A 45,250-nucleotide genomic window follows, 5' to 3' on the forward strand; every position below is an offset into this window, starting at 1 on the left:
CGCTGGGCGGGGCGCGGACGGTCGGCGCGGGTCGGGTCGGCGCGGGCCGGCGAAGCAGCGGTGCGGGCGGCGCCCGACTCCCGACGTTGGCGGCGGGCCGGCTGAGCGTCCACGGAGACCAGGCCGGTGATGCGGGTCTGATCGTCGGCGTCCCCGGCGGCCTGGGCTTCCCACTCGGCCGTCGCGAGCTCGAGCGGAGTCTGGGCGAGCCCGAGCTCGGCCTCGACAGCCTGCAGCTCCCGGATCAGCTCGAGCGCACTGGCCTGGCGCCGCTCGGGGCGTTTGGAGAGGGCCCGGGCCAGCACCAGCTCCAGGCGCTCCGGCACGTCGGGCCGACCGATGGGCGGCAGGGCCATCTTCTGGATGCGGGCCATCAGCTGGGCGGGCCCGTTGCGATCGCCGGGTAGTTCGAACGGCGACCGGCCGGCCAGCAGCGTGTAGAGCGTCGCCCCGAGTGACCAGACCTCGGCGGCCACCGAGCCCGGGCTCTCGTCGAACAGCACCTCGGGCGCCGACCATGGGATCGAGAGCCCGACCTGGTCGCTCTCCTCCACCTCACCGAGGGTGGCCGCAATGCCGAAGTCGGACAGCACCGGATGCCCGTACGCGGTGATCAGGATGTTCGACGGCTTGATGTCCCGGTGCAGCACGCCGGCCCGATGGGCGGTCTCCACGGCGCTGGCGATGGTCACCCCGATCCGGAGCAGTTCGGACACCGGCAGGCGGCCCGACCGGTAGCGCTGCTCGAGGGCGTTGGAGCAGTACTCCATCACCAGGAACGGGCGGCCGTCGGCGGACACCCCGGCCTGGAACACCGTGAGCACCGACGGGTGGGCCGACAGCTGAGCCATCAGGTTCGCCTCGGCCTGGAACAGACGCCTGACCGGGTCGCTGACAACCTCGGCGATGAGGACCTTGACTGCCACCTGGCGCCGCGGCAGGTTCTGTTCGTACAGGAACACATCGGCGAAGCCACCGGCACCCAACGGCCTCAGGTAGGAGAACCCCGGCAGGGCCGGGGGCGTCGACGGCAGTCTTACCGCCATGGCGCCTCCCGTGAATCGTCTCGAACGGTCGAAGGAACCGACCGGATTGCCTGCTTGCCCTGCCTGATCGCAGGATGTGGTCGTCGTCACGGGTATCGACGACCCTGCACAATTCTACGGCTGCGGGTCGTCAGGCCCCGGCAGCGGCGTCGGCCGCGTCGTCATGAACACCGGCGTCATGAACACTCTCGTCTTGACTACCGTCGAGATCGTCGACGCTGAGCACGTCCAGGACTATCGCGGTCACGTTGTCGCGGCCGCCGTTCTCCAGCGCCGCGGTCACCAGAGCCGCGACGGCGTCCTCGGCCTTCGGGTTCGACAGCAGAAAATGCCGGATGCCGTATGCGGTCAGCTCCTTGGTGAGACCGTCCGAACAGACCAGGATGCGCTGGCCCGCCGTCAGCGGCAGGATGCGATAATCGGGCACCGGTGGTTCGTGGAATCCGACGGCCCGGGTGATCACATTTCCGTGCGGATGCACATCCGCTTCCTCACGGGTGATCCGGCCCGCGTCGACGAGCTCCTGCACCACCGAATGGTCGACCGTCACCTGCTCCAGGACCCCGGAGCTGAGCTGGTAGACCCGCGAGTCGCCGATGTTGTACGCGATGAACTGCGGGGCATCCGAGACGATGGCCACGGCAACGCCGGTGACGGTGGTGCCGGTGCCCAAGTCGGTGACGCCTTCGCCGGCCTTCATGTCGTCAACGGCGAGGGCGAGGGCCCGGTTGATGGCCTCTGCCGTCGTATCAGCGTCGCTGCCCAGTTCGGCGAGCCGGGTCACCACGGCCTTGCTGGCGACATCGCCGGCGGAGTGGCCGCCCATGCCGTCGGCCACCGCAAAAATGGGTGATCGGGTTACCAGGCTGTCTTCATTGACTTCGCGGCGATGACCAACGTCGGTGAGCGCGGACCAGGCCAGGGTGACGGATTTCTTCACCGCGGGGAGCGCGATCGTGTGGCTGGGTGAGCCTTGACCTATCTGGGTCACGGGTGGTGCCTTCCGAATACAAACGTGCGGCAACGCAGCGAACGACGGTCAGTCCGCTGGCAGTATCTCGATCAGGTTACCGTCCCCGATGTCCACCGTTGTACCGGGCAACACCGTGAGCGAGGCTCCGAAGCGCAACCGCTGGGTGCGACCGAGGGGAAAATGAACCAGTGTGCCGTTCGTCGAACCGAGGTCGGTGACGACGACGGCGTCGCCGTCCTGCCGGATTTCGAGGTGATTCGCCGAGACGAGCGCTGTCGCTGAGGCCACCACGATCAGCTCCAGCCGCTCACCGGGCTGGATGCGCCGGGGCCGGGGGCTCCGCCCGATCCGGTACACCGCGCCCAGTCGCACCACCTCGCCGGTGGCCAACCTGAACCCGTAGGGCCCCGGCCGGTCGGCGGGTTCGTCGGCGGCAGATCCGGCGGCGGATTCGCCGACGGAGGGGTCGGCCGGTTCGCCCGACGGCTCGACGGCCGGTGCGCCGGCGGCCACGACGACAACACGGTCACGCATTCGCCGGTCAAGCACGACGGTGTCGTCCACGATCCGCCTGGGGCGAAGTACAGTGTCAGCGGTGCCGTCCGGTTCCCCGGCGACCGACCAGAACAGGGTGTCACCGGCGTCGATGCCCGTGCCCAGCATCCGCCCGGCACCCAGCCGGTCGGCCCGAGCGACGGCGGCCAGCGGTGAGCCGATCACCAGCCCGGTCACGGACTGGAACTCCGCCAGCAGCCAGGGCCTGATGTTGCGGTCGGTGAACCGGCGGGATCCCCCGATCGAGAAGACGTCCACGGCGATGGCTCCACGCACGACGGCGTGCACGGGGATGCCGTCTTGCGTCGGGTCGTCTCCGTTTGTCCCGTCGCCGGCGCGGCGGACGCCCGGCACGATCACCGCGAACGCGTCCGGTTCTCCAGCACCGCCAAGCGGGATCAGCGACACGAGCGCCTCGAGTGTGACGGCGGTCTCAGCGGCGAGGGCGTGCAGGGCGGCCACGACGGGGCTGGCGGTGCTGGCGGGCACAACGGCCAGGAACCCGCGGCCCACCACGAACGTCCATTCGGCGCTCTCCAACGGCGCGGTCTCGCAGCCGACCCGTCCCAGTTGCATCAGGCTCCCTCGTTCCTTTGATGCTAAACCCGACGGCCGAGTCGACTCAGCCGATGTAGCTCATCACGTGCTTGATCCGGGTGTAGTCCTCGAAGCCGTACATTGACAGGTCCTTGCCGTAGCCGGAGTGTTTGAACCCGCCGTGCGGCATCTCGGCGACGATCGGAATGTGGGTGTTGATCCAGACGCAGCCGAAGTCCAGGCGCTTGGCCATCCGCATGGCCCGCCCATGATTGGAGGTCCACACCGACGAGGCCAGCCCGTACTGCACGTCGTTGGCCCAGGCCAGGGCCTCGGCTTCATCGGTGAAGCTCTGCACGGTGATCACCGGGCCGAAGATCTCCCGCTGCACCGCCTCGTCGGTCTGCCGCAGCCCGCTCACCACGGTGGCCTCGTGGAAATAGCCGGTGCTGCCCTGCCGGTGGCCGCCGAGCTCGACCACGGCGTGGTCGGGCAGCCGGTCGATGAAGCCGGTCACCTGGTCCAGCTGGTTGCGGTTGTTCACCGGTCCGAACAGGAAGCCCGCCTCGCTCGGCGGCCCGGTGCGGGCGTTCTGGGCGGCGTGGGCGGCGAGCGCCGCCACGAACTCGTCGTGGATGCCGGCCTGCACGAGCACCCGGGTGGCTGCCGTGCAGTCCTGGCCGGCGTTGAAGAAGCCTGCCGCGCTGATGCCCTCAACGGCCTGCGCGATGTCGGCGTCGTCGAAGACGACGACCGGCGCCTTGCCGCCGAGCTCCAGGTGCACCCGTTTGAGGTCGGTGGCGGCGGCCCTGGCCACCTCCATGCCGGCGCGCACCGAACCGGTGATCGAGACCAGTTGCGGGATCTTGTGGTCGATCATCGCCGCTCCGGTGCTGCGATCCCCCATCACCACGTTGAACACGCCCGGCGGCAGGAACTCCGCAGCCACTTCCGCCAGCAGCAGGGTGGCGCTCGGGGTGGTGTCGGAGGGCTTGAGCACCGTGGTGTTGCCGGCGGCGAGCGCCGGGGCGAACTTCCACACCGCCATGTTCAGCGGGTAATTCCACGGTGTCACCTGACCGACGACGCCGATCGGCTCCCGGCGGATGAAAGAGGTGTGGTCCTTCATATACTCGCCGCCGCTTCTGCCCTCGAGCACCCTGGCGGCACCGGCGAAGAACCGGATCTGGTCCACCGACACCAGGATCTCGTCGTCGACGAGGGTGCTGCGCGGTTTGCCGGTGTCCCGGGATTCCGCGTCGGCGAATTCCTCTGCGCGCGCCTCCACGCCATCGGCGATGCGAAACAGGGCCAGCTGGCGTTCGGCGGGGGTGGATTCGCCCCAACCCTCGAACGCGGCCGCGGCGGCCCGGTAGGCCGAATCCACGTCGGCGGCGGTCGACACCGGGCTGGAGCCGTAGCTCTGCTCGGTGGCAGGGTCGATGAGGTCGATGGTGGTCGCTGAGGTGGACTCGACGTGGTCGCCGTTGATGAAGTTGCGTAGCGCGCTCATGCGCGTCAGCCTAGCCGCCCGGAATCCGTTGTGAAACTCGTGTTTCACGACTGATTCACTTGCCGCATAGCCCCTTCACTGTCACAATCGGGTGATGAGCAGCAATGGACGCGGCAGTGCGGGTCGGCCCGCGCAACTGGACGATGTGTCCAAGAAGATCATCGAGCAGCTGCAGGTGGACGGCCGGCGGTCCTACGCCGAGATCGGCAAGGCTGTCGGTCTGAGCGAGGCCGCGGTGCGCCAACGTGTGCAGAAACTCACCGAGGCCGGGGTCATGCAGGTCGTCGCGGTGACCGACCCCATGCAGCTGGGCTTCTACCGGCAGGCCATGATCGGCATCCGCGCCACCGGAGACACCCGGGTCCTGGCCGATCAGCTCGCCGCGATCGCCGCCGTCGACTACGTCGTGCTCACCGCAGGTTCCTTCGACATCCTGGCCGAGGTCGTCTGCGAGAACGACGACGAACTGATCGCCCTGCTCAATTCACAGATCCGCGCGCTTGAGGGGGTCGCCTCGACCGAGACCTTCGTCTACCTCAAGCTTCACAAACAGTTGTACAACTGGGGAACACGGTAACCGCGATGACCATCACAGAGCCCACCATCGGCCCGCGCGTCTACACCGACGCCGAGAACGCCGACCTGCAGCAGAAGGCGAAGGACCACCTCTGGATGCACTTCGCCCGCCAGTCGGTGCTGGAATCCGGTGCCGGTGTTCCCGTCATCACCAAGGGGCTCGGCCACCACATTTGGGACTCCACCGGCAAGCGCTACATCGACGGCCTGAGCGGGTTGTTCGTGGTGAACGCCGGTCACGGCCGCAAACGCCTCGCCCAGGCGGCCGCAACGCAGGCCGAGGAACTCGCGTTTTTCCCGCTCTGGTCCTACGCGCACCCGAGCGCCATCGAGCTCGCCGACAGGCTGGCCGAGCATGCCCCGGGCGACCTCAACCGGGTGTTCTTCTCCACCGGCGGTGGCGAGGCCGTCGAAACCGCGTTCAAGCTGGCCAAGTACTACTGGAAGTTGCAGGGCCGGCCCACCAAGCACAAGGTGATCTCCCGCTCGGTCGCCTATCACGGCACCACCCAGGGTGCCCTGGCGATCACAGGTATCCCCGCGCTCAAGGAGATGTTCGAGCCGGTCACCCCCGGCGGGTTCAGGGTGCCGAACACCAACTTCTACCGGGCCGATGAGATGGGTTCGGGGCACGGCGACGACGTGGAAGCGTTCGGTCTGTGGGCCGCGAACCGTATCGAAGAGATGATCCAGTTCGAGGGGCCGGAAACCGTGGCCGCGGTGTTCCTGGAGCCCGTGCAGAACTCCGGCGGCTGTTTCCCACCGCCGCCGGGCTACTTCAAGCGGGTGCGCGAGATCTGCGACACCTACGACGTGCTGCTGGTGGCCGATGAGGTCATCACGGCGTTCGGCCGGATCGGCAACATGTTCGCCTCGACGACCTTCGGCATCGAACCGGACATGATCACCTGCGCCAAGGGCATGACCAGCGGGTACTCTCCGATCGGCGCGACGATCATCAGCGACCGCATCTACGAACCGTTCAAGCACGGCGACACGGCGTTCTATCACGGCTACACCTTCGGCGGCCATCCGGTCTCCGCAGCGGTGGCGCTGGCCAACCTCGACATTTTCGAGGAGGAGAAGCTCAACGAGAACGTGCGGGAGAATTCGCCGGTGTTCAGGGCGGAGCTGGAGAAGCTGCTCGAACTGCCGATCGTGGGTGATGTGCGCGGCGAGGGGTACTTCTTCGGCATCGAGCTGGTCAAGGACAAGGCCACCAAGGAGACCTTCAACGACGCGGAGTCCGAGCGGTTGCTGCGCGGATACCTGTCCGGTGCGTTGTTCGAGGCGGGGCTGTACTGCCGGGCGGATGACCGGGGCGACCCCGTCGTGCAGCTCGCACCGCCGCTGACCATCGGCCCGGCCGAGATCCACGAGATCGGCGACATCCTGCACGGCGTGCTGTCGGAGGCGCCGAAGCACCTCTAGCCGGTCGCTCGGCCCGGTGCTAGCGTGAAATGGTGACTCCGCAGGAACTCGAGATTCTCGCCTGCCTGCGCCGGGCCCGGGACCTGATCGATCGGGAGTACGCGAACCCGCTCGACGTCCCCACCATGGCGCGCCGGGCGCTGATGTCGCCCGCGCACTTTTCCCGACGGTTCCGGGCGGCGTACGGCGAGACGCCGTACAGCTACCTGATGACCCGCCGGATCGAGCGGGCGATGGCGTTGCTCCGCGGTGGCGCGAGCGTCACGGATGCCTGCATGAGGGTCGGCTGCACCTCGCTGGGCTCGTTCAGCACCCGGTTCGCCGAGATCGTCGGCGAGGCTCCGAGCGCCTATCGGGCGCGCACGCACGCGTCCGTGACGGCCATGCCGGCCTGTGTCGCCCAGACTCACACCCGCCCGGTTCGGCGCCCGCCGGGCACTGCCCGCGAATCGAGCAGGATCCAAGAAGCGCGCCGGACGCTAGCGGCCTAGATTCGTCGCATGACAACGACAATCTCACTCCAGTACTGCAACATCACCGTCAACGATGTCGACGAGGCGATCGCGTTCTACCGGGACGCGCTCGGGCTCGAGGTGCGCAGCGACGTGCCGTCCGGAAAATTCCGCTGGGTCACTCTCGGCAGCGATGCCCAGCCCGGTCTCGAGATCGTGCTGTCGGAGCCGCACGCCGGCCGGTCGCCGGCCGACGGCGATGCGCTCCAGGAGCTGCTCACCAAGGGGGTCCTGCCGATGCTCGTGTTCCGCTCGGACGACGTCGACGCGACGTTCGAGACCGTGCGTGCGTCCGGCGCCGAGGTGCTCCAGGAGCCCACCGACCAGCCCTGGGGCCCACGCGACTGCGCCTTCCGGGATCCGTCCGGAAACACCGTGCGCATCGCGCAGGCCCCGGCTGCCTGAACGGGCTCAGAGGTCCGTCTCGTCGGGCACCTCGAAGGCCCACTCCGGCAGGTGGCCGCTGCCGATCAGCTGCAACAGCAGCCGCGCCATGCCGTACTCGCCGTCGATGTCCAGGGCCGTGTCGATGTAGATTCCCGCGACCGACCCTCGGCCCAGCGTCCAGCTCAGCCAGGCCAGCATGCACAGCGGCGCCGGCCTGGCCGACCGGGGTGCCATCGCCACGAGCAGCTTGAGCAGCCGGATGCCCCGGCTGACCCGTTCCGGGTCCGGCCGGTCCCGGCTGAGGCCGAGCATCAGGTCCCCGGTCGTCGGCGAGTCTTCCTGCAGCGCCCGGCCGGCCGCCATATCGGCCTCGACGACGTCGTCCATGCTCAGGCCCGTCTCCCGCTGCCGTCTGGCGTAGTGCCGGTTCAGCGCCAGGCTGCGGTGGCCCTCGGCCTCGCCGAAGGCGAACTGCAGCATCATCTGGTCGCGGGTGGCCGGACCCTGAATCAGGAAGAGCAGCGCGGCGGCCTCGTCGATGCTGAGCTCGGCGGGGTTCACGCCCAGCGCGGATTCCGCGGTGCCGACAGGGTCGAGCATGTCGCCGACCATCTCGATCAGCTCAGGGACCGGCCCCAGGTCGGGGCCGAGCCGTTGGTAGCGGGCCAGGCGCCTGGCGCAGCGTTCCCGGGTGGCGAGGTCCACCCTGGGCAACTCGGCGCCGGTGTGCAACCGGCCCAGTTCACGGCGGGCGTCGCCTGGGAATCCCTCGCTGACGCTGGAGTCCTTGATTTCGCGGAGCGGATGCCGCAGCGGTTGCTTGCGTGGCCGGCCACGGTCAGGTGCGGCGTCCAGGTAGGAGGCCCAGCCATCCGCGGCCACGCACAGGGCGTCGCGCACCAGGAAGCCGGCCTGGCCGGCGCGGGTGAGGATCGCCCGCAGGAACGCGCCCTGCGGCAGGTCGGCCACGTCGGTCGCCGGGGCGTCGCCGATCGACTCGTCGGTGTAGCTCACCGGTACGAGGGCGTCAACGCCGGGAATCTTGCACAGGGTGCCGAGCAGGGCGCCGGCGATGCGTCGGAGTTCCTGCGGACCGGCGTCGGGGCTGGGGAGGTTGAACCGCAGCGCACCGCAGGTGCGGTTGCCGCGGAACGCGACGAGCACCAGGCTTTGGGCGGGGTGGAAGCCCACAAGTTGGGGCACGAGGGCGAGGAAATCCTGGGGAGTCGGGGTCTTCACGATTGTCTTCTGCATGCCTCGACGGTGCGCCGGATCCGGCCAGGGCGACCGGACGCCGGCCGACCTGTGCAGAACCTGCCGGGCCGGTGGCCTGTGCACTACTCGGTCGGCGGGGTGGGGCCGGGTGCGGCTGATAATCTCAAAACAAATGAATCAGATCAATACGACGTATCCGGAGGCCCCCGCGGCCTCCGCGACAGCACCCGCCGCACCCATGTCCGCAGCCCCCGCAGCCCCGTCCCACGGCCCCCTCGCCGATCCCGGCGCCCTCGGCCTGGGCGCGTTCGCGCTCACGACCTTCGTGCTCAGCATGTCCAACACCGGAATCGTTCCCTCCAGCGTCGCCGTCCTCGGCCTCGCGCTGTTCTACGGCGGCATCGCCCAGGTCATTGCCGGCATCTGGGAGCTGCGCAACGGCAACACCTTCGGCGCCACGGCGTTCACCTCGTTCGGTGCGTTCTGGCTGGCGTTCTGGTACCTGGAGAGCACCGGCGGCAACGTCGAGGCCGGCGCCGCCGGCATGGGCACCTTCCTGCTGGCCTGGGCGATCTTCACGCTCTACATGACCGTGGCCGCCAAGAAGACCAACGGCTCGATCTTCATCGTCTTCGTCGCCCTCTCGATCACCTTCGTGCTGCTGGCCATCGGCGCGTACACCGGGATCACCGCGATCCACCAGCTCGGCGGCTGGTTCGGCATCCTCACCGCACTGCTGGCCTGGTACGGCTCGTTCGCCGTGGTCTACAACTCCACCGCCGGCCGCGCCGTCCTCCCCGTCTGGCCCGCCAAGTAACCCACTCCCTCCCCCTCGCGAACTGTGAGAAAAGCCCCAGAAACTCGACGTTTCTGGGGCTTTTCTCACAGTTCGCGGGGCCGGGGCTACTCGATGGCAGCTGCGAATTGGGAGTCGTAGAGGGACCTGTATGCGCCGTCGGCTTCGAGCAGCTCGGCGTGGCTGCCCTGCTCCACGATCTGGCCCGCCTCCATCACCAGGATCAGGTCGGCGTCGCGGATGGTCGACAGTCGGTGCGCGATCACGAAGCTGGTGCGATCGGCGCGGAGTGCCTTCATGGCGTGCTGCACGAGCACCTCGGTGCGGGTATCGACGGAGCTGGTGGCCTCGTCGAGGATCAGCACGCTGGGCCGGGCCAGGAACGCCCGCGCGATGGTGAGCAGCTGCTTCTCCCCGGCGCTGACGTTGCCGCCCTCGTCGTCGAGCACGGTGTCGTAGCCGTCCGGCAGCGAGTGCACGAACCTGTCCACGTAGGTGGCCGTCGCGGCCTCGAGGATCTGCTCCTCGGTGGCGTCCGGCCGGCCGTAGGCGATGTTGTCGCGGATGCTGCCGCCGAACAGCCAGGTGTCCTGCAGCACCATGCCCATCCGGCCGCGCAGGTCGTTGCGGGTCATCCCGGCGATATCCACACCGTCCAGGGTGATCCGGCCCCCGTCGAGCTCGTAGAAGCGCATCATCAGGTTCACCAGGGTGGTCTTGCCGGCGCCGGTCGGGCCCACGATCGCCACGGTCTGGCCGGGTTCGGCCACCAGGTTCAGGCCCTGGATGAGCGGCTTGTCGGCGCTGTAGCTGAACGACACGTCCTCGAACACCAGTCGCCCGCGGGTCTCCGCGGGCGTCTCGGCCGGGTCGGCGTCCGGGGTCTGCTCGTCGGCATCCAGCAGCTCGAAGACCCGCTCGGCGCTGGCGACGCCGGACTGCAGCAGGTTGGCCATCGAGCCCAGCTGCGCCAGCGGCTGGGTGAACTGCCGGGAGTACTGGATGAACGCCTGCACGTCACCGAGCTGCATGGCCCCCGACGCCACCTGTAGGCCACCGACGACGGCGATGGCCACGTAGACCAGGTTGCCGATGAAGGTCATGGCGGGCATGATCATGCCGCTGACGAACTGGCCGCCGAAGCTGGCCTCGTAGAGTTCGTCGTTCTTCGCGGCGAAGCGCTGCTCCACCTCCTTCTGCCGGCCGAAGACCTTGACCAGGGCGTGCCCGGAGAAGGTCTCCTCGATCTGGCCGTTGAGCTCCCCGGTGTGGGCCCACTGCGCCACGAAGAGCCTCTGCGACCGCTTGGCGATCAGCACCGTGGTGACCAGGGTCAGCGGCACGGTGACCAGCGCAATCACGGCGAGCAGCGGCGAGAGAAGCAGCATCATCACGATCACGCCGATGACGGTGAGCAGTGACGTGACCACCTGGCTGAGCGACTGTTGCAGGCTCTGCGAGATGTTGTCGACGTCGTTGGTCACCCGGCTGAGCAGCTCACCGCGCTTGACGGTGTCGAAGTAGCCCAACGGCAGCCGGTTGATCTTGGCCTCGATTTCCTCGCGCAGCCTGAACACCGTGCGCTGCACGACGGCGTTGAGCACCAGCGCCTGCAGCCAGCTGAACACCGACGCGAGGATGTAGAGCGCCAGCACCCAGAACAACACGGCAGACAGGGCCGCGAAGTCGATGCCGAGGCCGGGGGTGAGGGTCATGGCGCTGAGCATGTCGGCCTGCGCGGTGTCGCCGGATGCGCGCAGTCCGGCGATCACCTCGGCCTGAGTGGCCCCGGCCGGCAGGGCCTTGCTCACGACGCCGGAGAAGATCAGGTTGGTGCCCTCGCCGAGCAGTCGGGGGCCGATCACCGAGAATGTGACGCTGATCACGGCGAGCGCCAGCACCAGCACCAGCCACACCCGCTCGGGGCGGAGCGTGCCGATCAGGCGTTTGGCGCTCGGCCCGAAGTTCATCGCCTTCTCGGCCGGCATGTTCATGCCGCCGAACGGGCCGCCGCCCCGCGGTGGGCGTGCCGGTACCTTGTCGTCGGCGGTTTCGGTGTCGCTCATGAGGTGGCCTCCGCTGCCAGCTGGGATGCCGCAATTTCCTGGTAGGTCGACGAGGTCGCCAGCAGCTGTTCGTGGGTGCCGCTCGCGACGATGCGGCCGTCTTCGACGACGAGGATCTGGTCGGCGTCGAGGATCGTGGACACCCGCTGGGCCACGATGATCATGGTGGCGTCGGCGACGTCCGCGGCCAGGGCCGCCCGCAGCCGGGCATCCGTGGCGAGGTCGAGCGCCGAGAATGAGTCATCGAAGATATATAGCTCCGGCCGTTTCACCAGCGCCCGGGCGATTGCGAGGCGTTGCCGCTGCCCGCCGGAAACGTTGGTGCCGCCCTGGGCGATGGCGGCGTCGAGGCCACCGTCGAGCCGTTCGACGAAGTCGCGGGCCTGCGCGGTCTCCAGCGCCTGCCAGATCTCGGCCTCGGTGGCATCCGGCTTGCCGTAGAGCAGGTTGCTGCGCACGGTGCCGGAGAACAGGTAGGGCTTCTGCGGAACCAGGCCGATGTGGCCCCAGAGCAGGTCGGGGTTCAGCTCGCGCACGTCGACACCGCCGAACAGCACGGTGCCGCTGGTGGCATCGAACAGGCGCGGCAGCAGGTTGACCAGGGTGGTCTTGCCCGAACCGGTGCTGCCGATGATGGCGGTGGTGAACCCGGGTCTGGCCACGAAGCTGATGTCGCTGAGCACGGGCTGTTCGGCGCCGGGGTAGGCGAAGCTCACGCCCCGAAGCTCCAGCTCGCCGTGCCCGTGCGTCTGGTTCACGGGGTTCTTTGGCGGACGCACGCTGGAGGCGGTGTCGAGCACCTCGCCGATCCGGTCGGCCGACACTGTGGCGCGGGGAATCATCACGGCCATGAAGGTCGCCATCATCACGGCCATCAGGATCTGCATCAGGTAGCTGAGGAACGCGATCAGGGTGCCCACCTGCATCGATCCGTCTTCGATGCGGAACGCGCCGAACCAAATCACGGCGACGCTGGAGACGTTGAGCACCAGCATCACCACGGGGAACATCAGCGCCATCAGCCGGCCGGCCTGCAGGGCGGTGTGGGTGACGTCGGTGTTGGCCTGGCCGAAGCGGCGGGTCTCCACGTCTTCGCGCACGAATGCGCGAATGACCCGGATGCCGGTGAGCTGTTCGCGCAGCACCCGGTTGACGGTGTCGATGCGCACCTGCATCACCCTGAACAGCGGCACCATGCGCACGATGATCAGCCCGACGGCCACGAGCAGCACGGGCACGCTGACGGCGATCAGCCAGGACAGTTCGAGGTCCTGGCGCATCGCCATGATCACCCCGCCGATGCAGAGGATGGGCGCTGAGACCAGCAGGGTGCAGGTGGTGAGCACGAGCATCTGCACCTGTTGCACGTCGTTGGTGGAGCGGGTGATCAGCGAGGGGGCGCCGAATCGGCTGACCTCCTGCTCGGAGAATTCGCCGACCCTGGTGAAGACCGCCCCGCGCAGGTCACGGCCGAGGGCCATGGCCGCCTTGGCGCCGAAGTAGACGGCGATGATGGCGCAGATGATCTGGCCGAGGGTGATCATCAGCATGATCCCGCCGACGCGGAGGATGTAGCCGGTGTCGCCGGTGGCCACGCCCTCGTCGATGATGTCGGCGTTCAACGATGGCAGGTAGAGCGACGCGATCGACTGCGCCAGCTGGAAGACGACGACGGCCACCAGCAGGCGCCAGTGCGGCCGGAGGTAGCGAACGAGCAGGGTCCAGAGCATCAGGCGAAGAGGGCGGAGATGTAGGCGACGTCTTCAGCCGTGGGCCGCCAGGTGGTGGCGGCCTCGGCGTTCTGCACGATCTGCTCCGGCTTGGTGGCGCCGGCGATCACGCTGGTGAGACCGGGCTGGGCCAGGAGCCAGGCCAGGGTCGCGGCCAGCATGCTCACGCCGCGGTCGTCGCAGAACTGCTGGTAACGCTCGATGGTGTCCCAGGGGGCGTCGTCGAGCAGGTGCCGGCGGATGGTCATGATGCGGCTGTCCGCCGGGCCGCCCTCACGACTGAACTTGCCGGTGAACAGCCCGTTGTAGAGCGGAAAGAACGGCAGGAAGCCCAGGCCGTAGGCGTTCACGGCGGGCAGGACCTCGTCTTCGGCGTCGCGCACGAGCAGGCTGTACTCGTTCTGTGCCGAGATGAAGGCCGGGTGATGGTTGATCCTGGCGGTGAATTCGGCTTCGGCGATCTGCCAGCCGGCCAGGTTGGAGTGGCCGATGTAGCGGATCTTGCCCTCACGGATGAGGTCGTCCAGGGTCTCGAGGGTCTCCTCGATGGGGGTGTTGGCGTCGGGCCGGTGCAGTTGGTACAGGTCGATCCAGTCGGTCTGCAGCCGGGTGAGCGACGCTTCGACGGCCAGACGGATGTAGCGGCGGGAGCCGCGGGCGTCCCAGTCGGGGCCGTTCGCGCCGGCCATGTCCATGCCGAACTTGGTGGCGAGCACGATCTGGTCGCGCTTGCCGCGCAGGGCGTTGCCCATCAGGGTTTCGCTGAGTCCGCGTTCCGCGCCGTAAATGTCCGCGGTGTCGAACAGGGTCACACCGGTGTCGATGGCCGCATCGATCACCAGGGAGGTACCCGCCTGGGTCTCGGTGCTGGTGCCGTTACGGCCGAAGTTATTGCAGCCCAGACCGATCGTCGAGACGACGAGGCCGGAGTTGCCGAGAGTGCGATAGTCGATCTGAGCCATTGCTACAGACTATTCCTGTGCGGCGATGATGTGACCACCTACGGCCCCTCCTCCACAGGCCCCTGACCGGCCGGATATTCCCCTGTCCGAAAACCGCCGGAACCGTTCGGGACCGCCGACTACAGTCACACTATGACCAGCGCAGCCCCCACTCCCCCGAACCTGATCCGCGTGCAGAGTCCCCTCGGCGACCTCGAGCTCACGGGCGATGACACCGAGGTCTGGTCCCTGGCCATCGTCAGGGACGGCCACCTCCCCCTGGAAGGCCTGCCGGAGGCTCCCAACGCGCTGCTTGGACGCGCCGCCGCTGAACTCGGCGAGTACTTCGCCGGCGCGAGGGTCACCTTCGATGTGCCGGTGCGGTTGAACCGCGGCACCGAGTTCCAGCAGAGCGTCTGGCGGGGTCTGGCCGCCATCCCCTTCGGCGATCATCTTTCCTACGGTGAGCTGGGCCGTTCGATCGGCAGGAGCGGCGCCGGCCGGGCGATCGGCGGCGCCGTCGGCGCGAACCCGGCGCCGATCCTGGTGGGCTGCCATCGGGTGCTCGCCTCTAACGGGCGCATCACCGGTTTCAGCGCCGGCGAGGGCATCCCCACCAAACAGTGGCTGTTGCGGCACGAGGGCATCGAGTACGTCGGATGACAACCGAGGAAACCGTGATTCCGCGGCCATCCGTCGTCGTCGGTGACGACGGAGTCGCCCGGTGCGGCTGGGCCGCGAACGACGCCGAGTACCGGCGCTACCACGACGAGGAGTGGGGCCGGCCGCTGCGCGATGAGCAGCGCCTGTTCGAGAAGCTGTGCCTGGAGGGATTCCAGGCGGGGCTGTCCTGGATCACGATCCTCCGGCGCCGGCCGGCGTTCCGGGCCGCGTTCGCCGGTTTCAACGTCGATGCCGTCGCCGCGTTCACCGAGGCGGATGTGGAGCGGCTGCTCACCGATGAGCGCATCATCCGGCACCGGGGCAAGATCACCGCCACCATCGACAACGCCCGAACCACCCTGGCCCTGGGCGAGAGCCTGACCGAGCTGATCTGGAGCTTCGCACCAGCACCGCGGAGCACGCCGCTCACTGATCTGGCCGAGGTGCCGGCGATCACGCCGGAGTCCACCGCGCTCAGCACGACACTCAGAGCCCGCGGCTACAGGTTCGTGGGCCCGACCACCATGTACGCGCTGATGCAGTCGAGCGGGCTCGTGAACGACCACGTGCTCGGCTGCCACCTGGCGCCGGCGCCGGCCTAGGCGGATTCTCGCGGGCCGAGCAGCCCCAGGGCACCGACGGCGGCGCGCTCCGCCTGCAGTTCGGCCACCGAGGTGTTGATCCGGGCGCGGGAGAAGTCGTCAACAGCCAGCCCCGGCTCGATCGCCCAACGGCCGCCCAGGGAGCGCACGGGGTAGGACGACACCAGGCCGGCCGGCACGCCGTATGACCCGTCGGAGAACACTCCGGCGCTGGTCCAGTCGTGACCGGTGCCGTTCACCCAGTCGTAGACATGGTCGACCGTGGCGCTGGCGGCAGACCCCATCGAGGACGCTCCGCGCACGGCGATGATCTCGGCGCCGCGGTTGGCCACCCGCGGGATGAACTCGTTCACCAGCCAGGCCTCGTCGACGAGCTCCCGCACCGGGCGTCCGTCGATGGTGGCGTGGGACACGTCGGGGTACTGCAGGGCCGAGTGGTTGCCCCAGATAGCCACGCCACTCACCGAGGTGACCGGCACCGACAGGTGCGCCGCGAGCTGGGCGACCGCGCGGTTGTGATCGAGCCTGGTCAGGGCGGTGAAACGGTCGGCGGGTACATCCGGCGCGTGGCTGGCCGTGACCAGGGCATTGGTGTTGGCCGGGTTGCCCACCACCACCACCCTGATGTCGTCGGCGGCGCCGGCGTTGATGGCGGCGCCCTGCGGGCCGAAGATGCGGGCATTGCCCTCGAGCAGGTCCGCACGCTGCTGGCCGGGTCCGCGGGGCCGCGAGCCCACGAGGATGGCCACGTTGGCGCCGTCGAAGGCCTGCACCGGGTCATCCGTCACGAGCACCTCGCGCAGCAGCGGGAAGGCGCTGTCCTGCAGTTCGAACGCGCTGCCCTCCGCGGCCCGGAGACCGCTGGGGATCTCGAGCAGGCGGAGCGCGACGGGAACGTCAGGTCCGAGCAATTGGCCCGAGGCGATGCGGAACATCAGCGCATAGCCGATGTTGCCTCCGGCGCCGGTGACGGTGACGTTTACTCGTTGTCTCTGCACGAATTCATACTAGAGGTGACCGGCGACGACGAGTTCGAGTTCGCCGACAGCGCCGGGCCGCAGGGCGAATCCGGCCGTCGGCGCCCAGGCGAGGAGCGCGTCGACGGTGTCGAAGGCCTGGCCGTGCTGCAGCAGCGCCCTGGTGAAGTCGCCCTTGGCCTTCTTGTTGAAGTGGTTGAGGGCGCGGGTGCGACCGTCGGCGCTCTCGGTCACCACCCGCAGGTAGAACCGCCGCGGATGCCCCGCCGCAGGTCCCAGCGACACGTACCCTTCCGAGCGCAGGTCGAGCAGCAGCCCGCCCGAACCATCGGACGCGGTGGCCTCGAGCGCCGCGGACACGTCGGCAGCCCAGTGCTTCTTGAGGGGCAGGCCCGGCAGCCGGGAGTCGTGCGAGAGCCTGTAGGCGGGTACGAGGTCGAGCCCCCCGACGGGTCCGAGCAGCGCGGAGTGCACCAGCAGGTGCCTGCCTGCGAAGTCGCGGGCCGCCGGCGACAGGGTGTCGGCGGCCAACGCGTCATAGAGCACCCCGGTGTACCTGTCGATAACCGGGGTCGTCGGGGAGGACAGCAGGGCGGCGTTGCGGTCGATCTCGGCGAGTTGGGTGCGGCCGAGCTTGAGGGCGCGCACGGTGGCGTCCTGATCGGCGGCCAGCGCGGCCAGGGCGGTAGTGAGCACGTGGCGGCGACCGGTCAGCGCCGGGAAGGCCAGGGAGTCAATCGCCAGGGGCATGCAAACGCCGCCGGAGCGTTTCGTCTCCGACGGCGGTAGCAATACAAACACGAGGATCCTAAATCAGGCGGCGCCTAAACGAGTGCGGCCCGGCGGGCGACAATGGAGATGATGTCGTTGTCCACGGACAGGAACCCGTCGTCAGCCTCGGCGACGACCTTGGTTCCGTCCAGCAGCGTGATGCGAACCTCGCCGCTGGACAGGATGGCCAGCAACGGCTCGTGGCCGACAAGAATACCGATCTCGCCTTCCACCGTGCGCGCGACAACCATGGACGCCTCGCCGGACCAGACCTGCTGGTCCGCCGAGACGAGAGTCACGGTGAGCGAAGCCGAAGCCATGCTTAGCCGTTCTCCTTCTGGATCTGAGCCCACTTCTCTTCGACGTCGTTGATGCCACCGACGTTGAAGAATGCCTGCTCCGACACGTGGTCGAAGTCACCGTTGGCGATGGCCGTGAACGACTCGATGGTGTCCTTGAGCGACACCGTCGAACCCTCGACGCCCGTGAACTTCTTCGCCATGTAGGTGTTCTGCGACAGGAACTGCTGGATGCGCCGGGCGCGGGCCACGGTGACCTTGTCCTCTTCAGAGAGCTCGTCAACACCGAGGATCGCGATGATCTCCTGGAGTTCCTTGTTCTTCTGCAGGATCGCCTTGACGCGAACGGCCGTGTTGTAGTGGTCGGCGCCCAAGTAGCGGGGGTCGAGGATACGGCTGGACGAGGTGAGCGGGTCGACGGCCGGGTACAGGCCCTTCGACGCGATCTCACGCGACAGCTCTGTGGTGGCGTCGAGGTGCGCGAACGTGGTCGCCGGAGCCGGGTCGGTGTAGTCGTCGGCAGGCACGTAAATGGCCTGAAGCGAGGTGATCGAGTGGCCACGGGTCGACGTGATGCGCTCCTGCAGGATGCCCATCTCGTCGGCCAGGTTCGGCTGGTAGCCCACGGCGGACGGCATGCGGCCCAGCAGGGTCGACACCTCGGATCCGGCCTGGGTGAAGCGGAAGATGTTGTCGATGAAGAGCAACACGTCCTGCTTGGCGACGTCACGGAAGTACTCGGCCATGGTCAGCGCGGAGAGCGCGACACGCAGACGCGTTCCCGGCGGCTCGTCCATCTGGCCGAACACGAGGGCGGTCTTGTCGAAGACGCCCGCCTCTTCCATTTCGCCGATGAGGTCGTTGCCCTCACGGGTACGCTCGCCGACACCGGCGAACACCGACACACCACCGTGGTCCTGCGCAACGCGCTGAATCATTTCCTGGATCAGGACGGTCTTGCCGACACCGGCACCACCGAAGAGGCCGATCTTTCCACCGAGCACGTACGGCGTGAGCAGGTCGATGACCTTGATGCCGGTCTCGAACAGCTGGGTCTTGGACTCCAGCTGGTCGAAGGGCGGCGGCTTGCGGTGGATGGGCCAGCGCTCGGTGATCTCGATCTTCTCACCGGGCTTGGCGTTGAGGACCTCGCCGATGACGTTGAAGACGCGGCCCTTGGTGACGTTGCCGACCGGAACCATGATGGGCGAGCCGGTGTCCCGGACCTCCTGGCCGCGGACGAGGCCGTCGGTCGGGTTCAGGGCGATGGCGCGAACCAGGTCGTCACCGAGGTGCAGGGCGACCTCGAGGGTGATCTCGGTCGACTCGTCGCCGATGACGATGGTCGTCTTGAGCGCGTTGTACATGCCAGGGATCGAGTCGTGCGGGAACTCGATGTCCACGACGGGGCCCGTGACGCGTGCGATGCGGCCCACAGCGCCGGCTGTGCCCTCTTCGAGGACTGGCGCGATTGCGGTGTCAGTCATTGCTCTCTCTTCTCTGGATTAGTTCTTGGCGGATGAGAGCGCGTCGGCTCCACCCACGATCTCGGAAATCTGCTGCGTGATCTCGGTCTGGCGCGCATTGTTCGACAGCCGGGTGAAGTCCTTGATGAGCTTGTCGGCATTGTCGCTGGCCGACTTCATCGCCTTCTGGCGGCTGGCGTGCTCCGAGGCCGCGGACTGCAACATGGCGTTGAAGATGCGGCTTTCGATGTAGACCGGCAACAGGGCGTCGAGCACGGTCTCGGGGTCCGGTTCGAATTCGTAGAGCGGCAGCGTGGCGGGCACGTCGCCGGCTTCACCCTCGACGACCTCCAGGGGCAGAAGGCGCACAACCTGGGGAACCTGGGTGACCATGCTCACGAAGCGGTTGTAGACGATGTGGATCTCGTCGACGCCACCGTCATCGGCTTCGCGCAGGAAGGCCGACAGAAGTGCGTCGCCGATTTCCTGGGCGGTGTCGAACTCGGGACGGTCGGTTCCGCCGGTCCACGACTGCTCGGACACACGACGGCGGAAGCTGAAGTACGCCAGGGCCTTGCGGCCGACGAGGTAATAGACGACGTCCTTGCCCTGGTTGCGCAGCAGCTCGCTGAGCTGTTCAGCCTCACGCAGTACCTGCGAGCTGAACGCGCCCGCGAGTCCACGGTCCGAGGCGAAGATGACGACCGCGGCACGGTTGATGACCTCGGGTTCGGTAGTCAGCACGTGCTCGACGTTCGAGTAGGTGGCGACGGCCGACACCGCCTGCGTGATCGCACGCGAATACGGGGTGGAAGCCGCGACTCGCGCCTGCGCCTTCTGGATGCGCGAAGCGGAGATCAACTCCATGGCCCGAGTGATCTTCTTGGTCGTCTGGGCAGACTTGATCTTCTGCCGGTAGACCCGAAGTTGCGCTCCCATGTGTCTCCTGTGCTTGCTTAGATATCGTGTCGATGAGTGTCAAGTACCCGGTCCGAGCCGCCTGCGGCGGCTCGAACCGGATGCGCGGTCAGCGCTTGTGCTTGACGATCTTTTCCTGGTTGACGTCTTCTGCCTTGGTTGCGACGAACTCTTCACGGCCGACGGAAGCCAGGGGCTTGCCCTCACCGGTCTGGAATTCGCGCTTGAAGGTGTCAACCGCGGTGGTCAGTTCGGCGACGGTGTCGTCGCTGAGCACGTTGGTGTCGCGGAGCGTCGTGAGGATGCTGGTGGTGCGACCGAGGAAGTCGAGCAGTTCGCGTTCGAAACGCAGGATGTCCTCGAGGGGAACCTCGTCCAGCTTGCCGTTCGTGCCGGCCCAGATCGAAACGACCTGGTCTTCCACGGGGTACGGCGAGTACTGCGGCTGCTTGAGCAGCTCGGTGAGACGGGCGCCACGAGCAAGCTGGCGACGGCTGGCCGGGTCGAGGTCAGATGCGAACATCGAGAACGCTTCGAGAGAACGGTACTGGGCCAGTTCGAGCTTGAGGGTACCGGAGACCTTCTTGATCGACTTGACCTGGGCGTCGCCACCAACACGCGAAACCGAGATTCCCACGTCGACCGCGGGGCGCTGGTTGGCGTTGAAGAGGTCGGACTGCAGGAAGATCTGGCCGTCGGTGATCGAGATCACGTTGGTCGGGATGTAGGCGGCAACGTCGTTGGCCTTGGTCTCGATGATCGGCAGGCCGGTCATCGATCCGGCACCGAGCTCGTCGGAGAGCTTGGCACAACGCTCGAGCAGACGGGAGTGCAGGTAGAACACGTCGCCGGGGTACGCTTCGCGTCCCGGCGGGCGACGCAGCAGCAGCGACACCGCACGGTAGGCCTCGGCCTGCTTGGACAGGTCGTCGAAGATGATGAGAACGTGCTTGCCGGCGTACATCCAGTGCTGGCCGATGGCCGAGCCGGTGTACGGCGCGAGGTACTTGAAGCCGGCCGGGTCGGACGCGGGAGCCGCGACGATGGTCGTGTACTCCATCGCTCCGGCATCCTCGAGCGCACCCTTCACCGAAGCGATGGTGGAGCCCTTCTGGCCGATGGCGACGTAGATGCAGCGAACCTGCTTGTTGGAGTCGCCGGACTCCCAGTTGGCCTTCTGGTTGATGATGGTGTCCACCGCGATGGCGGTCTTGCCGGTCTGGCGGTCACCGATGATCAGCTGGCGCTGGCCACGGCCGATCGGGATCATCGCGTCGATGGCCTTGATGCCGGTCTGCATCGGCTCGTGCACGCTCTTGCGGTGCATGACGCCGGGAGCCTGCAGCTCGAGGGCGCGGCGACCGTCCGTGGCGATCTCACCGAGACCGTCGATCGGGGCGCCGAGCGGGTCGACGACACGGCCGAGGTAACCGTCGCCGACGGGAACGGAGAGGACCTCGCCGGTGCGGTACACCTCCATGCCTTCGACGATGCCGGCGAACTCGCCGAGGACGACAACACCGATCTCGTCTTCGTCGAGGTTCAGCGCAAGGCCGAGGGTGCCGTCCGCGAACTTGATGAGCTCGTTGGCCATCACGCCGGGGAGACCCTGCACGTGGGCGATGCCATCGCCCGCGGTGGTGACGTAGCCGACCTCGGTCGTTGCGGCCTTGTTCGGCTCATAGGACTTGACGAAGTCCTGGAGAGCGTCACGGATCTCATCGGGGCTGATCGTTAGTTCTGCCATCATCTTCCCTTTTCTGTACAGCAGTACAGGCTTTGTCTTTTCGACACGTTACCGTCTCGAGATATGTGTGTTCTGGCAACCCGAAGGTTAGCCAGCAAGCTGCAGTCTCAAGTCCTTGAGACGGGTGGAGACGCTGCCGTCAATGACGTCATCGCCGATCTGTACCTTGAGGCCACCGATGACGGATGCGTCGATGACCTGGTTGAGGGCGACGTTGCGTCCGTACCGGGCCGAGAGCGTCGCGGCGAGGCGGTCCAACTGCCCCTGCTGCAGCGCTGCCGCCACGGTGACCGTCGCAAGGATGCTGTCGGCCTGATCGGCGACGATGGTGGCCGCATCCGTGAGAAGCTCGCCGATACGGCGGCCGCGAGGCTGCTGCACCAGGTGGCGAACGATGACGAGGGTCTGGGGCGACACCTTGTCGGCGAGGAGCGCCTGGATGAGTCCGACCTTGGCTGAGGACTTACCCAGCTTGCTGGTCAGGGCCAACTCGAGTTCGGCATCCGAGGACACCGCCGCACCGAACTGGAACAGTTCGGATCGGATCGACACGTTCGGCTCGGCCGAATCCGCCGTCACCCGCAACGCCAGCTCTTCGAGCGCGGCCAGCAGATCCTGGTGGCTCGACCAGCGGCCGACAGCCACGCTCAGCAGCAATTCGAGAGCGGCGGGCGTGACGGTGGCACCGAAGACCGCACGAACGAGCGCGATCTTGTGTGACTCCTCCGCAGACGAATCGCCGAGAGCGGCGAGAAGCTGAGACGACTCACCGATGACCCGGCCGGCGTCGAACAGGTTCTCACCCGTCGCCAGATCAGCCCACTCGGCGTGGGCGGCGAGTGCCGCCCGCGACGTGGCCAAGGCTTCTCTGGTGGCGCTTCCCATGTGTCTTAGTTCTTTCCGGCCGAAGGGGCCGTGTTCTCGGTGGCTTCGATGTCAGCGAGGAACCGCTCGACCATGGCGCTTGCACGCGCATCGTCGTTCAGGCTCTCCCCGATCACGCCGGAGGCGAGGTCGATGGCGAGGGATCCGACTTCACTGCGCAGCGACTGGACAGCGGACTGACGCTCGGCCTCAATCTGTGCCTTCGCAGTTGCCGTGATGCGGTTGGCCTCTGACGTGGCCTGTTCCCGCAGCTCGGCGAGAATGCGCTGACCGTCGGCGCGTGCCTGCTCGCGGATCTGGCCGGCTTCGACGCGGGCAACGGCCAGCTGGGCGGTGTACTGCTCGAGAGCAGCTTCGGCCTTGCGCTGGGCGTCGTCTGCCTTGGCGATGTTCCCTTCGATGGCCTCCGCACGGTCGTCAAGGATCTGACGGAAACGCGGGATCGCGAAGCGTACAAAGAAGACCATGACAACCAGGAGGACGACAAGCGACCAGGTGATGTCGTAGATGGCAGGAAGAAACGGGTTGGTTTCCGCTTCCGCTGCGAGAACAAGCTCAGGCATTGTGGTAATCCCTAGACGAAGATGAAGAATACGGCAACACCGATGAACGCGAGGAGCTCGGTGAACGCGATGCCGAGGAACATGGTGACCTGGAGACGGCCGGCGAGCTCGGGCTGGCGAGCCATGGCTTCAACGGTCTTTCCGGCGACGATACCGATGCCGATACCGGGGCCGATCGCGGCAAGGCCGTAACCGACGGTCGCGATGTTGCCGGTGATCTCGGCGAGGATGGTGGGTTCCACTAGGTGTTTCCTTTCAATCGAAAAACGACGTCGGTCGACGTAGCCAGTTCAGTTGTGTCAGTGCTCTTCAGCCACGGCTTGTTGCACGTACACGGCGGTCAGAAGGGTGAAGATGTACGCCTGGAGGATGTAGACGGCGAATTCAACAAAGGTGAAGATGAACCCGAACGCGAGTGTTCCAACGCCGAAGAGTCCGACCCATCCACCGGCAGTGAAGAAGAAGAAGTTCGTGGCACTGAAGCACAGCACGAGCAGCAGGTGCCCGACCATCATATTGAGTAGGAGTCGCAGGGCCAGCGAGAGCGGCCGGACGATGAAGATGTTGATGAACTCGATCGGCGCGAGCAGGATGTAGATCGGCCACGGCACACCGGCGGGGAAGAGCGAGTTCTTGAAGAACTTGCCCGGGCCCAACGCCTTGATGCCGGCGTAGATGAACACGACGTAGGCGACGAGGCCGAGCAGCAGCGGCATCGCGATGATCGATGTTCCCGAGATGTTCATGAACGGCACCACACCGGTGATGTTCATCGCCAGGATGCCGAAGAACAGCCCGGCCAGGAGGGGCAGGTAACGCCGGCCCATGTCCTTGCCCAGGATCTGGTCTGCGATCTGCACCTGGACGAAGCCGAGGGCGAGCTCCGCGATGCTCTGGTTGCGACCTGGGACCCGGGTGGGCTTGCGCAGTGCGAACCAGAACAGGAACAGCATGAGCGCGATGGCCAGCAGTCGAACCAGGATGATGCGGTTGATCTCGAAGGGCGTGTCTGCGAAGAACAGCGCGGGGAGGCCCAGGAATTCGCCAATCCCCGGAGCGTGGAATTCGCCCTCCTCGGATGCCATGGGAATCAGCAAGTACGCAGCGTTAGACAACAGCGCTATCTCCTGTTTCTGTGCGGACGCACATAGGCGACAGTGGGGGAATTCGGTCTACGGCTCGGGGGCGCACACTGCCACCTGAGAGTGTTTTCACTTTACCAACAATCGCTCTTGGGGACTAATCGACGTGACCGGTGCGCGGTCAGCGCGCGGTCTCATCCGGTGCGCTCGGAAGCATGACATTGCTCGCGTAGCCCAGGCGTGATTTGAAGACCACGATCACGTCGATGAGCATGGTGCCGACGGCCCCGGCGATCACCGTGAGGAAGAGCACCATCGTCTGCACGAAGGGGGCATCGCGCAGCAGGGCCAGGATGACGATGAAGACGACGATCTTCAGCAGCCAGGCACCCATGACGATTCCGAAGAACGCCGCGATGTCGAACCTCATCGCCCCGATGATGCTGGCGGCGGTGATGGACGCGAACAGAACAGCCAGCGCGGTGCCGATGAGGGCGCTGATGAGGCCCTCCGTTCCGGCGAACAGGTAGCCGAGGCCGCCGCCGATCACGGCGATCGCGATGGCCAGTAGTCCGGTGTACTTGAGGACCTCGGTGAGGATCTTCTTGGCATCCACCGGCGTCGTCCTGGTCGGTGTGGCTGGCGCGCCTGCGGAGTCGGGGGAATCGGGTGCGGGGGTCATACGGGCTCCTTGGCGTCAGACGCTTCGTCGAGGGGATCAAGCCGGGCAATGGTGGGGACGCCGATGGCGCCGGTCGCCGGGGCGAGCTGGCTGGCGGCCTCGATGGCCTTGCGGCGGCTCAGCGGGGCGAGGGTGACAACCGTGCAGATAACCAGGGCGCTCACCAGGAAGACGGTGGCCCACCAGGTGGGCAGACCGAAGAACACCGGGAGCAGGTAGTAGAGCAGGCAGCCCACCGATGCGGCTGCGGTCCAGGCGTAGAAGATCAGCACGGCGTGCAAGTGCGAGTGCCCCATGTCCAGGAGCCGGTGGTGCAGGTGCTTGCGGTCGGCACTGAACGGCGACTTTCCGGCGCGAACCCGCCTGAACACCGCCAGGCCGAAGTCGAGCAGCGGGATGATGAGGATCGCCACCGGCAGGATCAGCGGGATGAAGGCCGGGAACAGCTGGGACCGGTTGACGGCCGTTGGGTCGACCTGGCCGGTGATCGCGATGGCCGAGGTGGCCATCAGCAGCCCGACGAGGAGGGCGCCGGCGTCGCCCATGAACATCTTGGCGGGGCGCCAGTTCACCGGCAGGAACCCCACGCAGGCGCCGACCAGGATCGCGGCGATCAGGGAAGCGAGGTTGAAGTAGTTGGTGGGCGAGGTGTCGCGCACCAGCAGGTAGCTGTAGATGAAGAACACACCGTTGGCGATGAGCGCGACCCCGGCGACCAGCCCGTCGAGCCCGTCGATGAAGTTGATCATGTTCATCACGATGACGATGGCCATGACCGTGATCACGATCGACATCCAGGACGATCCGACGGTGAGTCCGCCGATCGGCAGGGAGAAGACCTGCACGCCCTGCCAGGCCACCAGGCCGGCGGCGATGAACTGGCCAAGCAGCTTGGTCATCCAGTCGAGATCCCAGATGTCGTCCGCGACACCGAGCAGCACGATGAGCAGGGCCGCGCCGAGGATGGCCATGATCTGGTGCGGGTCGGCGAAGATCAACCGAAGCGGCGCGAACTGGGAAGCCACCAGGTAGGACACCCCGAAGGCGACCAGGATGCCCAGGAACATGGCGATGCCGCCCAGCCGCGGGGTGGGCCGGGTGTGCACATCACGTTCACGGATCTTGGGGTACAGCCGGTACTTGTGGGTGAGCTTGAGCACCACGATCGACATGACGAAAGTCACGACCGCCGACACCACAGCCAACAGGAAGAAAAGGGTCATTACACGTCCACTGGGGCGAGAGCGTCGCCGATGACGGCCTCGATCGCGGCCCGGGAGATCACACCGTTCCGCACGATGACCAACTTGCCGCCGTTGGTGGCGAAGCCGGTGGCATCCACGATTGTGGAGGAGGTGTCGCCGGCGCGGTCGCCGATCGGCTCGTAGTCCAGTCCCGCGACTCCCCCGTCGAGGTAGACGGCGACACTGATGCCGAGCATCTCTTCTGCGCCGATGACGTCGATGGCCGAGGGCAGGCCGCTGGTGTTGGCGCTCGAGACGGCGAGTGGGCCAGTCTCGGCCAGCAGGTCCAGGGCCACCTGGTTGCGGGGCATCCGCAGGGCGACGGTGCCTTGGGTCTCGCCCAGGTCCCAGACCAGGGAGGACTGCGCGGTGAGCACCACGGTGAGACCGCCGGGCCAGAACTCGGCGACCAGGGCGCGCACGGGCTCTGGCACGTCCTGGGCGAGGGCGTCGAGGGTGGGGATGCCCGGGATGAGCACCGGCGGGGGCGACTGGCGGCCCCGGCCCTTGGCGTCGAGCAGTTTTTGCACGGCCTCGGGGTTGAATGCGTCCGCGGCGAGGCCGTAGACGGTGTCGGTGGGGATGACGACGAGCGCACCGCGGCCGATCGCCGAGCGTGCCAGTCTCATGCCCGTCGAGCGTTCCTCATCGACCGAGCAGTCATAGATACGTGTCATCGGGCACGATTCTAGTGCAGCCAGCCTGTGAGGGCCCGTCGACGGAGCCGGGGCGGGCTCTAGGCGCCGCGAACTGTGAGTCAAGGCCCGGTTTCGGCGGGTTTTGGGTGCTTTGCTCTCAGGTCGCGGGGTCGGTGAGGTGTTTTTCCATCACGATCTTCGTGGGCGCGTACGCCAGGGATGCGTAGAGGGCCCGGGCCGTGGCATTGCGCGCGAAGACGTTCAGGGTGAGCTTGGCCGCACCGTGCCTGGCGGCTTCGGTCTCGGCCAGCTGCATCGCCAGGCGGCCGTGTCCACGGCCCCGAAACTGCTCGAAGACCACGACGTCCAGGATCCACCAGTTGGTGGGGTCATCCGCCGGCCCTGCAGAAAGCCAGATCACGCCAACCTGCTCGCCCGCCACCGTGATGGCGTAGACGTGCTGACCGGCGGCGGGCACTCCACCCGGGAATTCGCGCCGGGAGGATTCGTTGGCCTTGTTCTCGGCCGCAGCCCGGCTGAGCCCGCCTGCCTCCAGGTCGTTGACGTAGTCGGCGGTGCTCGAGAGTAGCCAGCCCGCGAGTTGCTCCTTACCGAGGAGCGCGAGTTCGCCCGTCGTGTGCACGCTCACGGGCGCAGGGCCGTGGTGCTGCGGTCTCGGGTGGTGAGGTCGCGGTGGGTAGCGGTGGCCCGCCAGCCGTCGGCGTCGAGGAGGGCACGGATCTCGGCGCCCTGCAGTTCGCCGTGCTCGATCACGAGCACTCCCCCGGCGCGCAGCAGGCGCAGGCCCGTCTGGGACACCAGGCGCACGATGTCGAGGCCGTCCGGCCCGCCGAAGAGGGCGTGGGCCGGGTCGAACAGCCGCACCTCGGGGTCGCGGGGGATGGCGTCGGCCGGGATGTAGGGCGGGTTGGACACCACCACGGAGACGGTGCCGTTCAACTCGGTGAAGGCGCCCGCGAGGTCGGCGAAGACCAGGGTGGCGTTCTCGGCGGCCACCTCGGTGAAGTTGCGGCTGGTCCACGGAAACGCGTCGGCCGAGTTCTCGCAGGCATAGACGCGGGCGTGCGGCACCTCGGTGGCCAGGGCCAGGGCGATGGCGCCGCTGCCGGTGCCCAGGTCCACCCCGATCGGCTCGGGGTCGGCCATCGAACGCAGGGCGTCGATGGCCAGCTGGGCGACCCCCTCTGTTTCGGGGCGCGGCACGAAGACCCCTGGTCCCACGTTGAGTTCGAGACCGCGGAACGGCGCCCGACCGGTGATGTGCTGCAGGGGTTCGCGCTTCTCACGCCGCTGAACGAGGGCGACGATGGCTGCCGCATCGGTGTCGCTGAGGACGGTGCCCATAATGGCGCCGGCCTGAACCTGCCCGCGGCTCTGACCGAGGACGTGACCGATCAATAGGTCGGCGTCAATCTCGGCGCCTTCGATTCCCGCTCCGGTCAGGGCCGAGGTGGCGAAGGCCCGCATCCGCTCGATCGTCGTTGGAATATCGGACAGGGAGCCGGAGTTACTAGGGGAAGGCGTCACAAACTGGAATCTTACGCAACTCCGGGGCACCCACTGGGTATCGTCGGGGCTCTAGGCTGAACGAGGCGCGCCAGAGCACGGCTTTCGTTACGGCACCACCCACCTGCGGAGCATCCGCACCAGTCGGCTCCAGGAGAGCCCCAGGAAAGGTCTACCGATGTCCGCACGGATTTACTCAGACATTACCGAAACTGTCGGCGGCACCCCGCTGGTGAAGCTCAACCGCCTGCCCGGCACCTCCACCGCGACGGTGCTCGCGAAGCTCGAGTTCTACAACCCGTCCAGCAGCGTCAAGGACCGCATCGGCATCGCCATCGTCGACGCCGCCGAAGCCTCCGGTGAGCTCAAGCCCGGCGGCACCATCGTGGAGGGCACCAGCGGCAACACCGGCATCGCCCTGGCCATGGTCGGCGCCGCCCGCGGCTATTCGGTCATCCTGGCGATGCCGGAGACCATGAGCAAGGAGCGCAAGATCCTGCTGCGCGCCTACGGCGCCGAGCTTGTGCTCACGCCCGGCTCAGAGGGCATGCGCGGCGCGGTGGAGAAGGCCAAGGAAATCGTCGCGGCCACCCCCGGCGCCATTTGGGCCCGTCAGTTCGACAACCCGGCGAACCCGGCCATCCACAAGGCCACCACCGGGGTGGAGATCTGGGACGACACCGACGGCGCCGTGGACCTGCTCGTGGCGGGAATCGGAACCGGCGGCACCATTACCGGCGCCGGCCAGCTGCTCAAGGAGCGGAAGCCGTCCGTCCGCGTGATCGGTGTAGAGCCCAAGGACTCCCCTATCCTCACCGGCGGCGCCCCCGGCCCGCACAAGATCCAGGGCATCGGCGCCAACTTCGTGCCGAGCGTCCTCGACACCCACGTCTACGACGAGGTCACCGATGTGACCCTCGCCGACTCCGTCGCCACGGCCCGCGCCCTGGCCACCGAAGAGGGCATCCTCGCCGGAATCTCGGGAGGCGCCGCAGTGTGGGCCGCTCTGGAGCAGGCCAAGCTGCCCGAGAACGCCGGCAAGACCATCGTCGTGATCGTGCCCGGTTTCGGCGAGCGGTACATCAGCACAGTCCTGTACGAAGACCTCGTCGACTAGGCACCATCCGCTGCTCGATCGACTACAGACAGGTGCCCGGCATGGGAGTGTTCGCACGCGTTCGCGAGGATATCGCGATGGCGCAGAGGCACGACCCTGCCGCGCACAGCAAGGCGGAGGTCGTGCTCGCGTACAGCGGCGTGCACGCCGTGTGGGCCTACCGGATCACACATCGGCTGTGGCTGGCAGGCCTGCGCCTGCCGGCCCGGCTGTTGTCGCAGTTCACCAGGTTCCTCACCGGCGTGGAGATCCACCCCGGGGCGACCATCGGCCGGCGACTGTTCATCGACCACGGCATGGGCGTCGTGATCGGTGAGACCGCCGTGGTCGGGGACGACGTGATGCTGTACCACGGGGTCACCCTGGGCGGGAAGAGCCGGCACGGGGTTGTTGTCGGTGCCCGGCGGCACCCCCATCTGCACGACGGGGTCACCGTGGGCGCAGGCGCCAAGATCCTCGGCCCCATCACGCTGGGCGAATGGAGCACCGTGGGTGCCAACGCCGTCGTCACCAAGGACGCCCCGGCCCGGTCGATCCTGCTCGGAATCCCCGCGCGCGCGCAGCACGGCTCCGCCGAGGAAATCAAGGCAGCGCGGGGCCTGCTCAAATCCGGCAACTGAACCCGGCTCGCCGAGGTTTTCTGCGAACACGGGCGTCACCGCGGACGTTCACCCGCAGATTCTTCGACCTCGGCAATCCGGTGTAACACCGGCCTGAATTCGTTTGGTTGTTGGCAGAATAGTTGTCATGACAACCTCAGCCGCCGCACCGACGCTCCCGATCCTTGACTTGTCCCGCCTCGACGCCGGAGCGGAGGAAGCCGAGGCCTTCCGCGCCCAGTTGCGCGAAGTCACCCACGAGTACGGGTTTTTCTACCTCACCGGGCATGGTGTGCCGGCCGATCTCATCGAACGGGTGATGACCACCTCACGGGCTTTCTTCAACCTGCCCGAGGACGACAAGATGGCCATTGAGAACCTGCAGAGCCCCCACTTCCGCGGCTACACCCGGGTGGGCGGCGAACTCACCCAGGGCAAGGTGGACTGGCGCGAGCAGATCGACATCGGACCGGAGCGCCCCGCCCTGGAGCTCACCCCGGACAGCGCCGACTATCTCCGCCTGGAGGGCCCCAACCAGTGGCCGGTGAACCTGCCCGCGCTGGAAGAGGTCATGACCTCCTGGCGTGAGGAGCTCAACGCCGTGGCGCTGCGCCTGATGCAGGCCTGGGCCCTCTCCCTCGGAGCCGACGAGCACGTCTTCGACGAGGCGTTCGCGGTGAAGCCGTCCACGCTGATCAAGATCGTGCGTTACCCCGGCAAGTCAGACCCCACCCCGCGGCAGGGCGTAGGCGCCCACAAGGACTCCGGCGTGCTGACGCTGCTGTTCGTCGAGCCGGGCAAGGGCGGGCTGCAGGTGGAGAAAGACGGCGAGTGGATCGACGCTCCCCCGCTCGACGGCGCCTTCGTGGTGAACATCGGCGAACTGCTCGAGGTCGCAACCGACGGTTACCTCAAGGCGACGGTGCACAGGGTGATCTCGCCGCTGATCGGCGACGACCGCATCTCGATCCCGTTCTTCTACAGCCCGGCGCTGGATGCCACCATCCCGGTGCTCACCCTGCCGGAGGAACTGCACGCCCCCGGCATCACCGTGGACCCGGAGAACCCGATCTTCACCACCTACGGCGAGAACTCGCTGAAAAGCCGGATGCGCGCCCACCCGGACGTGGCGGCCATCCACCACTCCGACCTGCTCAAGTAGGCAGCGGTCAGCGCAGGTCCTTCGCGAACCAGTGCTCGGCGTAGGGTTCGGTGTTGAACGGAGCGACCTCCGCGTAGCCGGCTCTGGCATACAGGCGCCGGGCCTCGATGAGGTCTGTGCGCACCGTGAGCCGAAGTTGGGTGAGGCCGGCATCCACCGCCAGCTCGCTCAGATGATCGAGGAGCGCGGCCCCGGTGCCGGTCCCCCGCGCCTGTGCGGCCACGTAGACGCGAGTCAGCTCGCCGATGCCGGCGCCGACGAACCGCACACCGCCGCACGCGACCGGGACGCGGTCCAGCATCCCGAGCACGAGCAGACCGGTGCCGCCCTGCAGGTCGTGGCTCGGCTCATCCGCCATCGCGGACTCGACCTCAGCGGGCAGCGCGAGCCGCCCCCAATATCGGCCGACGATGTCCTCATAGTAGGCCCACAACATGGCGGCGGCAGCGGCTGAACCCGGGTCGGCAGTGACAAAGGTCGGCCCAGGCATGATTGAGATCCTAGCGCTCCCCGACCGCACCGCTTTCTTAGGGCGGCGGGCCACCAAAAAAGGGCGCCCCGGCCGAAGCAGGGGCGCCCTTTCTGGTGCAGCAGGTGTTAGTCGTGATCGCCGATCTCGGCGAGGCGCGTGGCCTCGTCGGCGGTGATGCACGAGTCGATAACGGCATCCAGGGCGCCGTTCATCACGGTGTCCAGGTTGTATGCCTTGTACCCGGTGCGGTGATCCGCGATGCGGTTCTCCGGGAAGTTGTACGTTCGGATGCGCTCTGACCGGTCCATGGTGCGGATCTGGCCCTTGCGCACCAGCGAGGCGGCCTCGTCGATCTCTTCCTGCTGCCGGGCGAGGACGCGGGCGCGGAGGACCCGCATACCCGCTTCCTTGTTCTGCAGCTGGCTCTTCTCGTTCTGCATGGCCACCACGATCCCGGTGGGAAGGTGGGTGATCCGTACGGCGGAGTCGGTGGTGTTCACCGACTGGCCGCCGGGGCCGCTGGAACGATAGACGTCGATCTTGAGGTCGTTGGGGTGCAGCTCGACCTCTTCGGGCTCATCGACCTCGGGGAAGACGAGAACGCCCGCCGCCGAGGTGTGGATGCGTCCCTGCGACTCGGTGGCCGGCACCCTCTGAACGCGGTGCACGCCACCCTCGTACTTGAGGTGCGCCCAGACACCCTCGGCGGGGTCAGCCGAATTGCCCTTGATGGCCAACTGGATGTCCTTGATTCCGCCGAGGTCGCTGGTGGTCTGCTCGATGATCTCGGTTTTCCAACGCTTGGACTCCGCGTAGTGCAGGTACATGCGTAGGAGATCGGCGGCGAACAGCGCGGATTCCGCACCGCCCTCCCCCATCTTGATCTCCATGATCACGTCGCGGGCGTCCAGCGGGTCACGCGGGATCAGCAGGCGACGCAGCTTCTCGGCTGCCTCCTCCAGCTGGTCGGTGAGACCGGGGATCTCGTCGGCGAACGATTCATCCTCGTCGGCGAGTTCCCGAGCGGCCTCGAGATTGTCGCCAATCTCTTTCCACTCGTTCCACGCCGCGATGATGCGGCTGAGCTCGGCGTAACGACGGTTGACCTTTTTGGAACGGGCCGGATTCGCGTGCAATTCCGGGTCCGCCAGCTGGGACTGCAGTTCGTCGTGCTCAGCCTGCAGAGTCAGGACAGACTCGAACATCAGTGATCCTTGTCTGACCCGTTCGGGGTCGGCATCGACTTCTGAACCTGCATCAGGAACTCGACGTTGGACGAGGTCTCCTTCAGCCGGCCCAGGATGACCTCGAGAGCCTGCTGCTGTTCGAGTCCGGCCAGCGCACGGCGCAGCTTCCAGGTGATCTTGACCTCATCGGCACTCATCAGCATTTCTTCGCGGCGGGTGCCGGATGCGTTGACGTCGACGGCCGGGAAGATCCGCTTGTCGGCCAGGTGGCGCGACAGGCGCAGCTCCATGTTGCCGGTGCCCTTGAACTCCTCGAAGATGACCTCGTCCATCTTGGACCCGGTCTCCACCAGTGCGGAGGCGAGGATGGTGAGCGAGCCACCGTTCTCGATGTTGCGGGCAGCGCCGAAGAAACGCTTGGGCGGGTACAGCGCGGATGCGTCGACACCGCCGGAGAGGATCCGGCCGCTCGGCGGGGCCGTCAGGTTGTAGGCACGGCCCAGACGGGTGATCGAGTCGAGCAGCACGACAACGTCGTGACCCAGCTCGACGAGACGCTTGGCGCGCTCGATGGCCAGTTCGGCGACCGTGGTGTGGTCCTCGGCGGGACGGTCGAAGGTGGAGGCGATGACCTCACCCTTCACCGTGCGCTGCATGTCGGTGACCTCTTCGGGGCGCTCGTCGACCAGGACGACCATGAGGTGGACCTCGGGGTTGTTCGTGGCGATGGCGTTGGCGATCTGCTGCATGACGATGGTCTTGCCGGCCTTGGGCGGCGCGACGATCAGGCCGCGCTGGCCCTTACCGATCGGGGCGACGAGGTCGATGATTCGCTGGGTCAGCTTGCCCGGCTCGGTCTCGAGGCGCAGTCGCTCCTGCGGGTAGAGCGGGGTTAGCTTCTGGAACTCGACGCGGCTGGCGGCTTCCTCGACGGTCAAGCCGTTGATGGAGTCGACCTTGACGATCGCGTTGTACTTCTGGCGACCGTTCTGGTCACCCTCGTGCGGCTGACGGATCGAGCCGACGACGGCGTCACCCTTGCGCAGGTTGTACTTCTTGACCTGGCCGAGCGAGACGTAGACGTCGCTGGCACCCGGCAGGTAGCCGGAGGTGCGCACGAAGGCGTAGTTGTCGAGCACGTCGAGGATGCCGGCGACCGGGATGAGCACGTCATCGTCGGTCAGCTCGGGCTCGAAGTCGTCGTTGGCGGTGGCGCCGCGACGCTTGCGGTCACGGAAACGGCTGCGGTTGTTGCGACCGTTCAGCTCGTCCTCCGGGCCGGAGTTGCGGTCCAGGCCCTGGTTGCGGTCCTGGCCCTGGCGTTCCTGCTGGGCGCGATCGCTCTGCTGGCGGTCGCCCTGGCGGTCCTGCTGCTGGCGATCCTGCTGCTGGCGGTCCTGGCCGCGGTTGCCGGCCTGGCGCTGGTTCTGCTGGCGGTCGTCGCCACGCTCGGCACCACGGTCATCCGACGTCTGCGGGGCACGGTCACCCTGGGCACGGTCAGCCTGGCCACGGTCGCCCTGGTTGCGGTCGCCCTGCTGGTTGCGGTCGCCGCCGCGGCTGCGGTTGCGGCTGCGTCCCTGGCGGGGCTGCTCGGCCTGCTCGTCGGACTGCTCGGTGGAGCTGCTGTCGGACTGCTCGGCCGGTTCGACCTGCTCAGCCGGTTCAACCTGCTCGGTCGGTTCGGCCTGCTCAGGCTGCTCGGCGCGTGCACCGCGCTGGTTGCGCTGGCGTCCGCCACGCTCGGAGCGTTCGGCACGCACGACGCCCTCCGGACGCTGGATGCGCGACTCGGTGCTCTCGGCGGAGTCGGCCGAGTCGGTCGCGGCCGGTGCGGCTTCGAGTTCTTCAGGAGCCTCGTAGCCGTCTTCGGCGTTCTGGGCGTCGATCATGCTGCGCGCATCGAAGGCGTTGCGGGCGGTGGCGGCGCTGTTGTTGTTGTTGCGGTTGTTGCCGCCGTTGCGTCCGCCGTTGCGCGATTCGTTGCGGTTTTCGTTCCGCGATTCGTTGCGGTTCTCGTTGCGACCGTTGCCGCGACGGTTGCGGCCGGAACCGGCCTGCGTCTCGGTGGCGGGCTCTGCGGCCGGGGCGGCGACGGCTGCGGTGGTCTCGGCGACCGGAGCAGCGGCCTCGACGGCGTTCGCGGTTGCGACGGCCTCGGCGATGGCGGCCTCGGTGATGGTGGCGGTGCTGGCGCGCTTGCGGGCCTGGCGGACCGGCTTCTCCACGACGGGTGCGTCGGCGACGATGTTGTCGGTGGCACCGGCGTAGGTGGTGGGGGCCGTGGTCTTGCGGGTCTTCGCGGTCTCCGGGACGATCAGGCCGAGGCCCAGATCTCCGTCGGCGTTGACGTGGGCGACGGCGGGAGCCGACGTGGCGGTGCTCACCCGGCGGGAGACCCGCTTCTTGGGCGCGGTCTCGGCTGGGGCGTCGGTGACGACAGCGGCGGCCTCTACCGGGGCAGCCTGCGCGGGTACGTCAGTGACGGCGGTGTCGATGACGGCGGCGTCGGTAGCTGCAGCCGACTCGGTCGTGTGGGACTGGTTCGCGGTGATTGCGTCCACGAGCTCTCCTTTACGAAGTTTGGATGCGCCCTGGATACCCAGTTCGCCCGCCAGAGCCTGAAGCTCGGCGACGCGAAGGGTGGTCAGGCGTGAGATGTCCACGCCGTTGGCGTGGAGGTTGACGTTGGTCACGAAGTTTTATCCTTCCCCCTGGCTCTTACGAATTGGCCAGAGAAGATGTTGCAGCGCCGGTGGGCTGCGGGTGATCCAGTCCCACACAGTGGCGGACTGGAGTGAACACACACAGCCACGCACAAAAACGCGATAGCAGTGAGTTACAGGGAATACACCAGAGAACAGATCCGCGGTGGCGGTTTCTATCGGGTGCGCAACCACTCTAGCAGGTTCGGTCGGCAGCGCGCGTGCGTCGACACGCGAGAAGAGCCCCTTCCCGTCAGGCGGGAAAGGGCTCTGGTCTCGGCCGAAGCTAGGCGTCGGTGCGGATGACCGTGGCACCCTTGAAGTCGACGGCCAGCATCAACGTCTCCCAGGGCGTCTCGCTCGTCCGGGCCACCAGGTCGGCGGCCACCAGGCGCTGGCCGGGGTCGCTGGCCAGGACCAGGATCGACGGGCCGGCGCCGGAGACGACGGCCGCGAAACCGTGCTCGCGCAACAGGGTGATCAGACGGTTGGTCTCCGGCATCGCCGCGGCCCGGTAGCTCTGGTGCAGCTTGTCCTCGGTTGCGGCGAGCAGCAGCTCCGGGCTCTGAATGAGCGCGGCGATGAGCAGCGCCGAGCGCGACAGGTTGAAGACGGCGTCCTCGTGCGGCACCGACTCCGGCTGCAGGCTGCGGGCCAGAGCGGTGGACATGGCGTGCACGGGCACGAAGACCATCGGCGAGACGCCGCGGTGCACCATCAGTTTCTTGTGCTTGGGGCCCTCCGGCGTCATCCAGGCGATGGTCAGGCCGCCGAACAGGGCGGGCGCCACGTTGTCCGGGTGCCCCTCCATCTCGGTGGCCAGCACGAGCAGCGCGTCGGAGTCGATCTCCACGATGCCCTCGAGCAGGCCTTTGGCGGCCATGATGCCCGAAACGATGGCGGCACCGGATGACCCCATGCCACGCCCGTGCGGGATCACGTTCTCGGCGACCAACTTGAGCCCCGGCAACGGGATCCCGTAGGCGGCGAAGGTGTGCGCGATGGCGCGCACCACGAGGTTGGTCTCGTCGGTGGGCACCTCCCCGGCGCCGACGCCGTGCACCTCGACGAACACGCCGGACTCGTCGGTCACCTCGACCTGCAGGTGGTCGTAGTGCGCCAGGGCCAGGCCGAGGGTGTCGAAGCCTGGGCCGAGGTTCGCGGTGGTGGCCGGAACCTTCACGACGACCGAACGGCCCGCCAGCGCATTGCGTCCCACGACGGGGAGCGCCGTGGTCATTTCTGGCCCAGACCCAGCAGCTCGGCGATGGCGACGGTGTCGACGGGAACGATCGTGGGCTTCACGTCGCTGCCGTCCGCGGTGCGAAGTGCCCACTGCGGGTCCTTCAGGCCGTGGCCGGTGACGGTGAGCACCACGGTGGCGCCCTGGGGGATCTGGCCGGCGTCGGCACGTTCGAGCAGGCCGGCGACGCTGATCGCGGAGGCCGGCTCCACGAAGATGCCCACCTCGGCGGAGAGGATGCGGTACGCCTCGAGGATCTTCTCGTCGCTGATCGCGCCGAAGTAGCCGTCGCTGACCTCGCGGGCGTTCAGGGCGAGGTCCCACGACGCCGGGTTGCCGATGCGGATGGCGCTGGCGATGGTCTCCGGGTGCTCCACGCGGTGACCCAGCACGATCGGGGCGCTGCCCGCAGCCTGGAACCCGAACATCCGGGGCAGTTTGGTGGTGGCGCCGCGAGCGAGTTCTTCGCTGTAGCCGCGGAAGTAGGCGGTGTAGTTGCCGGCGTTGCCGACCGGGACGATGTGGATGTCCGGGGCGTCTTCGAGCACCTCGACGACCTCGAACGCGGCGGTCTTCTGGCCCTCGATGCGGTCGGGGTTGACCGAGTTGACCAGGTGCACGGGGTAGTTCTTGGCGAGGTCGCGGGCGATGTCGAGGCAGTCGTCGAAGTTGCCCTGCACCTGCAGCAGCTGTGCGTTGTGCGCGATGGCCTGGCTGAGCTTGCCCATGGCGATCTTGCCCTCCGGCACCAGCACGACGGCCTTGATGCCGGCGTGGGTGGCGTAGGCGGCGGCCGACGCTGAGGTGTTGCCGGTGGAGGCGCAGATGACGGCCTTGGCACCGTCTTCGACGGCCTTGGAGATGGCCATCGTCATGCCACGGTCCTTGAACGACCCTGTGGGGTTCATGCCCTCGTACTTGACCCAGACCTTGGCGCCGGTGCGCGCGGAGAGCGCGGCGGCGGGGATCAGCGGGGTGCCGCCTTCGCCGAGCGTGATGATCGGGGTGGCGTCGCTGACGTTCAACCTGTCGGCATACTCGCGCAGCACACCGCGCCACTGACGGGACGGGGTCTTGACCATTTGGTGCTGACCGGTCTCTCGTTCGCTGGACATCAGACTCCTTCAACTCTCAAAACGGATGCGACATTGGTGACGACACTGTTCGCGGCAAGGTCGTTCACGGTCGCGGCAAGCGCAGCCTCCGTGGCCTCGTGCGTTCCAATGACTAGGGTAGCTGTGCCCGACACGGGCTCGTGACTGGCGGTTCCGGGCTGCTCGAGCGTCATCGACTGTTCGACTTGCGCGAGCGAGACGTGGTTTTTGCTGAACACTCCGGCGATCGTGGCGAGCACGCCGGGCTCATCCGTCACCTCGAGGGTGACGGCGTATCGGGTGGTGACCTTGCCGATGTCGAGCACCGGCAGGTCGGCGTGGCTGGAGGCCGCGTAGCCAGGGCCGCCCATCACGTGGCGGCGGGCGACGGAGACGAGGTCGCCGAGCACGGCGGATGCGGTCTGCACTCCCCCGGCCCCGGCGCCGTAGAACATCAGCGGGCCGGCGGCCTCGGCCTCGACGAAGACGGCGTTGTTCGCGCCGTGCACGGAAGCGAGCGGGTGGCCGCGGTGCACCATGGCCGGGTAGACGCGGGCAGAGACACCCTGTTCGCCGGTCTCCGGGTCGGTGAGGCGTTCGCAGATCGCGAGCAGCTTCACGACGTAGCCGGCCTTCCGTGCCGACTCCATCTGCTGCGGGGTGACCTGGGTGATGCCCTCCCGGTAGACCTTCTCGAGGGGCACGTTGGTGTGGAACGCCAGGCTGGCCAGTAGGGCTGCCTTCTGCGCGGCGTCGTAACCTTCGATGTCGGCGGTGGGGTCGGCTTCGGCGTAGCCGAGTTCGGTCGCGGTGGCCAGGGCTTCTTCGAGGCTGTCGCCGGCCACATCCATCCGGTCGAGGATGAAGTTGGTAGTGCCATTCACGATGCCGAGAATCCGGTTGACGGTGTCACCGGCGAGGCTGTCCCGCAGCGGCCGCACGATAGGGATGGCGCCGGCGACGGCGGCTTCATAGTTGAGCTGGGCGCCCACCTGGTCGGCGGCTTCGAACAGTTCGGCACCGTGCTGGGCGAGCAACGCCTTATTGGCGGTGACGACGTCGGCGCCGGAGTTGATCGCCGTGAGGATGTAGCTGCGGGCGGGCTCGATGCCGCCCATCAGCTCGATGACGATGTCGGCGCCGAGGATCAGCGAGTCCGCGTCGGTGGTGAACAGCTCACGGGGCAGGTCGACGGTGCGTGGGGCGTCGAGATCGCGCACCAGGATGCCGACGAGTTCGAGGCTCGCGCCCACCCGGTTGGCGAGCTCGTCGCGGTGCTCGAGCAGCAGGCGGGCCACCTGGGCACCGACCGAACCACCGCCGAGCAGGGCGACACGCAGATTGCGGTATTCGATCATCGGGTAGTTTCCTTCATTTGATTGGTCGAGCTTGTCGCCCCAGTTCCGTTGGTCGAGCTTGTCGTGACCTTGTGAGTCGACCTCGCTAGACCTGCGTCCCGCGCCAGTAAGTCGTCAATCGTCTCCCCGCGCACGATGACCCTGGCCTTTCCGTCTACGACGGCCAAAACGGCCGGCCGTCCCAGATAGTTGTAGTTGCTCGCCAACGACCAGCAGTACGCTCCGGTCGCGGGCACCATCACCAGATCTCCCGGCGCCACATCCCCGGGCAGGTAGTCGGCGTCCACGACGATGTCGCCGCTTTCGCAGTGCTTGCCGGCGATGCGTACCAGCGCGGGCTCGGCATCCGACACCCGGTCGGCGAGCCGCACCGAGAACTCGGCGCCGTAGAGCGCGGGGCGGGCGTTGTCGCTCATGCCGCCGTCGATGCTCACGTAGAGCCGGGTGTTCTCGCCGATGCGCACGGGCTTGGTGGTACCCACCTCGTAGAGGGTGACGCCGGCCGGTCCGATGACGACCCGGCCCGGTTCGATGGCGATCACCGGCACCGCGATGCCGCGGCGCGCGCATTCGGCGGCGACGATGTCGGCCAGGCCGGCGGCCAGGTCGGCGATCGGGCTGGGATCGTCGGTGCTCGTGTAGGCGATGCCGAAGCCGCCGCCGAGGTTGAGCTCGGGTACCGGGCCGTCGGTCAGCAGCTCGGCGTGCAGGCTGAGCAGGCGCGACGCCGACTCGGCGAAGCCGTCGACGCCGAAGATCTGTGAGCCGATGTGGCAGTGCAGGCCGAGGAAGTTCAGGCTCGGTTCGGCGCGGATCGCCGCGACCAGGGCCGGGGCGTCCTCGAAGACCACACCGAACTTCTGGTCTTCGTGCGAGGTGGCCAGGAATTCGTGGGTGTGCGCGTGCACGCCGCTGTTCACGCGGAGGCGCACGTTCTGCACGACCCCGTGCCGGGCGGCCGCCGCGGCGACCCTGTTTATCTCGACCGGGCTGTCGATGATGATCGTGCCCACACCCAGGCGGGTGGCGTCGTCGATCTCGGCGTGCGACTTGTTGTTGCCGTGGAAGCCGAGCCGGCCGGGTTCAACACCGGCGGCCAGGGCAACGGCGAGTTCGCCGCCGCTGCAGACGTCGATGTTCAGGCCGGCGTCCACCATCCAGCGGGCGACCTCGGTAGACAGAAACGCCTTGGCGGCGTAGTACACCTTGACGGTGGTGCCGATGCGGGCGAACTCGGTGTCGAACGCGGCGCGCAGCTCCGCGGCGCGGGTGCGGGCATCCGTCTCGTCGATCACGTACAGCGGGGTGCCGAATTCGGCCGCCAGCTCGGGGGCGCTGACGCCGCCGATCGTGATCGCACCGGCGGCGGAGCGGTGCGCGGAGTAGGGCCAGAGGCCGTCGGCGAGCGTGTTGGCATCAGCTGGAGAGCTGAGCCACTCGGGGGCGAGTGGATTATGGGCCACGGGTGAAAACCTCACAGGAGTCAAGTGGGTGTCTCACGAAGTGGCGAGCGAACCCGGATTGGTCCCTGAAGCCAGCGAAGAGACGCGCCGAAAGAGGCGCGGGAATCTACCGGAATTCTAGCGACTGCGAGTTGCGCGCGCCGAATCAAGCGGTGGAACAGCTGCCCAGGGTGGTGAGCGACTGTTCGGTGAGCGTCAATGTGCTCGACTCCAGCGTAATGCGTGCGCGCTCCGCTGTGGTCTGCACGTCGCTGAGTGTGACGCCCTGCGGCAGGTAACCGGCCAGGCACACGCTGATCGGCTCGTTGCCGAGCACCAGGTCCAGCAGTCCGCTCACGTCCAGGCCACCGGCACCGGAGGTCACCCGCGCGTCGGTCGGGGTGAGCACGAGTGAGTCGTCGGTGACGCTGGGGGTCGCGGTGGCCTGGTAGCCGACGGCCAGGCCGAACACGCTCAGCTCGCCGGTGTAGGTGACCTGGTCGGTGCCGAGCTCGAGTTCCGCGTTGCGCGCGGCAGGGGCGGCATCCGCTTCGGCCAGTGCGGACTGCAGCAAGGTGTTGAGGGCGGCCTGGTCGAGGTCGATGGTGCCGTTGACATGGTCGATGGGCTGGGTAGTGTCGGTGGGCACGCCGGTGGCGACGATCGATACGGATGCCGGCACGCCGTTGACGGAAAGGGTCGGCGCGGTGAGCTCCACACGTTCGAAACTGCCGGTGAGGTACTGCGCGATCACCGAGGTGCCGCCGATCGCCGCCTCGACGTCGCCGGTGACACCGGCGGGCAGGCCGGCATCGATCTCGCTTGCGATGCGGTCTTGCGCGTAGCCGCGGAGGCCAGCGTCGGCGGCGAAGAAGATGCCCACCAGCGCGAGCAACACCACCAGCGTCACCAGCAGCCGGCGAGCGGGCCGGCGGCGTTTGGGCAGTGTCGAGCTCGTCACGAAGGAGCGCTCCGGCCTACATGCGCTCCGGCGCGGAGACGCCGAGCAGACCCAGGCCGTTGCGGATGACCTGGCCGGTGGCGTCGTTCAGCCACAGCCGGGTGCGGTGCAGGTCGGTGACCGGCTCGTCGCCGAGCGGGATGACCCGGCAGTTGTCGTACCAGCGGTGGTAGTAGCCGGCGACCTCTTCGATGTAGCGGGCCACGCGGTGGGGCTCGCGTAGTTCGGCGGCCTGGGCCACCACGCGCGGGTACTCCTGCAGCACACCGAGAAGCGCGGACTCGCTGTCGTGGGTGAGCAGTTCGGGGGCGAACGCACTGCGGTCCACGCCGGAATCCGCGGCATTGCGGCCGACGGAGCACGTGCGGGCGTGCGCGTACTGCACGTAGAAGACCGGGTTCTCGTTGGTGCGCTTGCCGAGCAGGTCCAGGTCGATGTCCAGCTGGGAGTCGCTCGAGGAACGCACCAGCGAGTAGCGGCCGGCGTCCACGCCAACCGCGTCGACGAGGTCGTCGAGGGTGACGATGGTGCCGTTGCGCTTGGACATCCGCACGGGCTCGCCGCCCTTGAGCAGGTTGACCATCTGGCCGATGAGGATCTGCAGGTTCACGCCGGGCACGTCACCGAACGCCTCGACCATGGCCATCATGCGGCCGATGTAGCCGTGGTGGTCGGCGCCGAGCATGATCAGGTTCTGGTCGAAGCCGCGCTCGCGCTTGTCGAGGTAATAGCCCAGGTCGCCGGAGATGTACGCCGGTTCGCCGTTCGAGCGGATGATGACTCGGTCGCGGTCGTCGCCGAAGGTGGTGGTGCGCAGCCAGATGGCGCCATCTTCCTCGAAGATGTGGCCGAGTTCGCGCAGGCGCTCGATGGCGCGGTTGACGGCGCCGGATTCGTGCAGGGAGTCTTCGTGGAAGAACACGTCGAAATCGACCCCGAAGCCGTGCAGCTTCTCCTTGATCTCGGTGAACATGAGGTCCACGCCGATGGAGCGGAAGATTTCCTGCTGTTCGTCGCGGGGCAGGACGGCGATGTCACCCTCGTAGATCTCGACGACCTTGTCGGCGATGTCACCGATATACGCTCCGCCGTAGCCGTCTTCGGGGGTGGGCTCACCCAGGTAGGCGGCCAGCACGCTGCGGGCGAACCTGTCGATCTGCGAGCCGTGGTCGTTGAAGTAATACTCGCGCGTCACATCCGCGCCCTCGGCGATCAGCACGCGGGCGAGGCTGTCGCCGACGGCTGCCCAGCGCACGCCACCCATGTGGATGGGGCCGGTGGGGTTGGCCGAGACGAACTCGAGGTTGATCTTGATGCCGTCGTAGAGGTGGCCGGTGCCGTAGACCGAGCCGGCGTTGACGATGGTCTGCGCGAGTGCGCCGGCGGCGGATGCCTCGAGGCGGATGTTGATGAAGCCGGGGCCGGCGATCTCCACGGAGGCGACCTCTGGCATGGCTTCGAGGCCGGCGGCGAGTTCGGCGGCCACGGCGCGCGGGTTGGTGCCCAGCGGCTTGGCTATCTTCATCGAGACGCTCGAGGCCCAGTCACCGTGGTCGCGGTTGCGCGGGCGCTCCAGCGACATGTCGGCTGCGACCAGACCGAGATCTGCGATCTCCGCCCCTTCGCCTCGTCGGCGCTCGACCAGGGAGTTGACGAGGTCGAGCAGGGACTGGGAGAGTTCGGCAGGGGTCACGGCGAACAAGCTTACCCGCCGTCCCGGTTGGTAAGGTCAACGAGTGACCCACTCCAGCTCGTCCTCCTTCGCCACCGGCCGCCGACTGCGCGCCGCACTCGCCCTCACCGGCGCTTCGCTCGCTCTGATCGCCCTGGCCGGATGCGCACCGGCAGGCGACACGGAGCCCACCGCGTCAGCCACGGCAAAGCCGACCAGCACTGCCACGTCGGAGCCCACCGCCACGGCGGAACCCACGGTGTCGGCCACGGCGTCGGCCACCCCTGCGCCGGCAGCCGAAGGCACCGCCGTGGACAAGAGCTGCGACCAGGTCCTCACGGCGGACGACGTCTACGAGATCAACCCCAATGTGAGTGTCGACCCGGGTTATTCAGCGTCGAGTGACACGGCCGTGACCGCGACCACTTATAACGGCATCGCCTGCGGCTGGATCAACAATTCCAGCGGCGAGGTCATCGAGGTGTCAGTGGCGATGCCGAACGAGGCGCTCGCCAACACCTTGAAGGATGCGGCCCTGGCCGGCGGCGAAGTCGTGCCGACCTACGGCAGCGCTCCCGACGTAGAGGGCTACTTCAGTGCCGATACCGGCACCGCTCAGGTCTTCACCGGTGGGTACTGGGTGGCGGTCTCCTCCCCCGCCATGATCGAGCCCGGCGATGCCGAGCGCGTCATGAGCACGGTTATCGGCAACCTGTAGGGCTCTTCGGGAGGATCGCTCCTCCTCCACAGGCCGGTTTTTCCGGACCTTTCCACAGCTTGGTTTCTGGGCCTGGGAGTGTCGGTGGTGGGTGCTTCACTGTGCCTATGGCCACCTCAGCTGCCACACCCGATCACACCCCCGGCGACACCTGCGATGCCGCTTCGGACCCCGCGGTCAGCGCTGCGGTGGATCCTGTCGCGGCGGCGATCAGCGCGGTCATCGACCCGCTGATCTTGAACGAGAAAGTGATCGCGGCCGGCTACGCCGAACGCACCCGGCTGCTGACCGAGCTGGACCGGCTGGGCCATGAACCGCGCATCCTCGCGGGTCTGTGTGGTGACCCTGTCGAGTCCGGTCGGAACGACCCTGATACCGGCGCGCACGGCCCGGCCTGGGACGACGAGGAGCTCGCCCGCCGCAGCATGGCCGCCGAGGCCGCCGGGGCGCTACGGCTGACGGCCACCACGGCGGGCATGATGATCTGCGACGCCGCCCGCCTCACCGGCCAACTGCCCGGCTTCCACCAGGCCCTGAGCCGCGGCAGCATCACCTGGGGCCACGCGGTGAAGATGCTCACCCTCACCGACGGGGTCCCGGAAGAAATCCTGCCCGCGTTCGAGGAGAAGGTGCTCCCGGCGGCGGAGAAACTCACCTCCACCCAGTTCGTCCGGGTCGCCGGCCGGATCCTCGAACGGATGCACCCGGTGCCGTTGCAAGACCGCGCCGACGCCGGCTTCGCCAAGCGCCGGGTGGTGCTCCGCCCCGACGCCGACGGGATGGCGTGGCTGAACGCCTACCTCAAAGCCGAAGACGCCCAAGCGATCTACGACCGGCTTAGCCACATCGCCACAGACCTCGACACCGACGCTGACGCCGCCCCGGCGCCCGGCTCCGACTCCCCTGTCCCCTGCCGCAGCAAGGACCAGCGCCGCGCGGACGCGTACCGGGACCTGCTCCTGGACGGTGTCGGGCCCAGTGGCCTCGGCCACGGCATCCGCGGCACGGTCAGCATCACGGTGCCGGCGCTGACCCTGCTGGGCCGAAGCGACGAACCCGCCATCCTCGACGGCTACGGGCCCATCGACCCCGAGACCGCCCGCCGGATCGCGGGCACGGCGACCAGCTGGTCCCGCATCCTCACCCACCCCGAAACCGGCTGTCGACTGAGCATGGGC

General features: G+C 67.5%; 44 protein-coding genes. 12 read left to right on the top strand and 32 right to left on the bottom strand.

Going from position 1 to position 45,250, the window contains the following annotated elements; translation table 11 throughout:
* From E3T19_RS07895 to E3T19_RS07910, 4 genes are all read right to left on the bottom strand, one after another.
* On the bottom strand, nucleotides 1–1,046 hold a 1,046-nt coding region (locus E3T19_RS07895), incomplete at its 3' end, for a serine/threonine-protein kinase (protein ID WP_134408536.1).
* Nucleotides 1,047–1,176: 130 nt separating this feature from the next.
* Nucleotides 1,177–2,037 carry a PP2C family serine/threonine-protein phosphatase gene (locus tag E3T19_RS07900; RefSeq protein ID WP_134408537.1) on the bottom strand — a complete coding sequence of 287 codons (861 nt, stop codon included), beginning with the start codon at nucleotides 2,035–2,037 and terminating at the stop codon, nucleotides 1,177–1,179.
* Nucleotides 2,038–2,085: 48 nt separating this feature from the next.
* A complete protein-coding gene (locus E3T19_RS07905; RefSeq protein ID WP_134408538.1) occupies nucleotides 2,086–3,150 on the bottom strand; it encodes an FHA domain-containing protein in 1,065 nt (354 codons plus the stop codon).
* Nucleotides 3,151–3,196: 46 nt separating this feature from the next.
* On the bottom strand, nucleotides 3,197–4,624 hold the full coding sequence (locus tag E3T19_RS07910) for a gamma-aminobutyraldehyde dehydrogenase (RefSeq protein ID WP_134408539.1): 1,428 nt from the start codon (nucleotides 4,622–4,624) through the stop codon (nucleotides 3,197–3,199).
* 94 nt (nucleotides 4,625–4,718) lie between these two features.
* Here E3T19_RS07910 and E3T19_RS07915 point away from each other — a divergent pair, with 94 nt between their 5' ends.
* The 4 genes from E3T19_RS07915 to E3T19_RS07930 are packed head-to-tail and all read left to right on the top strand — an operon-like array spanning nucleotide 4,719 to nucleotide 7,548.
* Nucleotides 4,719–5,201, top strand: a complete 483-nt coding sequence (locus E3T19_RS07915; protein WP_088455464.1) for an Lrp/AsnC family transcriptional regulator — start codon at nucleotides 4,719–4,721, stop codon at nucleotides 5,199–5,201.
* A gap of 5 nt (nucleotides 5,202–5,206) precedes the next feature.
* A complete protein-coding gene (locus tag E3T19_RS07920) occupies nucleotides 5,207–6,631 on the top strand; it encodes an aspartate aminotransferase family protein (protein ID WP_134408540.1) in 1,425 nt (474 codons plus the stop codon).
* Between the two features lie 32 nt (nucleotides 6,632–6,663).
* Nucleotides 6,664–7,122, top strand: a complete 459-nt coding sequence (locus E3T19_RS07925; protein WP_088457897.1) for a helix-turn-helix transcriptional regulator — start codon at nucleotides 6,664–6,666, stop codon at nucleotides 7,120–7,122.
* A 9-nt stretch (nucleotides 7,123–7,131) separates the two neighbouring features.
* A complete protein-coding gene (locus E3T19_RS07930; protein WP_088455462.1) occupies nucleotides 7,132–7,548 on the top strand; it encodes a VOC family protein in 417 nt (138 codons plus the stop codon).
* Between the two features lie 6 nt (nucleotides 7,549–7,554).
* Here E3T19_RS07930 and E3T19_RS07935 read toward each other — a convergent pair whose 3' ends face one another.
* Nucleotides 7,555–8,784, bottom strand: coding sequence for a DUF4192 family protein (locus tag E3T19_RS07935; protein WP_134408541.1), 1,230 nt, complete (start codon nucleotides 8,782–8,784; stop codon nucleotides 7,555–7,557).
* A gap of 133 nt (nucleotides 8,785–8,917) precedes the next feature.
* On the opposite strand from E3T19_RS07935, the gene E3T19_RS07940 reads away from it, so the two are divergent.
* The gene (locus E3T19_RS07940) at nucleotides 8,918–9,562 is read left to right on the top strand and encodes an acetate uptake transporter (RefSeq protein ID WP_240632392.1); all 645 of its coding nucleotides are present in this window, start codon (nucleotides 8,918–8,920) and stop codon (nucleotides 9,560–9,562) included.
* An 86-nt stretch (nucleotides 9,563–9,648) separates the two neighbouring features.
* Here the strand turns inward: E3T19_RS07940 and E3T19_RS07945 are convergent, their stop codons facing one another.
* Genes E3T19_RS07945 through E3T19_RS07955 form a run of 3 tightly spaced genes read right to left on the bottom strand, consistent with a single transcriptional unit; the run spans nucleotide 9,649 to nucleotide 14,299 of the window.
* Nucleotides 9,649–11,607, bottom strand: coding sequence for an ABC transporter ATP-binding protein (locus E3T19_RS07945; protein ID WP_134408542.1), 1,959 nt, complete (start codon nucleotides 11,605–11,607; stop codon nucleotides 9,649–9,651).
* Nucleotides 11,604–13,337 carry an ABC transporter ATP-binding protein gene (locus E3T19_RS07950; RefSeq protein WP_103459631.1) on the bottom strand — a complete coding sequence of 578 codons (1,734 nt, stop codon included), beginning with the start codon at nucleotides 13,335–13,337 and terminating at the stop codon, nucleotides 11,604–11,606. Before E3T19_RS07950 ends, E3T19_RS07945 begins: the two co-directional genes overlap by 4 nt.
* Nucleotides 13,337–14,299 (bottom strand): aldo/keto reductase, encoded by a 963-nt coding sequence (locus tag E3T19_RS07955; RefSeq protein ID WP_088455458.1) that lies wholly within the window; start codon nucleotides 14,297–14,299, stop codon nucleotides 13,337–13,339. Before E3T19_RS07955 ends, E3T19_RS07950 begins: the two co-directional genes overlap by 1 nt.
* Nucleotides 14,300–14,431: 132 nt before the next feature.
* Between E3T19_RS07955 and E3T19_RS07960 the strand changes: the two genes are divergently transcribed.
* On the top strand, nucleotides 14,432–14,941 hold the full coding sequence (locus E3T19_RS07960; RefSeq protein ID WP_088455457.1) for a methylated-DNA--[protein]-cysteine S-methyltransferase: 510 nt from the start codon (nucleotides 14,432–14,434) through the stop codon (nucleotides 14,939–14,941).
* On the top strand, nucleotides 14,938–15,543 hold the full coding sequence (locus E3T19_RS07965; protein ID WP_103478790.1) for a DNA-3-methyladenine glycosylase I: 606 nt from the start codon (nucleotides 14,938–14,940) through the stop codon (nucleotides 15,541–15,543). Before E3T19_RS07960 ends, E3T19_RS07965 begins: the two co-directional genes overlap by 4 nt.
* Here the strand turns inward: E3T19_RS07965 and E3T19_RS07970 are convergent.
* From E3T19_RS07970 to prmC, 15 genes are all read right to left on the bottom strand, one after another.
* On the bottom strand, nucleotides 15,540–16,541 hold the full coding sequence (locus E3T19_RS07970; RefSeq protein WP_134408543.1) for a malate dehydrogenase: 1,002 nt from the start codon (nucleotides 16,539–16,541) through the stop codon (nucleotides 15,540–15,542). The genes E3T19_RS07965 and E3T19_RS07970 overlap by 4 nt on opposite strands.
* A 9-nt stretch (nucleotides 16,542–16,550) precedes the next feature.
* Nucleotides 16,551–17,321 (bottom strand): YaaA family protein, encoded by a 771-nt coding sequence (locus tag E3T19_RS07975; RefSeq protein WP_088455454.1) that lies wholly within the window; start codon nucleotides 17,319–17,321, stop codon nucleotides 16,551–16,553.
* 23 nt (nucleotides 17,322–17,344) lie between these two features.
* A complete protein-coding gene (locus E3T19_RS07980; protein WP_088455453.1) occupies nucleotides 17,345–17,611 on the bottom strand; it encodes a F0F1 ATP synthase subunit epsilon in 267 nt (88 codons plus the stop codon).
* Nucleotides 17,612–17,613: 2 nt separating this feature from the next.
* The gene (gene atpD / locus E3T19_RS07985; protein ID WP_088455452.1) at nucleotides 17,614–19,077 is read right to left on the bottom strand and encodes a F0F1 ATP synthase subunit beta; all 1,464 of its coding nucleotides are present in this window, start codon (nucleotides 19,075–19,077) and stop codon (nucleotides 17,614–17,616) included.
* A gap of 18 nt (nucleotides 19,078–19,095) precedes the next feature.
* Nucleotides 19,096–19,995: a F0F1 ATP synthase subunit gamma gene (locus tag E3T19_RS07990; RefSeq protein WP_088455451.1), complete on the bottom strand. Its 900-nt coding sequence runs from the start codon at nucleotides 19,993–19,995 to the stop codon at nucleotides 19,096–19,098.
* A gap of 88 nt (nucleotides 19,996–20,083) precedes the next feature.
* Nucleotides 20,084–21,721, bottom strand: a complete 1,638-nt coding sequence (atpA, locus tag E3T19_RS07995; protein WP_103459663.1) for a F0F1 ATP synthase subunit alpha — start codon at nucleotides 21,719–21,721, stop codon at nucleotides 20,084–20,086.
* A gap of 87 nt (nucleotides 21,722–21,808) precedes the next feature.
* On the bottom strand, nucleotides 21,809–22,606 hold the full coding sequence (locus E3T19_RS08000; protein ID WP_088455450.1) for a F0F1 ATP synthase subunit delta: 798 nt from the start codon (nucleotides 22,604–22,606) through the stop codon (nucleotides 21,809–21,811).
* 5 nt (nucleotides 22,607–22,611) lie between these two features.
* The gene (locus E3T19_RS08005) at nucleotides 22,612–23,169 is read right to left on the bottom strand and encodes a F0F1 ATP synthase subunit B (protein WP_088455449.1); all 558 of its coding nucleotides are present in this window, start codon (nucleotides 23,167–23,169) and stop codon (nucleotides 22,612–22,614) included.
* 11 nt (nucleotides 23,170–23,180) lie between these two features.
* A complete protein-coding gene (gene atpE / locus E3T19_RS08010; protein ID WP_088455448.1) occupies nucleotides 23,181–23,411 on the bottom strand; it encodes an ATP synthase F0 subunit C in 231 nt (76 codons plus the stop codon).
* Between the two features lie 57 nt (nucleotides 23,412–23,468).
* Nucleotides 23,469–24,254, bottom strand: a complete 786-nt coding sequence (gene atpB / locus E3T19_RS08015) for a F0F1 ATP synthase subunit A (RefSeq protein WP_088455447.1) — start codon at nucleotides 24,252–24,254, stop codon at nucleotides 23,469–23,471.
* 178 nt (nucleotides 24,255–24,432) lie between these two features.
* Nucleotides 24,433–24,933 carry a hypothetical protein gene (locus E3T19_RS08020; RefSeq protein WP_088455446.1) on the bottom strand — a complete coding sequence of 167 codons (501 nt, stop codon included), beginning with the start codon at nucleotides 24,931–24,933 and terminating at the stop codon, nucleotides 24,433–24,435.
* Nucleotides 24,930–26,156: an MraY family glycosyltransferase gene (locus E3T19_RS08025; RefSeq protein ID WP_088455445.1), complete on the bottom strand. Its 1,227-nt coding sequence runs from the start codon at nucleotides 26,154–26,156 to the stop codon at nucleotides 24,930–24,932. Before E3T19_RS08025 ends, E3T19_RS08020 begins: the two co-directional genes overlap by 4 nt.
* Nucleotides 26,156–26,854, bottom strand: a complete 699-nt coding sequence (locus tag E3T19_RS08030) for an L-threonylcarbamoyladenylate synthase (RefSeq protein ID WP_103431192.1) — start codon at nucleotides 26,852–26,854, stop codon at nucleotides 26,156–26,158. The genes E3T19_RS08025 and E3T19_RS08030 overlap by 1 nt, the downstream gene beginning before the upstream one ends.
* A 118-nt stretch (nucleotides 26,855–26,972) precedes the next feature.
* Nucleotides 26,973–27,464, bottom strand: coding sequence for an N-acetyltransferase (locus E3T19_RS18950; protein WP_166788831.1), 492 nt, complete (start codon nucleotides 27,462–27,464; stop codon nucleotides 26,973–26,975).
* Nucleotides 27,461–28,303 carry a peptide chain release factor N(5)-glutamine methyltransferase gene (prmC, locus tag E3T19_RS08040; protein WP_088455443.1) on the bottom strand — a complete coding sequence of 281 codons (843 nt, stop codon included), beginning with the start codon at nucleotides 28,301–28,303 and terminating at the stop codon, nucleotides 27,461–27,463. The genes E3T19_RS18950 and prmC overlap by 4 nt, the downstream gene beginning before the upstream one ends.
* A 217-nt stretch (nucleotides 28,304–28,520) precedes the next feature.
* On the opposite strand from prmC, the gene cysK reads away from it, so the two are divergent.
* The 3 genes from cysK to E3T19_RS08055 all read left to right on the top strand — a co-directional run bounded on the left by cysK (nucleotide 28,521) and on the right by E3T19_RS08055 (nucleotide 31,220).
* On the top strand, nucleotides 28,521–29,459 hold the full coding sequence (cysK, locus tag E3T19_RS08045; RefSeq protein WP_088455442.1) for a cysteine synthase A: 939 nt from the start codon (nucleotides 28,521–28,523) through the stop codon (nucleotides 29,457–29,459).
* 41 nt (nucleotides 29,460–29,500) lie between these two features.
* Nucleotides 29,501–30,079 carry a serine O-acetyltransferase EpsC gene (gene epsC, locus E3T19_RS08050; RefSeq protein WP_088455441.1) on the top strand — a complete coding sequence of 193 codons (579 nt, stop codon included), beginning with the start codon at nucleotides 29,501–29,503 and terminating at the stop codon, nucleotides 30,077–30,079.
* A gap of 127 nt (nucleotides 30,080–30,206) precedes the next feature.
* Nucleotides 30,207–31,220: an isopenicillin N synthase family oxygenase gene (locus tag E3T19_RS08055; RefSeq protein ID WP_134408545.1), complete on the top strand. Its 1,014-nt coding sequence runs from the start codon at nucleotides 30,207–30,209 to the stop codon at nucleotides 31,218–31,220.
* 7 nt (nucleotides 31,221–31,227) lie between these two features.
* Here E3T19_RS08055 and E3T19_RS08060 read toward each other — a convergent pair whose 3' ends face one another.
* The 9 genes from E3T19_RS08060 to argS all read right to left on the bottom strand — a co-directional run bounded on the left by E3T19_RS08060 (nucleotide 31,228) and on the right by argS (nucleotide 43,375).
* A complete protein-coding gene (locus tag E3T19_RS08060) occupies nucleotides 31,228–31,710 on the bottom strand; it encodes a GNAT family N-acetyltransferase (protein WP_134408546.1) in 483 nt (160 codons plus the stop codon).
* Between the two features lie 107 nt (nucleotides 31,711–31,817).
* Nucleotides 31,818–32,897 (bottom strand): peptide chain release factor 1, encoded by a 1,080-nt coding sequence (gene prfA / locus E3T19_RS08065; protein ID WP_088455438.1) that lies wholly within the window; start codon nucleotides 32,895–32,897, stop codon nucleotides 31,818–31,820.
* A complete protein-coding gene (rho, locus tag E3T19_RS19175) occupies nucleotides 32,897–35,575 on the bottom strand; it encodes a transcription termination factor Rho (RefSeq protein ID WP_174776707.1) in 2,679 nt (892 codons plus the stop codon). The genes prfA and rho overlap by 1 nt, the downstream gene beginning before the upstream one ends.
* Before the next feature lie 295 nt (nucleotides 35,576–35,870).
* The gene (gene thrB / locus E3T19_RS08080; RefSeq protein WP_088455437.1) at nucleotides 35,871–36,824 is read right to left on the bottom strand and encodes a homoserine kinase; all 954 of its coding nucleotides are present in this window, start codon (nucleotides 36,822–36,824) and stop codon (nucleotides 35,871–35,873) included.
* The gene (gene thrC, locus E3T19_RS08085) at nucleotides 36,821–37,942 is read right to left on the bottom strand and encodes a threonine synthase (protein ID WP_370028224.1); all 1,122 of its coding nucleotides are present in this window, start codon (nucleotides 37,940–37,942) and stop codon (nucleotides 36,821–36,823) included. Before thrC ends, thrB begins: the two co-directional genes overlap by 4 nt.
* Nucleotides 37,942–39,279, bottom strand: coding sequence for a homoserine dehydrogenase (locus E3T19_RS08090; protein ID WP_088455436.1), 1,338 nt, complete (start codon nucleotides 39,277–39,279; stop codon nucleotides 37,942–37,944). The genes thrC and E3T19_RS08090 overlap by 1 nt, the downstream gene beginning before the upstream one ends.
* A complete protein-coding gene (gene lysA, locus E3T19_RS08095; protein ID WP_134408547.1) occupies nucleotides 39,276–40,742 on the bottom strand; it encodes a diaminopimelate decarboxylase in 1,467 nt (488 codons plus the stop codon). The genes E3T19_RS08090 and lysA overlap by 4 nt, the downstream gene beginning before the upstream one ends.
* Nucleotides 40,743–40,887: 145 nt before the next feature.
* On the bottom strand, nucleotides 40,888–41,682 hold the full coding sequence (locus E3T19_RS08100) for a DUF2993 domain-containing protein (protein WP_134408548.1): 795 nt from the start codon (nucleotides 41,680–41,682) through the stop codon (nucleotides 40,888–40,890).
* A gap of 16 nt (nucleotides 41,683–41,698) precedes the next feature.
* Nucleotides 41,699–43,375 carry an arginine--tRNA ligase gene (gene argS, locus E3T19_RS08105; RefSeq protein ID WP_134408549.1) on the bottom strand — a complete coding sequence of 559 codons (1,677 nt, stop codon included), beginning with the start codon at nucleotides 43,373–43,375 and terminating at the stop codon, nucleotides 41,699–41,701.
* 43 nt (nucleotides 43,376–43,418) lie between these two features.
* On the opposite strand from argS, the gene E3T19_RS08110 reads away from it, so the two are divergent.
* On the top strand, nucleotides 43,419–44,072 hold the full coding sequence (locus E3T19_RS08110; protein ID WP_134408550.1) for an iron ABC transporter ATP-binding protein: 654 nt from the start codon (nucleotides 43,419–43,421) through the stop codon (nucleotides 44,070–44,072).
* Between the two features lie 107 nt (nucleotides 44,073–44,179).
* Nucleotides 44,180–45,250, top strand: a 1,071-nt coding sequence (locus tag E3T19_RS08115) for a DUF222 domain-containing protein (protein ID WP_134408551.1), incomplete at its 3' end; no start/stop codon positions are given.

Source organism: Cryobacterium sp. TMT4-31, from assembly GCF_004403385.1.
Classification (GTDB): Bacteria; Actinomycetota; Actinomycetes; order Actinomycetales; family Microbacteriaceae; genus Cryobacterium; species Cryobacterium zongtaii.

Coding starts and splice junctions, on each gene's coding strand:
- E3T19_RS07905 (WP_134408538.1), bottom strand. CDS start 3,150: ATGCAACTGGGACGGGTCGGCTGCGAGACCGCGCCGTTGGAGAGCGCC.
- E3T19_RS07910 (WP_134408539.1), bottom strand. CDS start 4,624: ATGAGCGCGCTACGCAACTTCATCAACGGCGACCACGTCGAGTCCACC.
- E3T19_RS07915 (WP_088455464.1), top strand. CDS start 4,719: ATGAGCAGCAATGGACGCGGCAGTGCGGGTCGGCCCGCGCAACTGGAC.
- E3T19_RS07920 (WP_134408540.1), top strand. CDS start 5,207: ATGACCATCACAGAGCCCACCATCGGCCCGCGCGTCTACACCGACGCC.
- E3T19_RS07930 (WP_088455462.1), top strand. CDS start 7,132: ATGACAACGACAATCTCACTCCAGTACTGCAACATCACCGTCAACGAT.
- E3T19_RS07935 (WP_134408541.1), bottom strand. CDS start 8,784: ATGCAGAAGACAATCGTGAAGACCCCGACTCCCCAGGATTTCCTCGCC.
- E3T19_RS07940 (WP_240632392.1), top strand. CDS start 8,918: ATGAATCAGATCAATACGACGTATCCGGAGGCCCCCGCGGCCTCCGCG.
- E3T19_RS07945 (WP_134408542.1), bottom strand. CDS start 11,607: ATGAGCGACACCGAAACCGCCGACGACAAGGTACCGGCACGCCCACCG.
- E3T19_RS07950 (WP_103459631.1), bottom strand. CDS start 13,337: ATGCTCTGGACCCTGCTCGTTCGCTACCTCCGGCCGCACTGGCGCCTG.
- E3T19_RS07955 (WP_088455458.1), bottom strand. CDS start 14,299: ATGGCTCAGATCGACTATCGCACTCTCGGCAACTCCGGCCTCGTCGTC.
- E3T19_RS07960 (WP_088455457.1), top strand. CDS start 14,432: ATGACCAGCGCAGCCCCCACTCCCCCGAACCTGATCCGCGTGCAGAGT.
- E3T19_RS07965 (WP_103478790.1), top strand. CDS start 14,938: ATGACAACCGAGGAAACCGTGATTCCGCGGCCATCCGTCGTCGTCGGT.
- E3T19_RS07980 (WP_088455453.1), bottom strand. CDS start 17,611: ATGGCTTCGGCTTCGCTCACCGTGACTCTCGTCTCGGCGGACCAGCAG.
- atpD (WP_088455452.1), bottom strand. CDS start 19,077: ATGACTGACACCGCAATCGCGCCAGTCCTCGAAGAGGGCACAGCCGGC.
- E3T19_RS07990 (WP_088455451.1), bottom strand. CDS start 19,995: ATGGGAGCGCAACTTCGGGTCTACCGGCAGAAGATCAAGTCTGCCCAG.
- atpA (WP_103459663.1), bottom strand. CDS start 21,721: ATGGCAGAACTAACGATCAGCCCCGATGAGATCCGTGACGCTCTCCAG.
- E3T19_RS08000 (WP_088455450.1), bottom strand. CDS start 22,606: ATGGGAAGCGCCACCAGAGAAGCCTTGGCCACGTCGCGGGCGGCACTC.
- E3T19_RS08005 (WP_088455449.1), bottom strand. CDS start 23,169: ATGCCTGAGCTTGTTCTCGCAGCGGAAGCGGAAACCAACCCGTTTCTT.
- atpB (WP_088455447.1), bottom strand. CDS start 24,254: ATGGCATCCGAGGAGGGCGAATTCCACGCTCCGGGGATTGGCGAATTC.
- E3T19_RS08020 (WP_088455446.1), bottom strand. CDS start 24,933: ATGACCCCCGCACCCGATTCCCCCGACTCCGCAGGCGCGCCAGCCACA.
- E3T19_RS08025 (WP_088455445.1), bottom strand. CDS start 26,156: ATGACCCTTTTCTTCCTGTTGGCTGTGGTGTCGGCGGTCGTGACTTTC.
- E3T19_RS08030 (WP_103431192.1), bottom strand. CDS start 26,854: ATGACACGTATCTATGACTGCTCGGTCGATGAGGAACGCTCGACGGGC.
- prmC (WP_088455443.1), bottom strand. CDS start 28,303: ATGCGGGCCTTCGCCACCTCGGCCCTGACCGGAGCGGGAATCGAAGGC.
- cysK (WP_088455442.1), top strand. CDS start 28,521: ATGTCCGCACGGATTTACTCAGACATTACCGAAACTGTCGGCGGCACC.
- epsC (WP_088455441.1), top strand. CDS start 29,501: ATGGGAGTGTTCGCACGCGTTCGCGAGGATATCGCGATGGCGCAGAGG.
- E3T19_RS08055 (WP_134408545.1), top strand. CDS start 30,207: ATGACAACCTCAGCCGCCGCACCGACGCTCCCGATCCTTGACTTGTCC.
- E3T19_RS08060 (WP_134408546.1), bottom strand. CDS start 31,710: ATGCCTGGGCCGACCTTTGTCACTGCCGACCCGGGTTCAGCCGCTGCC.
- prfA (WP_088455438.1), bottom strand. CDS start 32,897: ATGTTCGAGTCTGTCCTGACTCTGCAGGCTGAGCACGACGAACTGCAG.
- thrB (WP_088455437.1), bottom strand. CDS start 36,824: ATGACCACGGCGCTCCCCGTCGTGGGACGCAATGCGCTGGCGGGCCGT.
- thrC (WP_370028224.1), bottom strand. CDS start 37,942: ATGTCCAGCGAACGAGAGACCGGTCAGCACCAAATGGTCAAGACCCCG.
- E3T19_RS08090 (WP_088455436.1), bottom strand. CDS start 39,279: ATGATCGAATACCGCAATCTGCGTGTCGCCCTGCTCGGCGGTGGTTCG.